This window comes from Nonomuraea sp. CA-218870, from assembly GCF_050936535.1.
In the GTDB taxonomy this organism is placed as follows: domain Bacteria; phylum Actinomycetota; class Actinomycetes; order Streptosporangiales; family Streptosporangiaceae; genus Nonomuraea; species Nonomuraea corallina.
Genome location: NZ_JBNJMN010000001.1, coordinates 2,343,038 through 2,399,608 on the forward strand (window position 1 = coordinate 2,343,038; position 56,571 = coordinate 2,399,608).

The 56,571-nt window shown below is 71.0% G+C and carries 46 protein-coding genes and 3 rRNA genes (2 of these 49 only partly in view); 29 read left to right on the forward strand and 20 right to left on the reverse strand.

Features of this window, described 5'->3' with window-relative positions; translation table 11 throughout:
- Both ACQEUU_RS11580 and ACQEUU_RS11585 read left to right on the forward strand, forming a co-directional pair.
- Nucleotides 1-116, forward strand: the 3' portion of a protein-coding gene (locus tag ACQEUU_RS11580; protein ID WP_433064079.1) for a chitinase. 1,465 nt of this gene lie to the left of the window's left edge; only the last 116 of its 1,581 coding nucleotides appear in the window; its start codon lies beyond the left edge, outside the window; the stop codon is at nt 114-116.
- A gap of 11 nt (nt 117-127) precedes the next feature.
- The gene (locus ACQEUU_RS11585; RefSeq protein ID WP_433064082.1) at nt 128-1,546 is read left to right on the forward strand and encodes a carbohydrate-binding protein; all 1,419 of its coding nucleotides are present in this window, start codon (nt 128-130) and stop codon (nt 1,544-1,546) included.
- 37 nt (nt 1,547-1,583) lie between these two features.
- On the opposite strand, the gene ACQEUU_RS11590 is transcribed toward ACQEUU_RS11585, so the two are convergent.
- Nucleotides 1,584-3,176, reverse strand: coding sequence for a molybdopterin-dependent oxidoreductase (locus ACQEUU_RS11590; RefSeq protein WP_433064085.1), 1,593 nt, complete (start codon nt 3,174-3,176; stop codon nt 1,584-1,586).
- A gap of 116 nt (nt 3,177-3,292) precedes the next feature.
- Between ACQEUU_RS11590 and ACQEUU_RS11595 the strand changes: the two genes are divergently transcribed.
- Entirely contained in the window at nt 3,293-4,666 is a 1,374-nt protein-coding gene (locus ACQEUU_RS11595) for a hypothetical protein (RefSeq protein ID WP_433064087.1), read from the forward strand.
- Here the strand turns inward: ACQEUU_RS11595 and erm are convergent.
- The gene (gene erm / locus ACQEUU_RS11600; RefSeq protein WP_433064090.1) at nt 4,655-5,476 is read right to left on the reverse strand and encodes an ErmE/ErmH/ErmO/ErmR family 23S rRNA (adenine(2058)-N(6))-methyltransferase; all 822 of its coding nucleotides are present in this window, start codon (nt 5,474-5,476) and stop codon (nt 4,655-4,657) included. The genes ACQEUU_RS11595 and erm overlap by 12 nt on opposite strands.
- Nucleotides 5,477-5,728: 252 nt before the next feature.
- Here erm and ACQEUU_RS11605 point away from each other — a divergent pair, with 252 nt between their 5' ends.
- The gene (locus ACQEUU_RS11605; protein ID WP_433064093.1) at nt 5,729-6,589 is read left to right on the forward strand and encodes a hypothetical protein; all 861 of its coding nucleotides are present in this window, start codon (nt 5,729-5,731) and stop codon (nt 6,587-6,589) included.
- A 67-nt stretch (nt 6,590-6,656) separates the two neighbouring features.
- Nucleotides 6,657-7,484: a DUF6597 domain-containing transcriptional factor gene (locus ACQEUU_RS11610; RefSeq protein ID WP_433064096.1), complete on the forward strand. Its 828-nt coding sequence runs from the start codon at nt 6,657-6,659 to the stop codon at nt 7,482-7,484.
- Here the strand turns inward: ACQEUU_RS11610 and ACQEUU_RS11615 are convergent.
- Nucleotides 7,441-8,514: an AI-2E family transporter gene (locus tag ACQEUU_RS11615; protein WP_433064098.1), complete on the reverse strand. Its 1,074-nt coding sequence runs from the start codon at nt 8,512-8,514 to the stop codon at nt 7,441-7,443. The two genes, ACQEUU_RS11610 and ACQEUU_RS11615, sit on opposite strands and share 44 nt — an antisense overlap.
- A 517-nt stretch (nt 8,515-9,031) precedes the next feature.
- Here ACQEUU_RS11615 and ACQEUU_RS11620 point away from each other — a divergent pair.
- From ACQEUU_RS11620 to rrf, 3 genes are all read left to right on the forward strand, one after another.
- Nucleotides 9,032-10,555 (forward strand): 16S ribosomal RNA (locus ACQEUU_RS11620).
- A 345-nt stretch (nt 10,556-10,900) separates the two neighbouring features.
- Nucleotides 10,901-14,009 (forward strand): 23S ribosomal RNA (locus ACQEUU_RS11625).
- An 88-nt stretch (nt 14,010-14,097) separates the two neighbouring features.
- A 5S ribosomal RNA gene (rrf, locus tag ACQEUU_RS11630) occupies nt 14,098-14,214 on the forward strand.
- Together the 16S, 23S and 5S rRNA genes form the textbook arrangement of a ribosomal RNA operon.
- A 67-nt stretch (nt 14,215-14,281) precedes the next feature.
- Here rrf and ACQEUU_RS11635 read toward each other — a convergent pair.
- Together ACQEUU_RS11635 and ACQEUU_RS11640 are read right to left on the reverse strand one after the other, a co-directional pair.
- Entirely contained in the window at nt 14,282-15,814 is a 1,533-nt protein-coding gene (locus ACQEUU_RS11635) for an AMP-binding protein (RefSeq protein WP_433064101.1), read from the reverse strand.
- Between the two features lie 170 nt (nt 15,815-15,984).
- Entirely contained in the window at nt 15,985-16,644 is a 660-nt protein-coding gene (locus ACQEUU_RS11640; RefSeq protein WP_433064104.1) for a TetR/AcrR family transcriptional regulator, read from the reverse strand.
- A gap of 107 nt (nt 16,645-16,751) precedes the next feature.
- Between ACQEUU_RS11640 and ACQEUU_RS11645 the strand changes: the two genes are divergently transcribed.
- The 4 genes from ACQEUU_RS11645 to ACQEUU_RS11660 are packed head-to-tail and all read left to right on the forward strand — an operon-like array spanning nt 16,752 to nt 20,720.
- On the forward strand, nt 16,752-17,603 hold the full coding sequence (locus tag ACQEUU_RS11645) for a MaoC/PaaZ C-terminal domain-containing protein (protein ID WP_433064106.1): 852 nt from the start codon (nt 16,752-16,754) through the stop codon (nt 17,601-17,603).
- A complete protein-coding gene (locus ACQEUU_RS11650) occupies nt 17,600-18,010 on the forward strand; it encodes a Zn-ribbon domain-containing OB-fold protein (protein ID WP_433064108.1) in 411 nt (136 codons plus the stop codon). Before ACQEUU_RS11645 ends, ACQEUU_RS11650 begins: the two co-directional genes overlap by 4 nt.
- A gap of 5 nt (nt 18,011-18,015) precedes the next feature.
- Nucleotides 18,016-19,164, forward strand: coding sequence for a thiolase C-terminal domain-containing protein (locus tag ACQEUU_RS11655; RefSeq protein ID WP_433071819.1), 1,149 nt, complete (start codon nt 18,016-18,018; stop codon nt 19,162-19,164).
- Nucleotides 19,165-19,184: 20 nt separating this feature from the next.
- Nucleotides 19,185-20,720 carry an MFS transporter gene (locus ACQEUU_RS11660; protein ID WP_433064110.1) on the forward strand — a complete coding sequence of 512 codons (1,536 nt, stop codon included), beginning with the start codon at nt 19,185-19,187 and terminating at the stop codon, nt 20,718-20,720.
- Between the two features lie 45 nt (nt 20,721-20,765).
- Here the strand turns inward: ACQEUU_RS11660 and ACQEUU_RS11665 are convergent, their stop codons facing one another.
- The gene (locus ACQEUU_RS11665; RefSeq protein WP_433064113.1) at nt 20,766-22,241 is read right to left on the reverse strand and encodes a phosphodiester glycosidase family protein; all 1,476 of its coding nucleotides are present in this window, start codon (nt 22,239-22,241) and stop codon (nt 20,766-20,768) included.
- Nucleotides 22,242-22,518: 277 nt separating this feature from the next.
- Between ACQEUU_RS11665 and trpS the strand changes: the two genes are divergently transcribed.
- Complete coding sequence (gene trpS, locus ACQEUU_RS11670) at nt 22,519-23,481, forward strand: tryptophan--tRNA ligase (RefSeq protein ID WP_433064116.1); 963 nt, start codon at nt 22,519-22,521, stop codon at nt 23,479-23,481.
- Nucleotides 23,482-23,488: 7 nt separating this feature from the next.
- Here the strand turns inward: trpS and ACQEUU_RS11675 are convergent, their stop codons facing one another.
- The 4 genes from ACQEUU_RS11675 to ACQEUU_RS11690 all read right to left on the reverse strand — a co-directional run bounded on the left by ACQEUU_RS11675 (nt 23,489) and on the right by ACQEUU_RS11690 (nt 28,017).
- Entirely contained in the window at nt 23,489-23,944 is a 456-nt protein-coding gene (locus ACQEUU_RS11675; protein WP_433064119.1) for an N-acetyltransferase, read from the reverse strand.
- Between the two features lie 59 nt (nt 23,945-24,003).
- On the reverse strand, nt 24,004-25,617 hold the full coding sequence (locus ACQEUU_RS11680) for a PucR family transcriptional regulator (RefSeq protein ID WP_433064121.1): 1,614 nt from the start codon (nt 25,615-25,617) through the stop codon (nt 24,004-24,006).
- A gap of 65 nt (nt 25,618-25,682) precedes the next feature.
- Nucleotides 25,683-27,302, reverse strand: a complete 1,620-nt coding sequence (locus tag ACQEUU_RS11685) for an AMP-binding protein (RefSeq protein ID WP_433064124.1) — start codon at nt 27,300-27,302, stop codon at nt 25,683-25,685.
- 13 nt (nt 27,303-27,315) lie between these two features.
- Complete coding sequence (locus tag ACQEUU_RS11690) at nt 27,316-28,017, reverse strand: TetR/AcrR family transcriptional regulator (RefSeq protein ID WP_433064127.1); 702 nt, start codon at nt 28,015-28,017, stop codon at nt 27,316-27,318.
- A gap of 55 nt (nt 28,018-28,072) precedes the next feature.
- Between ACQEUU_RS11690 and ACQEUU_RS11695 the strand changes: the two genes are divergently transcribed.
- Nucleotides 28,073-29,524, forward strand: a complete 1,452-nt coding sequence (locus tag ACQEUU_RS11695) for an MFS transporter (protein WP_433064130.1) — start codon at nt 28,073-28,075, stop codon at nt 29,522-29,524.
- A gap of 67 nt (nt 29,525-29,591) precedes the next feature.
- On the opposite strand, the gene ACQEUU_RS11700 is transcribed toward ACQEUU_RS11695, so the two are convergent.
- Nucleotides 29,592-29,861 (reverse strand): WGxxGxxG family protein, encoded by a 270-nt coding sequence (locus tag ACQEUU_RS11700; RefSeq protein WP_433064132.1) that lies wholly within the window; start codon nt 29,859-29,861, stop codon nt 29,592-29,594.
- A gap of 240 nt (nt 29,862-30,101) precedes the next feature.
- Between ACQEUU_RS11700 and ACQEUU_RS11705 the strand changes: the two genes are divergently transcribed.
- Genes ACQEUU_RS11705 through ACQEUU_RS11715 form a run of 3 tightly spaced genes read left to right on the forward strand, consistent with a single transcriptional unit; the run spans nt 30,102 to nt 34,092 of the window.
- Nucleotides 30,102-31,382 carry an aspartate aminotransferase family protein gene (locus ACQEUU_RS11705; protein WP_433064134.1) on the forward strand — a complete coding sequence of 427 codons (1,281 nt, stop codon included), beginning with the start codon at nt 30,102-30,104 and terminating at the stop codon, nt 31,380-31,382.
- The gene (locus ACQEUU_RS11710) at nt 31,379-32,884 is read left to right on the forward strand and encodes a CoA-acylating methylmalonate-semialdehyde dehydrogenase (protein ID WP_433064137.1); all 1,506 of its coding nucleotides are present in this window, start codon (nt 31,379-31,381) and stop codon (nt 32,882-32,884) included. The genes ACQEUU_RS11705 and ACQEUU_RS11710 overlap by 4 nt, the downstream gene beginning before the upstream one ends.
- A 59-nt stretch (nt 32,885-32,943) precedes the next feature.
- Nucleotides 32,944-34,092, forward strand: a complete 1,149-nt coding sequence (locus tag ACQEUU_RS11715) for an extracellular solute-binding protein (protein WP_433064140.1) — start codon at nt 32,944-32,946, stop codon at nt 34,090-34,092.
- A gap of 178 nt (nt 34,093-34,270) precedes the next feature.
- Here the strand turns inward: ACQEUU_RS11715 and ACQEUU_RS11720 are convergent, their stop codons facing one another.
- Entirely contained in the window at nt 34,271-34,471 is a 201-nt protein-coding gene (locus ACQEUU_RS11720) for a hypothetical protein (protein WP_433064142.1), read from the reverse strand.
- Between the two features lie 206 nt (nt 34,472-34,677).
- A complete protein-coding gene (gene gabT, locus ACQEUU_RS11725) occupies nt 34,678-36,006 on the reverse strand; it encodes a 4-aminobutyrate--2-oxoglutarate transaminase (protein WP_433064145.1) in 1,329 nt (442 codons plus the stop codon).
- 92 nt (nt 36,007-36,098) lie between these two features.
- On the opposite strand from gabT, the gene ACQEUU_RS11730 reads away from it, so the two are divergent.
- Nucleotides 36,099-37,613, forward strand: a complete 1,515-nt coding sequence (locus ACQEUU_RS11730; RefSeq protein ID WP_433064148.1) for a PucR family transcriptional regulator — start codon at nt 36,099-36,101, stop codon at nt 37,611-37,613.
- Here ACQEUU_RS11730 and ACQEUU_RS11735 read toward each other — a convergent pair.
- Complete coding sequence (locus ACQEUU_RS11735) at nt 37,589-38,215, reverse strand: TetR/AcrR family transcriptional regulator (protein WP_433064151.1); 627 nt, start codon at nt 38,213-38,215, stop codon at nt 37,589-37,591. The genes ACQEUU_RS11730 and ACQEUU_RS11735 overlap by 25 nt on opposite strands.
- A 230-nt stretch (nt 38,216-38,445) precedes the next feature.
- On the opposite strand from ACQEUU_RS11735, the gene ACQEUU_RS11740 reads away from it, so the two are divergent.
- Entirely contained in the window at nt 38,446-39,873 is a 1,428-nt protein-coding gene (locus tag ACQEUU_RS11740) for an aldehyde dehydrogenase family protein (RefSeq protein ID WP_433064153.1), read from the forward strand.
- An 18-nt stretch (nt 39,874-39,891) separates the two neighbouring features.
- Here the strand turns inward: ACQEUU_RS11740 and ACQEUU_RS11745 are convergent, their stop codons facing one another.
- On the reverse strand, nt 39,892-41,052 hold the full coding sequence (locus ACQEUU_RS11745) for a trypsin-like serine peptidase (protein ID WP_433064156.1): 1,161 nt from the start codon (nt 41,050-41,052) through the stop codon (nt 39,892-39,894).
- A 113-nt stretch (nt 41,053-41,165) separates the two neighbouring features.
- Here ACQEUU_RS11745 and dxr point away from each other — a divergent pair, with 113 nt between their 5' ends.
- Together dxr and ispG are read left to right on the forward strand one after the other, a co-directional pair.
- Nucleotides 41,166-42,356, forward strand: a complete 1,191-nt coding sequence (gene dxr / locus ACQEUU_RS11750; RefSeq protein WP_433064158.1) for a 1-deoxy-D-xylulose-5-phosphate reductoisomerase — start codon at nt 41,166-41,168, stop codon at nt 42,354-42,356.
- A 40-nt stretch (nt 42,357-42,396) separates the two neighbouring features.
- Nucleotides 42,397-43,563: a flavodoxin-dependent (E)-4-hydroxy-3-methylbut-2-enyl-diphosphate synthase gene (gene ispG / locus ACQEUU_RS11755; protein ID WP_433064161.1), complete on the forward strand. Its 1,167-nt coding sequence runs from the start codon at nt 42,397-42,399 to the stop codon at nt 43,561-43,563.
- 26 nt (nt 43,564-43,589) lie between these two features.
- Here ispG and ACQEUU_RS11760 read toward each other — a convergent pair whose 3' ends face one another.
- On the reverse strand, nt 43,590-44,426 hold the full coding sequence (locus tag ACQEUU_RS11760) for a MarR family winged helix-turn-helix transcriptional regulator (RefSeq protein ID WP_433064164.1): 837 nt from the start codon (nt 44,424-44,426) through the stop codon (nt 43,590-43,592).
- A 122-nt stretch (nt 44,427-44,548) separates the two neighbouring features.
- On the opposite strand from ACQEUU_RS11760, the gene ACQEUU_RS11765 reads away from it, so the two are divergent.
- The 3 genes from ACQEUU_RS11765 to ACQEUU_RS11775 all read left to right on the forward strand — a co-directional run bounded on the left by ACQEUU_RS11765 (nt 44,549) and on the right by ACQEUU_RS11775 (nt 47,754).
- Nucleotides 44,549-45,166, forward strand: a complete 618-nt coding sequence (locus ACQEUU_RS11765; protein ID WP_433064166.1) for a hemerythrin domain-containing protein — start codon at nt 44,549-44,551, stop codon at nt 45,164-45,166.
- A gap of 122 nt (nt 45,167-45,288) precedes the next feature.
- Complete coding sequence (locus ACQEUU_RS11770; RefSeq protein WP_433064168.1) at nt 45,289-46,875, forward strand: alpha/beta hydrolase; 1,587 nt, start codon at nt 45,289-45,291, stop codon at nt 46,873-46,875.
- Between the two features lie 36 nt (nt 46,876-46,911).
- Nucleotides 46,912-47,754: a GNAT family N-acetyltransferase gene (locus ACQEUU_RS11775; RefSeq protein WP_433071821.1), complete on the forward strand. Its 843-nt coding sequence runs from the start codon at nt 46,912-46,914 to the stop codon at nt 47,752-47,754.
- Nucleotides 47,755-47,793: 39 nt separating this feature from the next.
- Here ACQEUU_RS11775 and ACQEUU_RS11780 read toward each other — a convergent pair whose 3' ends face one another.
- Both ACQEUU_RS11780 and ACQEUU_RS11785 read right to left on the reverse strand, forming a co-directional pair.
- A complete protein-coding gene (locus ACQEUU_RS11780) occupies nt 47,794-48,171 on the reverse strand; it encodes a DUF3037 domain-containing protein (RefSeq protein WP_433064171.1) in 378 nt (125 codons plus the stop codon).
- A complete protein-coding gene (locus ACQEUU_RS11785) occupies nt 48,168-48,977 on the reverse strand; it encodes a HipA family kinase (RefSeq protein ID WP_433064173.1) in 810 nt (269 codons plus the stop codon). Before ACQEUU_RS11785 ends, ACQEUU_RS11780 begins: the two co-directional genes overlap by 4 nt.
- 101 nt (nt 48,978-49,078) lie before the next feature.
- On the opposite strand from ACQEUU_RS11785, the gene ACQEUU_RS11790 reads away from it, so the two are divergent.
- From ACQEUU_RS11790 to ACQEUU_RS11800, 3 genes are all read left to right on the forward strand, one after another.
- Nucleotides 49,079-49,561, forward strand: coding sequence for a MarR family winged helix-turn-helix transcriptional regulator (locus ACQEUU_RS11790; protein WP_433064176.1), 483 nt, complete (start codon nt 49,079-49,081; stop codon nt 49,559-49,561).
- Nucleotides 49,562-49,582: 21 nt separating this feature from the next.
- Nucleotides 49,583-51,085 (forward strand): serine/threonine-protein kinase, encoded by a 1,503-nt coding sequence (locus tag ACQEUU_RS11795; RefSeq protein WP_433064179.1) that lies wholly within the window; start codon nt 49,583-49,585, stop codon nt 51,083-51,085.
- Nucleotides 51,086-51,248: 163 nt separating this feature from the next.
- Nucleotides 51,249-53,774, forward strand: coding sequence for a protein kinase domain-containing protein (locus ACQEUU_RS11800; RefSeq protein WP_433064182.1), 2,526 nt, complete (start codon nt 51,249-51,251; stop codon nt 53,772-53,774).
- A gap of 23 nt (nt 53,775-53,797) precedes the next feature.
- On the opposite strand, the gene ACQEUU_RS11805 is transcribed toward ACQEUU_RS11800, so the two are convergent.
- Nucleotides 53,798-54,766, reverse strand: coding sequence for an SDR family NAD(P)-dependent oxidoreductase (locus tag ACQEUU_RS11805; protein WP_433064185.1), 969 nt, complete (start codon nt 54,764-54,766; stop codon nt 53,798-53,800).
- Nucleotides 54,767-54,859: 93 nt separating this feature from the next.
- On the opposite strand from ACQEUU_RS11805, the gene ACQEUU_RS11810 reads away from it, so the two are divergent.
- A complete protein-coding gene (locus tag ACQEUU_RS11810; protein ID WP_433064188.1) occupies nt 54,860-55,471 on the forward strand; it encodes a TetR/AcrR family transcriptional regulator in 612 nt (203 codons plus the stop codon).
- On the opposite strand, the gene ACQEUU_RS11815 is transcribed toward ACQEUU_RS11810, so the two are convergent.
- Nucleotides 55,468-56,001, reverse strand: coding sequence for a TetR/AcrR family transcriptional regulator (locus ACQEUU_RS11815; RefSeq protein ID WP_433064190.1), 534 nt, complete (start codon nt 55,999-56,001; stop codon nt 55,468-55,470). The genes ACQEUU_RS11810 and ACQEUU_RS11815 overlap by 4 nt on opposite strands.
- Before the next feature lie 99 nt (nt 56,002-56,100).
- Between ACQEUU_RS11815 and ACQEUU_RS11820 the strand changes: the two genes are divergently transcribed.
- Nucleotides 56,101-56,571, forward strand: partial view of an MMPL family transporter gene (locus tag ACQEUU_RS11820; RefSeq protein WP_433064193.1) — the 5' end (the start) only. It continues 1,737 nt past the right edge of the window; the window shows 471 of its 2,208 coding nt (coding positions 1-471); the start codon lies at nt 56,101-56,103; its stop codon lies off the right edge, out of view.

The following is a 56,571-nucleotide window of genomic DNA, read 5'->3' on the forward strand; positions in this document are numbered from 1 at the left end:
CGCCGCGCGCCTACCCCGGGATCAGGGGCGCGATGACCTGGTCCATCAACTGGGACGCCACCCACAACTGGAACTTCTCGAAGACCGTCAAACCGCACCTCCAGGGAATGTCATGAAATTTCGGCGTATGTTCCTTGCGTTACTCGCCTCCCTCGCCATGACCCTCTCCGGCCTGGCCACGGTCGCGGTCCCCGCCGCGCACGGCGCGACGGCCGCCGCCTACGCGGCCTGGACGGCGTGGACCCCCTACACCGCCGGCACCCGCGTCACCCACAACGGCGTCGACTACGAGTGCCTCCAGAGCCACACCTCCCAGCCGGGCTGGGAGCCCGACGTCGTGCCCGCCCTGTGGAAGCAGGTCAGCGGCGGCAGCGGCGACACCCAGGCGCCGTCCGTGCCGGGCGACCTGCGCTCGACCGGCGTCACCTCCAGCAGCGTCTCGCTCGCCTGGAACGCCGCCACCGACAACGTCGGCGTCACCGGCTACCAGGTCTACCGGGGCGGCGCCCTGGTGACGACCGTCAGCGGCACCTCGTACACCGACACCGGACGCGCGGCGGACACCGGCTACACCTACACCGTCAGGGCCCGCGACGCCGCCGGCAACCTGTCCGGCCACAGCGCCTCCGTCACCGCCCGCACCTCCCAGGGCGGCGGCCCCGACCCCGACCCGGGCCGGATGCCCGGCGCCCCGTACCTCTGGATGGGCTGGGGCAGCCCGCCCGACCCCGGCGCCGTCATGGACGCGACCGGCGTCAGGTCGTTCACCATGGCGTTCATCCTGTCCAGCGGCGGCTGCACCCCGGCCTGGGACGGTCAGCGCCCGCTCACCGGCGGCGCCGACCAGCAGGCGATCAACAGGATCAAGTCCAAGGGCGGCAGCGTCCAGATCTCCTTCGGCGGCTGGCAGGGCAACAAGCTCGGCCCGAACTGCTCCACCCCGCAGGCCTTCGCCGGCGCCGTGCAGCAGGTCATCGACGCGGTCGGCCCGGCCGTGGTCGACTTCGACATCGAGAACACCGACGAGTTCGAGAACTACACCGTGCAGGACCGCATCCTGAACGGCCTCAAGATCGTCAAGCAGAACAACCCGAACGTCAAGGTCGTCGTCACCTTCGGCACCTCGAGGACCGGCCCGAACGCGCACGGCGTCCGCCTGATCAACCAGGCCAGGGCCCTGAACGTGCCGATCGACAACTTCACCATCATGCCGTTCGACTTCGGCAGCTCGAACATCTACCAGGACACCGTCAACGCCGCCGAGGGACTGAAGAACGCGCTCAAGAACGCCTACGGCTACACCGACGCCCAGGCGTACGCCCGCATGGGCATCTCCGGCATGAACGGCCTGTCCGACCAGCAGGAGCTGACCACCCCGCAGACGTGGACGCAGATCCGCGACTGGGCCAGGTCCAAGGGCCTGAACCGGTTCGCGTACTGGGGCGTCAACCGGGACCGCCCATGCCCGGGCGGCGGCGTGGTCTCCCACTGCAGCGGCATCTCCCAGGCCGAGTGGGAGTTCACCCGCATCACCGCGGGCTTCTGACAAGACCCGAGCCCGGGGCGGCGCTCCCGCCCCGGGCTCAGCCCACCCGCACCAGCTGGGTGGGCTTGAGCGGCACCCCCACCCCCGGCGGCCGGTACACCGGCAGCGCCTCCCCGTACTCGTACATCCAGGCGTGGTCCACCACCGTCCGCATCGCGTGCTCGCCCGGCTCCTGCTCCTCGCCGCCCGGCTCAACCTGGACGTCCGACAGCTTCGCCACCATGTCGGCGACCAGCCGGGAGTCCGGCACGGCCAGGTCGCACCGGTCGTCCGGCCCGATCAGCAGATCCACCTGCGGCGGCAGCGGATAGATCCACCGCGGCAGCGCCAGCACCCGCGGCGGCGGCGCCATGGGCAGCCCGCCGCGCACCGCGTCCAGCAGTACCGCTCGCGACGTCCGCCGGTCGAACAGCCCGTCGGCCAGCGCCCAGCTCAGCGCCCCCAGGTCCGACCGGTCCTCGCCGCAGGCGTGCAGCACCAGGTACGGCACGAGCGGCACGCCCGCGCCGCCCGACGGCTGCGCCCACCCGTGACGGCAGCCGGTGAGCACGAGCAGCGCCAGCATCGCCCGGTAGGCGGTGTCGGCGTGCGGCGTGTCCAGCCAGCCCGGCACCACCACGCACCGCCCGCCCGTCTTCTCCGCCGTGACGCCCAGCTCCCTGGCCAGCTTCAGCGCCCGCGACGCCGCCACCCCGGTGTGCGCCTCCTGCCACCCCGGCGTGTACGGGGCGGCCCGGTCGTCGTAGCCCTCCGGCCAGTTGCCCGGCAGGCCGGGCCGGGGCAGCCCGTACACGGCGAGCAGCAGGTCGAACACGGTCGTCACCAGATCCTCGCCGTCGCGCACCGCCGGCACGCCGCGGCGCAGGACGCCCGGCCCCACGTCGAACCGCGGCAGCAGCACCTCCGCCGCCGTGACCCCGTCGCCTCCGTACAGGCTGAGCTGACCGGCGGCGCGGCCGAGCATCCCGCCGGGCACCAGCCCGTCCTCCAGCTCGCGCAGCCGCACCAGCGCCGGCAGGTCGGTGCCGGCCATCGCGTGCTCGGCGAACGCGGGCCGGTCCAGGAAGAACTCCTTGAGCAGCACGTGACCGACCGCCATGGCCAGCGCGCCGTCCGTGCCGGGCCGCACCACCAGCGTCTCGTCCGACAGCCGTGTCGGGTGCGTGCCGATGGCCACCACCTTCTGTCCCTTGTAGCGGCCGGCGATCACCCACGGCGAGCCGGGCGCGCGCACGTTCCTGTTGTTCTCCCCCCAGAGCAGCACGTACGCGGCATCCGCCCAGTCCTGCGGCCTCGGCCCGCGGAACCGCGGCCCGAGCAACTGCGCGGGCGCGCTCGACTGCTCGGTCAGCACCGCGCCGCCCAGCCCGCCCACCAGCCCGGCCAGCGGCGCGGTCGACAGCGCCGCCACCTGGTCGGAGCCGTGCTCGGACGCGGTGTGCACGATTGCCGCGGCGGCCAGCTCGGCCGCCGTCCCGTCGTCCAGGGGAACCCGCCGGCCGCCCCGCGCCTGCCGGTAAACCTCAGAGTTCGCTGTGAGTTCCGCCCAGGCCGCGACCGGGTCGCGCAGCCCTTCGCGCGCCTCGAAATAGAGCCTCACCAGCGCCTGGTTGACTTCCGATCCCCCCATGCGAAAAGTTCAGCACAGACGGTCATGTTCTGACGCCTTACGACCCCGCATGTCGGAGATTAGAAACAGAACCCGTGTGGCAGCACGCAAGGGCGTAGGGCAATCTAGGTCCCGCCATGGAAACTGCACTCCCGACAGCCGTCATCCTCGCCGCCGGCCTCGCGCTCGCGCTGATCGCCCAATGGCGCGACTGGCGACCGCCGCTCTGGGCCGCCCTGCTCGTCGGCGTCGTGGTCCGCGTCGTGCTGATGTTCACCGCCGCGGGCGACGCCCACCAGCCGGTCGACTTCGTCAACAGCTTCAAACCGGCGGGCGAGGCCGTGCTCAACGGCGAGGACCCGGTCCTGGCCAGCAAGGGCGGCTGGCACTTCCTGCCGACGATCCCGTACATGTACGGCATCCTGCTGTGGCTGGGCATCCCGTGGGAGTACACCGGCCGGATCGTCACCGTGGTCGCCGACATCGTGCTCATCCCGCTGGTCGCCAAGCTCGCCGGCGGGCCGAAGGCGTCGCTGCGCGCCTTCCAGTACGCGCTCAACCCGATCGCGCTGATGGTGGCCTGCCTCCATGGCCAGGTCGAGCCGGTGGCGCTGGTGTTCGGGGTCGCCGCGTTCGTCGTCGCCCGCGGTTCCGGCGCCCCGGTCCCCAGGGCGGACGTGGTCGCCGTGACGCGCGGGGCGCTGGCCGGCCACGGCTGGGCCGGCCTCCCCGGGTGGGCGCTGCGCACGCTGGGACAGGCGCTGAGACCGGCCGAGGGCGACCGGGCGGCTCTCAAGCGCGGCGCGTACGCCGGCCTGCTCATGGGGCTGGCGCTGTGCGCCAAGAGCTGGCCGATCTGGCTGGTCCCGGGCATGCTGCTGCTCCTGCCGCAGCTGCGCTCCCGGATCGTGGCGCTGCTGTGCACGGGCGCGGCGCCGATCTTCTTCCTGGTGACGCTGCCGGTCTTCGCCGGCACCTCGATCAGCCAGATCCCCGAGGTCATCGACACCATCCGGGCCATCCGCCCGATCGTCGGCGAGTGGGGCTGGACCCCCCACTTCACCGGAGGCGACTGGGCGCTCCGCGCCGACCTGGCGACCACCGGCACCTACCTGATCTACGCCTGCGTCGCCGCCGCGATCGTCATCTGGTGGCGGGCCGACCCGATCGACATGACGCTGGCCATCCTGCTGATCTTCATGGTGGTCACGCCCCGGCTGGGCGCCCAGTACCTGCTGTGGTTCATGCCGTTCCTGGTCGCCAGGCCCACCCGGTTCGCCTGGCCGGCGATCATCGGGGTGTCGCTGTGGGCCGGCTACGGCTACCTCTACATGACCCAGTACAAGGACATGGAGTGGTGGCTGCTGCACCAGGACTGGTCGCGGGCCTCGATCGTGCTCCTGCCGGTCCTGCTCGCCGCCATGCCGTGGGGCCGGCGCAGGCCGCCGGAGCACGATCCGGCCGGGCCCGCTGTTCCGACGGACCCGGCCCGCCTCACCTCACAGGTCTAGCCGGTCGTACACCGTGAGCCACTGGTCGGGGTGTACGTGACCCACGACGGCGTCCCGCGCCACCCCGGCGGCGGCCAGGGCGGCGTCGACCCCGCCGTAGCGGGTCCTGAGCGAGGCGCGCAGCGACCCGCCCACCCCGCTGAAGCCCAGCTCCACCAGCCGCTGCCAGTCCCGTCCCGAGCCGACCAGCGGCCGCGGCCTGCGCTCGATCCGCAGGATCGCCGAGTCGACCGACGGGACCGGCCGGAAGCACTCCCGGCCGATCCGGTGGCCCATCCGCCAGTGGAACCACGGCCACGACTCCACCGTGACCAGGCTCCACCGGCCGTAGTCGCCGGTCCGCTTGCGGGCGTACTCCAGCTGGGTGACCAGCGTCGCCGAGGTCAGCGACCGGGCCCGCAGGCACCAGCTCACGATCCGCGACGTGACCGAGTACGGGATGTTGCCGACCACCGCGAACGGCTCGCCCGGCGGGCGGGCCGAGGCGAAGTCGCCGCGCACCACCTCGACGCGCGGGTCGTCGCGGGTGCGCGACCTGAGCAGCCCGGCGAGTCTCGGGTCGATCTCGTAGCCGATCACCCGCGCCCCGGCCTCGGCCAGCGCGAACGTCAGCACCCCCTCGCCGGCGCCGGGCTCCAGCACCAGGCCCTCCGGGTCGGCGGCCTTGACCACCAGCTCCAGGGCGTGCCTGTCGGCCAGGAAGTTCTGGGAGAGCACGCGTCTCGCCCTGTCTCTGGGCGTGCGGTCGCCCGAGCTCCTGGCCTTCTTCTGCGTGTGTGAATGATTTCCGTGCGCGTAATCCTGCGCCACAGCTGCCCTTCCGGGTCCTCGAGTCGATGGGAAGCTCGAAGGCCCCGGGCGCGCCGCGGAACGCGCTTGAACGGGTCGCGTCCGCTAGCGGGCCAGAGGCCGGCCGCTGCGGATGCGGATCGTGAAGAAGCAAGAACACTGCATGCGGCCGACCATATGGAGCGGCCGTGAACCGCGGCAACCGGTTAAATCCGCGCGACGCGTCCGATTCCTACAAGTGCCCGGCGGGGTGGTCTCGGTAGCGTCGGTCTCATGGACGTACTCCGACGGGCACACCACTACCTGCTCAACCACGCCAGGCTCCTCGACCGGCTCCGCTTCGAAGCCCTGTTCGCGGGCGGCTCACGCGATCGCGTCCTGGACGTCCTGCGCTGCTACCAGAACCCCGACGGCGGCTTCGGCCACGCGCTCGAACCCGACCTGCGCGGCGCAGCCAGCCAGCCTGAACCCGTCGAGGTCGCCTTCTGGATCCTGGACGAGCTGGACGCGTTCGCCGACCCCATGGTCCGCTCCGCCTGCGACTACCTGGTCTCCATCACCACCCCTGAAGGCGGCGTCCCCTTCTGCCTCCCCACCGTGCGGGAGGCGCCGAGGGCGCCCTGGTGGGAGCCCGCTGACGGCTCCCCGGCTCACCCTCACCTGATCCCCACCGCCTCGCTCGCCGGCCTGCTGCACGCGCACGGCGTCGACCACCCGTGGCGCGGACCGGCCACCGACTTCTGCTGGACGCGCATCGCCGCCGTCGACAAGACGACCCCGTACGAGGCCCGCGCCATCGTCACCTTCCTCGACCTCGTGGACGACCGGGAGCGGGCCGGGGCGGAGTTCGACCGGCTCAAGGACGCGATCCTGGCCACGGTCACCCTCGACCCCGGCGCCTCCGGCGAAGCCCACTTCCCGCTGGACTTCGCCCCGCGCCCGCTGCGGCTGCCCCTGTTCACGGAGGACGTGCTCGCCCGGCACCTGGACGCCCTGGCGGCGGCCCAGTCGGAGGAGGGCGGCTGGAACCCGAACTGGCCCATGTGGACGCCGGTGGTGGAGCACGAATGGGGCGGCTTCGTCACGGTCGAACGCCTCAAGACCCTCCGCGCGTACGACCGCCTACCCGTCTGACGCCGGCCGCTCCTGCGCCTGGTTCTGCGGCTGGGTTTCTGTCAGGGGGCAGGCGTAGCGTGGAAGCATGTACGTCGAGTGGTCGCCGCCTCCCGCGCTGTCCGGGCGGATCGCCTGCCTGTGGCGGCAGGTGAGTGAGGACGACCGCCCGCAGCTCGTGGTGCCGGACGGGTGCGTCGACCTCATCTGGGGCCCGTCCGGCCCCTTCGTGGCGGGCCCCGATACCGGGCCCGTGCCCACGCGGATGAAGCTCGGCGACACCTTCACCGGCATCCGCTTCAGGCCCGGCGCGGTGGGCGAGGTGTTCGGCGTCCCGGTGCCCGAGCTGCGCGACCAGCGCGTGCCGCTGCCCGCGCTCGACGTCTTCCCCGCCCTGCTCACGGCCCACGCCGCAGGCCGCGTCCCGGTCCCGCCCGCCGTGCCACCCGGCGCCACGGCCCCGTTCGCGGCGGCCGACAGCCTGTGCGAATCCTCGTATGGCGGCCTGTGCGGCTCCCCGTGCGGCTGCCCGGGTGGTGGCGGTCTGTGCGGCGACTCTCCCGATCTGATGCGGGTGATGCTCGCCGCGGTCGCCGACCGGCTGCGCCGCACCCCGCCGTCCGACCCGGCCGCCCCCGCCGTCGCCGCCTCGCTCGCCCGGGGCCGCGGCGTCCGCGAGGTCGCGTGGGAGCTGGGGCTGAGCGAGCGCCAGCTCCACCGCAGGAGCGTGGCCAGCTTCGGGTACGCGCCCAAGACGCTGCAGCGCATCGTCCGCTTCCAGCGCGCCCTGCGCCTGGCCCGGTCAGGCGTCCCGCTCGCCGACGTGGCCGCGATCGCCGGCTACACCGACCAGGCCCACCTGTCCCACGACGTCAAGCGCCTGAGCGGGGTGACGCTGAGCCGGCTCGTGGCGTGATCGGCTGGTTGGAGATCAGGGCCCCCGCCCACGCCGCCGACGGATCACTGTCGATGAGCAGCGCCTTGGCCAGCAGACTCAGCGGGATGGCCAGGATCGCCCCCAGCGGCCCGAGCACGAAGGTCCACACGATGAGCGACAGGAACGTCATCGTCGTCGACAGCCCCACCGCGTCACCGAGGAACTTCGGCAGGAGGAGCGACTGCGTCACCACGTTGGCGATCACGTACGCCACGATGACCAGCACCATCTCGTTCAGCCCGCCGTCCAGCAGGGCGAGTGTGGCGGGCGGGAGCAGGGCGATGACGAAGCCGATGTTGGGGATGTAGTTCGCGATCAGGGCGAGCACTCCCCAGAGAAGCGGCAACGGCACTCCGATGAGGTAGAGCGCGATCACGTTGAGGACCGCGTTGATCAGCCCGAACACGGTCGACACGATCAGGTAGCGGCGGGTCTTGTGCGCGAACCGGCCCAGCGCCTCCACGAGCGCCGCGCTCCTGCCCTCCCCGGAGCGCAGAACGCGGGATGTGGCGGGTGCGTCCAAGCACATCGCCAGAAGCAGGACGAAGATGAGGAACAGGGCGGAGAACACGCCGATCACCCCACCGAGGAGGCTCTGCGCGATCTCGATCACGCGTCCCGGGTCGAAGCTGTCGACGGCCCGGTCGATCTGCTCGCTGCTGACGCCGTGCTCGATCGCGAAGGCCCGCCCGTCGGCGATCAGCTTCTCGAACCGGCCGGCGTACGTGGGGGCGAGCCCGCTGAGCTGCAACGCCGTGACCGAGAGCACTCCGGCCATGCTCAGGAGGACCAGCACCAGGATGAGGAAGGGCACCGCGACCTGGACCCATTGCGGCGCCCTGAGCCTGAACAGCCACCCGCGCACCGGCGACACGGCGATGACCAGCACCAGCGCCAGCACGAACGGCCCGGCGAGTGACGCCACCTCCCGCAGTCCGAACAGCACGATCACCGCCCCGGCGATGCCTACCAGGACGGTGAGAGCACGGGGCACGAGAGGCTTGCTCACGCACCGTACGTACCCGTGTCGCCTGGGTGACACCGGCGTGAACGGTTGGATTTGACGACTACGGGAGCCGTCCATACAGTTCTCCGTGTTCCGAACGGGCACGGCCTGCCCGTCGCCTTCCCCAGCAGGGGAGACGAGAAGCCACCCCCTTCCGGGGAGTGGCGAAGCCGTCCAGTCGGCCTCGTGCCGGCGCATCCTCTTCTCTCCGACCTCGGCCGGCGTCCGATTGGACAAGGGCGGAAGTTCGGAGTAAGTTAGAGGGGTTGCCTCGGAGACGGGGCGGTTGCCTACTTTGGCGGCTCGGCAGGGTTTGCGTCAATTTGACACAAACTCGGGGGGCTGAAAAGATCGGTGACACAAAGACGAGATGAACGCCTCTTCGGCAGGGGCCCGCTGCGGATCTTGCCGGGATGTACGCGTCCGTTTCTTGAGAACTCAACAGTGTGTTAAAAGCCAGTGCATGATGCACAACCCCGTCATTTATGACGGATTCCTTTTTGGTTGGGATTCAAATCATCTTATGGAGAGTTTGATCCTGGCTCAGGACGAACGCTGGCGGCGTGCTTAACACATGCAAGTCGAGCGGAAAGGCCCTTCGGGGTACTCGAGCGGCGAACGGGTGAGTAACACGTGAGTAACCTGCCCCTGACTCTGGGATAAGCCCGGGAAACTGGGTCTAATACCGGATACGACCTGCTCCGGCATCGGATGCGGGTGGAAAGTTTTTCGGTCGGGGATGGGCTCGCGGCCTATCAGCTTGTTGGTGGGGTAGTGGCCTACCAAGGCGACGACGGGTAGCCGGCCTGAGAGGGCGACCGGCCACACTGGGACTGAGACACGGCCCAGACTCCTACGGGAGGCAGCAGTGGGGAATATTGCGCAATGGGCGGAAGCCTGACGCAGCGACGCCGCGTGGGGGATGACGGCCTTCGGGTTGTAAACCTCTTTCAGCAGGGACGAAGTTGACGTGTACCTGCAGAAGAAGCGCCGGCTAACTACGTGCCAGCAGCCGCGGTAATACGTAGGGCGCAAGCGTTGTCCGGAATTATTGGGCGTAAAGAGCTCGTAGGTGGCTGGTCGCGTCTGCCGTGAAAGCCCGCAGCTTAACTGCGGGTCTGCGGTGGATACGGGCCGGCTAGAGGTAGGCAGGGGCAAGTGGAATTCCTGGTGTAGCGGTGAAATGCGCAGATATCAGGAGGAACACCGGTGGCGAAGGCGGCTTGCTGGGCCTTACCTGACGCTGAGGAGCGAAAGCGTGGGGAGCGAACAGGATTAGATACCCTGGTAGTCCACGCTGTAAACGTTGGGCGCTAGGTGTGGGACCCTTCCACGGGTTCCGTGCCGGAGCTAACGCATTAAGCGCCCCGCCTGGGGAGTACGGCCGCAAGGCTAAAACTCAAAGGAATTGACGGGGGCCCGCACAAGCGGCGGAGCATGTTGCTTAATTCGACGCAACGCGAAGAACCTTACCAAGGTTTGACATCACCCGGAAACGTGCAGAGATGTGCGCCTCTTCGGACTGGGTGACAGGTGGTGCATGGCTGTCGTCAGCTCGTGTCGTGAGATGTTGGGTTAAGTCCCGCAACGAGCGCAACCCTTGTTCCATGTTGCCAGCACGCTCCTTCGGGGGTGGTGGGGACTCATGGGAGACTGCCGGGGTCAACTCGGAGGAAGGTGGGGATGACGTCAAGTCATCATGCCCCTTATGTCTTGGGCTGCAAACATGCTACAATGGCCGGTACAGAGGGCTGCTAAACCGCGAGGTGGAGCGAATCCCTAAAAGCCGGTCTCAGTTCGGATTGGGGTCTGCAACTCGACCCCATGAAGTCGGAGTCGCTAGTAATCGCAGATCAGCAACGCTGCGGTGAATACGTTCCCGGGCCTTGTACACACCGCCCGTCACGTCACGAAAGTCGGCAACACCCGAAGCCCGTGGCCCAACCACCTCGTGTGGGGGGAGCGGTCGAAGGTGGGGCTGGCGATTGGGACGAAGTCGTAACAAGGTAGCCGTACCGGAAGGTGCGGCTGGATCACCTCCTTTCTAAGGAGCACTCTCACCCGTCACCACCGTACGTGTGGTGGGGTGACAGCTCACTAGTGGAGCACTGGCTACTCAACCGGTCCCGGTTGTCACCGTGCTAGTACCGCCCGCATCCTCTTCGTGAGGGGTGGGAGTGGGAGCGTGCGGGGGAGGGCCGAGACTGGTTGGACACACTGTTGGGTCCTGAGGGAACGGACTTCGGCAGGCTCGCCCCGGCATGGGGTGGGCCTGCGGGTTTGTGAGACCTCGGTACAGGACCAGGGAAGGATGCTCCCCGTGTGGGGTGTCTGGAGCTGGTTGCTGTTTGTTGTTTGAGATTTGCATAGTGGACGCGAGCATCTTTGTGGCCAAGTTTTTAAGGGCACACGGTGGATGCCTTGGCATCAGGAGCCGATGAAGGACGTGGGAGGCTGCGTTAAGCCTCGGGGAGTCGCCAACCAGACGTTGATCCGGGGATGTCCGAATGGGGAAACCTAGCACCAGTCATGTGGTGTTGCCTCCGCCTGAATGTATAGGGCGGTTGGTGGTAACGCGGGGAAGTGAAACATCTCAGTACCCGTAGGAAGAGAAAACAAGAGTGATTCCGTGAGTAGTGGTGAGCGAAAGCGGAGGAGGCCAAACCGGGCGTGTGTGATAGCCGGCAGGCGTTGCATGTCCGGGGTTGTGGGACCTTCTTGGTCGGTCTGCCGATCGACCGGGCAGTGAGAAATCGATGGGGTAGTCGAAAGCTCTGGGAAGGGCTGCCGTAGACCGTGAGAGCCGGGTAGGCGAAACCTTGTCGACTGCTGGAGGGGATCCCAAGTAGCACGGGGCCCGAGAAATCCTGTGTGAATCTGCCAGGACCACCTGGTAAGCCTAAATACTCCCTGATGACCGATAGTGCACGAGTACCGTGAGGGAAAGGTGAAAAGTGCCCCGGTGAGGGGTCGTGAAAGAGTACCTGAAACCGTGTGCCTACAAGCCGTAGGAGCTTACAGCAGCTTGCTGTTGTGTGATGTGACTGCGTGCCTTTTGAAGAATGAGCCTGCGAGTTATGGTGTGTGGCGAGGTTAACCCGTGTGGGGGAGCCGTAGCGAAAGCGAGTCTGAAGAGGGCGTTTGAGTCGCATGCTGTAGACCCGAAGCGAAGTGATCTACGCATGGGCAGGTTGAAGCTCAGGTAAGACTGGGTGGAGGACCGAACCCACCAGGGTTGAAAACCTGGGGGATGATCTGTGTGTAGGGGTGAAAGGCCAATCAAACTTCGTGATAGCTGGTTCTCCCCGAAATGCATTTAGGTGCAGCGTTGCGTGTTTCTTGCCGGAGGTAGAGCACTGGATGGCCGATGGGCCCGACAAGGTTACTGACGTCAGCCAAACTCCGAATGCCGGTAAGTGAGAGCGTGGCAGTGAGACTGCGGGCGATAAGGTTCGTAGTCGAGAGGGAAACAGCCCAGATCACCGACTAAGGCCCCTAAGCGTGTGCTAAGTGGGAAAGGATGTGGAGTCGCAGAGACAACCAGGAGGTTGGCTTAGAAGCAGCCACCCTTGAAAGAGTGCGTAATAGCTCACTGGTCAAGTGATTCTGCGCCGACAATGTAGCGGGGCTCAAGCACACCGCCGAAGTCGTGGCACTGATGGGACGTGAGTCTTGTTGGTGGGTAGGGGAGCGTCGTGCTGCCGGTGAAGCCGCCGAGTGATCGAGTGGTGGAGGCTGTGCGAGTGAGAATGCAGGCATGAGTAGCGAATCGAGGGTGAGAAACCCTCGCGCCGGATGACCAAGGGTTCCTGGGGCAGGTTAATCCGCCCAGGGTAAGTCGGGACCTAAGGCGAGGCCGACAGGCGTAGTCGATGGACAACGGGTTGATATTCCCGTACCCGCTTCAATGCGCCCATATCGAACCCATTGATACTAAGAGTCCTTAAGTCAGCCGGCCCTTCGGGGCGGGTGTTAGGCTGAACGCTCGGCCTGAGGTGGTAGTAGGTAAGCGATGGGGTGACGCAGGAAGGTAGTCCAGCCCAGGCGATGGTTGTCCTGGGGTAAGCATGTAGGGAGTGGGGTAGGCAAATCCGCCCCGCGCATATCCTGAGATGTGATGCCGAGCCGATTGTGGCGAAGTGGATGATCCTATGCTGCCGAGAAAAGCCTCTAGTGAGTGTTGTGGCGGCCCGTACCCTAAACCGACTCAGGTGGTCAGGTAGAGAATACCAAGGCGATCGGGTGAACTGTGGTTAAGGAACTCGGCAAATTGCCCCCGTAACTTCGGGAGAAGGGGGACCTCTGCTGGTGAACATCCTTGCGGTGGGAGCTGGTGGGGGTCGCAGTGGCCAGGGGGAAGCGACTGTTTACTAAAAACACAGGTCCGTGCGAAGTCGTAAGACGATGTATACGGACTGACGCCTGCCCGGTGCCGGAACGTTAAGGGGACCGCTTAGCCGGCTTTCGAGTTGGCGAAGGTGAGAACTTAAGCGCCGGTAAACGGCGGTGGTAACTATAACCATCCTAAGGTAGCGAAATTCCTTGTCGGGTAAGTTCCGACCTGCACGAATGGCGTAACGACTTCCCCGCTGTCTCAACCGCAGACCCGGCGAAATTGCACTACGAGTAAAGATGCTCGTTTCGCGCAGCAGGACGGAAAGACCCCGGGACCTTCACTACAGCTTGACATTGGTGTTTGGAGCGTCTTGTGTAGGATAGGTGGGAGACTGGGAAGCTCGGACGCTAGTTCGGGTGGAGTCATTGGTGAAATACCACTCTGGTCGTTTTGAATGTCTAACTCTGGTCCGTGATCCGGATCGGGGACAGTGTCTGGTGGGTAGTTTAACTGGGGCGGTTGCCTCCTAAAGGGTAACGGAGGCGCCCAAAGGTTCCCTCAGCCTGGTTGGCAATCAGGTGTTGAGTGTAAGTGCACAAGGGAGCTTGACTGTGAGACTGACGGGTCGAGCAGGAGCGAAAGCTGGGACTAGTGATCCGGCATCGGCGTGTGGAAGCGGTGTCGCTCAACGGCTAAAAGGTACCCCGGGGATAACAGGCTGATCTTCCCCAAGAGTCCATATCGACGGGATGGTTTGGCACCTCGATGTCGGCTCGTCGCATCCTGGGGCTGGAGTAGGTCCCAAGGGTTGGGCTGTTCGCCCATTAAAGCGGTACGCGAGCTGGGTTTAGAACGTCGCGAGACAGTTCGGTCCCTATCCGCTGCGCGCGCAGGAGACTTGAAAGGGGCTGTCCCTAGTACGAGAGGACCGGGACGGACGAACCTCTGGTGTGCCAGTTGTATCGCCAGGTGCATGGCTGGTTGGCTACGTTCGGGAGGGATAACCGCTGAAAGCATCTAAGCGGGAAGCTTGCCTTGAGATGAGGTCTCCCACCCTGTGAGGGGGTAAGGCTCCCGGGAGATGACCGGGTTGATAGGCCGGAGGTGGAAGCGCGGTAACGTGTGGAGCTGACCGGTACTAATAGGCCGAGGACTTGACCACAAAGCATACTTTGTGAAGTGTTTTGCTCGCGTCCACTAGGCAATTCTGAGACTGCAAACAGTGTTCCTGTTTGTGTGTTTCGGAGGGTTACGGCGGTTATGGCGGGAAGGAAACACCCGGTTACATTCCGAACCCGGAAGTTAAGCTTCTCTGCGCCGATGGTACTGCACTCGGGAGGGTGTGGGAGAGTAGGTCACCGCCGGACAATCTTTTAGTTGGGGAGGCCCCGAGCATTGCGCTCGGGGCCTTTCCGCGTTTCCGGGGCAGCGGTGTCAGCCCGTTCCGAGGTAATCGTCGCGCAGCTTGCGGCGCTGGAGCTTGCCGGCCTCCGTCCGCGGGAAGTCGTCGCGGAACTCGAACCGGCGGGGGCGCTTGTACGAGGCCAGTCCTTCCGCGCAGTAGGCCTGCAGTTCATCGGCCAGCGCCTCGCCGGGTGCGACTCCCGGTGACGGCTGGACGACGGCGAGCACGCTCTGGCCCCAGTCGGGGTCGGGTACGCCGATCACCGCGATGTCCTGGACGGATGGATGGGTGATCAGGAACTGTTCGATCTCGGCCGGGTAGATGTTCACGCCGCCGGAGATGATCAGGTCCGTCCTGCGGTCGAGCAGGAACAGGTAGCCGTCCTCGTCCAGATAGCCGAAGTCGCCTACCGTGGACAGGCCGTCGAGCCGGGCGGCGGCGGTCTTGGCCGGGTCGTTGTAGTACTCGAACGCCTGGCCGGCGTTGCCGAAGTAGATCGTTCCAGGTTGTCCGGCCGGCACCTCGTCGCCGTTCTCGTCGACGATGCGCAGGGTGGTGCCCGGCTGGGGGCGGCCGACCGTCCCGGGTTTGGCCAGCCACTCCTCGGGCGTGACCTGGGACATCCCGCCTTCGGTGGCCGCGAGGTACTCGTAGAGCTTGGGGCCGACCCACTCCATCATCTGCTTCTTGATCTCGACCGGGCAGGGCGCGGCGGCGTGGATGAGGCTGTCGACGCTGGACAGGTCGTAGCGGCCGCGGACCTCTTCGGGCAGGCGGAGCATCCGGTGGAAGTGGGTGGGCACCATGTGGCTGGTGGTCACCCTGTAGCGCTCGATGTCGCGCAGCACCGTTTCGGCGTCGAACTTGAGGTGGCAGACCACGGTGTGGCCCAGGTGCAGGGCGTTGATCGCGAACGCGCCGGGGGCGGCGTGGTAGAGCGGGGAGCACACGAGGTGCACGCCTTCCCGGCGGAAGCCGAGCGTGTAGAAGTGCCGGGCCGCGAGCGGCGCCTCCTGCTCAGGGGAGAGGCCGGACAGCGGGCGGCGCACGCCCTTGGGGCGGCCGGTGGTGCCGGAGGTGTAGTTCATGATCGCGCCCATGGCTCGGTCGCCGGGCTGGTCCTCGGGCCGGTCGCTCCAGAGCTCGGGGTAGGTCTGCCAGTCCGCGACCTGGCCGCCGATGGCGAATCGGTGTGCCGGCAGGCCGCCGACCTCGCCGTCCAGGCGTTCGGCCAGGTCGGCGTGGGCCACGAGCACCTTGGCGGTGCTGTCCTTGACGATGTAGGCGACCTCGGGCGGGGCGAGATGGGTGTTGATCGGCACGATGTAGGCGCCGATCTGGAGGGTGGCCAGGGCGAGTTCGAGGTACTCCCGGCCGTTGCGTACCAGGATGGCGACCATGTCCTGCCTGCCCACGCCCAGTGCCCGCAGGCCGTGGGAGATGCGGTTCACCCGCGCGCCCAGCGCGCCGAACGTGGTCTGGTCGCCCTCTGGGCCGATGAAGGCGATGCGCTGCGGATCCTGGAGTGCCAGAGCGTAGAAACCGGGACTGTCGGATGTCACGTCGGGGGCGGTAGGTGGCATTCGTTCCTCCAGACCTGTCGCGTCGCGGCAGTCGTCCAAGGACGCACACCCTGATTCGGACATGAAATGTCCGAAATTGCTCATGGGAGGGGTGCGCGACAAATAGTGCCGGGGATAATTATGGACGAAATGTGTCCGCAACACAGAAGCTAAGTCGGGGCCCCGTCGGTGTCAAGGGTCGCTCCCTCGCTCGCGGCGGGCCGGTAGCCGATGGAGGAGAGGACGAAGTCGACGACCCGCTCGGCGTAGCGGGGGGCGTCCTCCAGAAGGGCGGGCATCTTGTCGATGGGCGTGGACAGCACGTGGTTGACGACGATGCCGTTGACCGCGTCCAGCACGAGGGCCGGCGAGGTGCCCTGCGGGATCTCGCCCCGGTCGATGGCGAGCAGCACGAACTGCCGGTACATGGTCCGCCACTGCTTTCCCAGGTCTTCCATGGCCTGGCCGAACAGCTCGGGATAGAACTTGGCCTCGATCTGGGCCCGCAGTCCGACCAGGCCGTCGCGGCTCTGCTGTGCCCGCAGCGTCCGGACGCACATGGCCAGGAGGTCCTCCCGCAGCGAGCCGGTGGTCTCGGCCATGACGGGGGTGGTGAGCGAGGCCAGGGCCCCGACGATCAGCTTCTCCCTGCTCTCCCAGCGGCGGTAGAGGGCGGCCTTGCCCACCCGTGCCCGGCGCGCGACGGCGTCCATGGTGAACCCGGCCCAGCCGACCTCCGCGTAGATCTCCAGCGTGGCGTTGAGCACGCGGGGCTCGATGTCGGGGTCCGGTGGTCGTCCTGGTCGCGCCGTGACCGAAGCGGGCTTCATGCGGTCAAGTCTGCCAGGAATCGGGCGGTGCGCCACTGGACGGCAGTATTTACAGACGAACTTTGTCCGGATTATGGTGCTGGAAGGACCTGACGGAAGGAGCCTCCGTGGCGCTGAACCTGGACCTGGCGGGCAAGGAGTGGGAGGGCGCGGGACGCCGATGGACGTCGACGGACGCCATCCTCTATGCGCTCGGAGTGGGGGCGGGGGCCGAGGATCCGCTGACCGAGCTGCCGTTCACGACGGAGAACTCGCATGACGTCTCCCAGCAGGTGCTGCCCACCTTCGCCGTGATGATCGGCGGCACCGGCGGGTCGATGCCCCCGCTCGGCGACTTCGACATCGCCCAGGTGCTGCACGCCGAGCAGTCGATCACCTTGCACGGCGCGCTTCCCCCCGAGGGGTCCACCGTGACCAGAAGCCGCGTGGCCGCCTTCTACGACAAGGGGCCCAACGCCATCGCCGTCCTGGAGTCGACGGTCATGGACGCCGCGTCGGGGAAGGTGCTCGCCGAGTCCAGCACCGGCACCTTCATCCGCGGCGAGGGGGGTTTCGGTGGTGATCGCGGGTCCGCCGCGGCCTGGGAACGGCCCGCGCGGGAGCCGGACCACGTCGTGACCTACCGCACCCGGCCCGACCAGGCGCTGCTCTACCGGCTGAGCGGTGACCGCAACCCGTTGCACTCCGACCCCTGGCTCGCCGCGAAGGCCGGGTTCGGCCGGCCGATCCTGCACGGGCTGTGCACGTTCGGCTTCACCGGCCGGGCGCTGCTGCACACCGCGTGCGGCTCCGACCCCGAGGTGTTCGGCGCCATGTCGGCCCGCTTCGCCTCCCCGGTGTTCCCCGGGCAGGAGCTGACGGTGGCGCTGTGGGACGACGGCGACACCTGGCTCTTCCAGACCACGGTGGCCGGCCAGGTCGTGCTGGACCGCGGCACGTTCACCCGGAGGACGGTGTGATCAAGAACTTCATGCCCAGGCCGACCCCCGAGACGGCCCCGTACTGGGAAGCCGCCAAGGAGGGCGAGCTGCGCGTGCAGCGGTGCGCCTCGTGCGGCAGGCACTACTTCTACCCGCGCCCGTTCTGCCGCTACTGCGCCTCGTCCGACGTCAGCTGGGTGCGGGTGTCCGGCCGGGCGCGGCTCGTCTCGTATGTGATCAACAGGCGGCCCGTGCCGGGGTTCGAGGACGTCTCGCCGGTGATCGCTCTGGTGGAGCTCGACGAGGGGCCGCGGCTCATGACCAACGTGGTGGGCGTCGAGCCCGCACCGGAGAACCTGCCTCTGGACCTGCGGCTCCGGGTGACGTTCGAGGAGCGCGGCGGCACCATGCTGCCGGTTTTCGAGCCCGAGGAGGAGCGCGCGTGACCAGCATGCACGGCGGCCGGATCGCGATCGTCGGCGCGGCCGAGACCGACGAGATCGGCACGCTGCCGAACACCTCCATGCTCCAGCTGCACGCCGAGGCGGGCCTGAACGCGCTGCGCGACGCCGGGCTCACCCCCGCCGACGTCGACGGCGTGGCGACCGCCGGGCCGCTGGCCCTGGACGTGGCGCACCACCTGGGCATCCACCCGCGCTGGGCGGACGGCACCATGGTCGGCGGCTGCAGCTTCCTGCTGCACGTCCGGCACGCGGCGGCGGCCATCGCGGCCGGCGCGGCCGACGTCGTCCTCATCACCCACGGCGAGTCCGGCCGCTCCCGCGTGGGCGCGCGGCAGTGGGGCGGGCAGAACGAGACGCCCGCCGGACAGTTCGAGGCGCCGTACGGGGCCATCACCCCGTACGCCACCTTCACCGTCCCCGCCCTGCGCTTCCTGCACGATCGCGGCATGGGCCGGGAGGACCTGGCCCGGGTCGTCGTCGCGCAGCGGGAATGGGCGGTGAAGAACCCGCGGGCGCTGCGGCGCGACATCGTCACGGTGGACGAGGTGCTGCAGGCTCCGGAGATCGCCTACCCGTTCACCCGGGACATGTGCTGCGTGGTCACCGACGGCGGCGGCGCCCTGGTGCTGACCAGCGCCGAGCGGGCCGCCGACCTGCCGCGCGGTGACCGGGCCGTCTACCTGCTGGGGTCCGGCGAGGCCACCGAGGCGGCGATGGTCTCCCAGATGGAGGACCTGGGCTCCTTCCAGGCGTTCCGCCGCTCCGGCGCCGAGGCGTTCCGCACGGCGGGACTCGGTCACAGCGACGTCGACCATTTGATGATCTACGACGCGTTCGCGCACCTGCCCCTCTACGGGCTGGAGGATCTCGGGTTCGTCGGCAGGGGCGAGTCGGGGGCCTTCGTCGCGGACGGCCACACCGTCCCCGGCGGCAGCCTCCCGACCAACACCAACGGCGGCGGGCTCTCGTACACGCACACCGGCATGTACGGGATGTTCGCCATCCAGGAGGCCGTCAGGCAGTTGCGGGGCGAGGCCGCCGCGCAGGTGCCCGATGTCGAGGTCAGTTTCGTGCAGGGGGTGGGGATCTTCTTCGCGGCATCCGGCAGTCTTATCCTGTCAAACCGCAGATCTTGACCGAACGGAGTCCGGTGCCGATGCCTCTTCCTCCCGGAAAGTCGAGCGGCGTCGTCACCGCCGCCCTGGCCTTCAGCGGCATGGTCGTGTCGATGATGTTCACCCTGGTGGTGCCCATCATCCCCGACCTGCCGCGGCTGGTGTCGGCCTCGGCGGAGGACGCTTCCTGGGTGATCACGTCCACGCTGCTGGCGTCGGCGGTGTTCACCCCGGTGAGCGGCCGGCTCGGGGACATGTACGGCAAGCGGCGCATGATGGTGATCAGTCTCGCGTTGATGGTCGTGGGATCGGCGATCTGCGCCCTCACCAGCGCGCTGCCTCTCGTCGTGCTCGGCCGTACGCTCCAGGGCTGCGCGGTCGGCGTGATCCCGCTCGGCATCAGCATCATGCGCGACCTGCTCCCTCCCGCCCGGATGGGGTCCGCCATGGCGCTGATGAGCGCCACCATGGGCGCCGGCGGCGCGATCGGGCTGCCGCTCGGCGCCGTCGTCGCCCAGTACGCCAACTGGCACGTGCTCTTCCTCGTCTCGGCCGGCATGGGGGTGATGGGCCTGGTCCTGACCCTCGCCCTGGTGCCGGACTCGCCGCTGCGAACCGGCGGGCGGTTCGACTTCGTCGGCGTGGCCGGGCTGTCGGCCGGCCTGATCTGCTTGCTGCTGCCCATCAGCAAGGGCGGCAGCTGGGGTTGGACGAGCCCGCTGACCCTGGGCCTGTTCGCCGCGGCGGCGGTGATCCTGCCGCTGTGGGGATGGGCGGAGCTGCGGGTCACCAATCCGCTGGTCGACCTGCGCACGACCACCCGGCGCGAGGTGCTGCTCACGAACCTGGCCTCCATCGCGTTCGGCTTCGCCATGTTCGGCACCCAGCTGGTCTTCCCCCAGGTGCTCCAGTCGCCGGCCGCCTCCGGCTACGGGCTCGGGCTGAGCCTGCTCGACGCCGGGCTGTGCATGGCGGTGGGCGGCGGCATGATGATCGTGCTCTCGCCCGTCTCGGCCCGCGTCACCGGCGCGTACGGGGCCAAGGTGACCCTCATCCTGGGCGCGCTGCTCGCCGTCTCCGGCTACGTCACCGCGCTGCTGCTGATGACGGAGGTGTGGCACGTCGTGCTGGCCGCCACCATCGTCTCGGCCGGGGCCGGTCTCGGCTACGCCGCCATGCCCGCCTCGATCATGAGCGCGGTGCCGACCTCGGAGACGGCGGCGGCCAACGGCTTCAACTCGCTCATGCGTTCCATCGGCACGTCCATGGCCAGTGCGGTGATCGGTGCCGTGCTGGCCACGCAGACCGTCCGGCTGGGCGCCGCCACGCTGCCCTCGCGTGGCGGGCTGGAGGTCGCGCTGATCATCTCGGCGGTCGCGGCGACCGCCGGGATGATCGTCTCCGCGTTCCTGCCCAGGCGGCGGGCGGCCCGGCCGGGCGCCGACCGCCGGCTCACGCCAGAGCACCCTGACGCCGGTACGCGGCTCCCGGGGAATGCCGGCGGCCCGCTCGCCGGCGACGCCGCGCTGGACGTCGCCGGCACCTCCGGCGAACCGGGCCCCCGGCGCACGGAGTAGCGCCGAGGGGCGGTTCCCGGCGGGCGGTTTTCAGCGGGCCGGTTTCTAGCGGGGGAGGACGAGCAGGGCGTCGCCGACGGCGCGTTCGCGGCCGTCGGACGGCTGGTTGACGACCTTGTTCTTCACCACCATGGCCGTCGACCCGCCGCCGTCCAGGTTGATCGCCTGGGTGGCGCCGAGCCAGCGCATGAACTGAGCGGCCTCGATGAAGTTCGCCCCCACGGTGACGCCCGGCCGGCGGCCGTCGATCGTGGCCAGGATCAGGCTCCCGTCGCGGGTGGTGCCGGCGAGGGTGCGCGGGTGGCGGCGCAGGATCATGTTGAGCGAGTCGTGACCGTCGCGCTTGGCGGTGATCTGGGTGCGGCCGTTGCGGACCAGGCCCACGCCGCCCGACACGACGTGCAGGTCGGGGGTGAGCCGGAGGTCGCGGCCCTTGCGCAGGTCGCGCACCTTGGTGTCGATCTTGACGGTCCAGCCCTGCCAGAGGTGCTCGTTGAGCCACATGGCGGCCTCGCCCGCGCCGTGGAGCACCCGCTTGCCCTTCGGCACGGCCGCGCCGGGCGTGCGGACCGCCTCGACCCGGCCGTTGGCGTCGATGACCACGTCGGCGCCGTCGGCCGCGGGGGTCTTGGCGCCGTACTCCTCGGTGTAGAGGACGAGCTCGCCGGGCAGGGCCGCGCGGTTGACGCCGGCGATCGGGTGCTTGGCGCCGTCCTGCGAGATCGCCGTGATCGTGGTCCGCAACTCGGTGATCCTGGCGGTACGGCCGCGCAGCACGATCGCCGAGCGGCCGGGGACCGCCTCGCTGAGCAGCCTGCCCGCCACCACCGAGGCGCCGACCGGCTCGCCGCGCAGCTCCTTGGCCGTGTGGATGTTGAAGAAGCCGCCGTTGACGGCCGCGATGGCGCCGTCCCGCTTGGCCATCGAGGAGACCGTCTCCCGCTTGGCCACGCTGGCGCCGAGTGAGGCCCCGTACGAGCCGCGGAAGGCGCGGGCGTCGATGGTGAGCACCTGGGCGTGCCAGGGGCCGGTGGTCTTGAGGCCGTCGTCGCCGAGGTAGTCGACCTTGATCTTCAGGCCGGCCTGCTTGAGCCGCTTGGCCGTCGCGTCGGCCTTGGCCCGCTGCTTGAAGGACCACAGGCCCACCCGGACCATGAACAGCTCCTGCTCGGGGGCGTCGGCGACCTGGGGGCGCACCAGCCGCTGCATGCCGGCGACCTCACCGGTCGCCTCGACGGCGGCCAGCGTGGCCTCGGCGGCTTCGCGGGTCCCGGCGTCGCGGCCGTTCGGCATGAGCACGGTGACGGTGTAGCCGTCGGTGGACGAGCCGGCCCGCACGTCGTACAGGTCGATGCCCGAGGTCACGCTGGTCATGGTCTTCGTGGGGGCGGAGCGCGTGCCGAGCGGGAACTTGGATGACGGGAACTTCTCCGCCGCCTGCTCGGCTGCGGCGCCGGGCACGGCGAGGCCCGTGATCGTCGTGGCCATGGCCAGGCCGGCGACGAGGGTGCGTCGAGACATGCGAACTCCATGAGGGCGGAACGGGACCGCCCCATCCTGACTGATCAAGGTGCTTCGGTCAGGAGAACACGGGAAACGCCCGCAGAGGTTACGAGATTGACATACGCCCCAACTGGTGAGTCGACCCTCGCCTAGAATGGACGGGTGAAGCGCATCGGCATGTGGTGGTGGCCGCCAGACGGCCGCTGACCTCGCATGCGACAGGGCCGTCCTCAGGGCGGCCCCGGGCGCGGGGATCCCTCCGGACGGCATCGACCGATTCTCCCGAGGAGAGACCATGGCACACACCGTGCTCACCGGAGACCGCCCCACCGGGCCGCTCCATATCGGCCACTACTTCGGCTCCCTGGCCAACCGTGTCCGGCTGCAGGACCGGTATCCGACCTATGTGCTGGTCGCCGACTACCAGGTGATCACCGACCGGGACCTGCCGGGCGAGATCCAGCGCAACATCACCGAGCTGCTGCTGGACTACCTCGCCGTGGGGCTCGACCCGGCCAAGGTCACGATCTTCCAGCACAGCGCGGTGCCCGAGCTCAACCAGTTGATGCTGCCGTTCCTGAGCCTGGTGACGGTGTCGGAGCTGAGCCGCAACCCCACCGTGAAGGACGAGATCGCGCACAGCAGCCAGAAGGCGGTCAGCGGGCTGATGTTCACCTATCCGGTGCACCAGGCGGCCGACATCCTGTTCTGCAAGGGCACGCTGGTGCCGGTGGGCAAGGACCAGCTGCCGCACCTGGAGGTGACCCGGACGATCGCGCGGCGCTTCAACGAGCGCTACGGCCGCGTCTTCCCCGTACCCGAGGCCATGCTCGGCGACCGGCCGCTGCTCCAGGGTCTGGACGGCGGCAAGATGAGCAAGAGCCGGGGCAACGCGATCACGCTGTCGGCCACCGAGGACGAGACGGCGGCGCTCATCCGCAAGGCGCGCACCGACTCCGAGCGCCTGATCACCTACGACGAGGAAAACCGCCCGCAGGTGGCCAACCTGCTGATGATCGCCTCCCTCTGTCTCGGCCGCCCGCCCGCGGAGCTCGCCGACGAGATCGGGTACGGGGGCGCGTCCGCCCTGAAGCGGCTGACCACGGACGCGGTCAACGACTTCCTGCGGCCGATCAGGAAGCGCAGGAAGGAGCACGACGAGGCCGAGGTGCGGGAGATCCTGGCGGAGGGCAACCGGCGGGCCCGCGAGCGGGCCGTGGTCACCCTCGACGAGGTGCGCGCGGCGATGGGCTTCTAGCGGGGTCTCAGCGCGGGTGGTAGCTGAGCGTCCTGAACGGCCAGTGCGCGGACAGCCAGGCTGTCACGGCTTGGTACAGGGGCACGTCGAGTTCGGCCCGGTCGGCCCGGACCCAGGAGGACACGTCGGCGTCGTGGGCGTCGCCCGTGGAGGGATAGATGTAGACGCATCCGATCACGTCGCCGTCCGTGTCCAGGACGGTGTAGGTGAAGCCGCGGCGCCCGGCGAAGTCGTCCGCGTGGCGCCGCAGGTCGGCGAGGTTGGCTTCCAGGGTCATGCCGTCCACGGGAGGCCATCGTCCGTCAGGGAAGCCCGGGGTCTCGCGGATGTGCTTGATGCTGCTGGTCCAGGCGGCGTGGTCGGCGGCGTTGTGCTGGGGGCCCAGGGGTTCGAGACGGAACCACGGGGTGGCCGGGGGTGCGGGGACGGCGAAGTCGTCGGGGACGAAGGGGCGGTCGTTCATGGGGCCGAGGCTATGAGGCCGGGCTGCTGGGGCGCATCCGGATTGACCGCGGGCCGGCGCTAACGGTCGCGCCGGAACGACTCCAGCGCCAGCAGCGCGACGTGCAGCGACAGGCAGGACTCGACGTCGTCGAGGTCGGTCTCGAGGATGCGCTCCAGGCGGCGCAGGCGGTCGTAGAAGGCGGGCCTCGACAGGTGGGCCTTCTGCGCCGCCACCGCCTTGTTGCGGCCCGCGTCGAGGTAGATGCGCAGGATGCGGGCCAGGTCGCCGCCCCGCTGGGCGTCGTGCGCGAGCAGCCCGCCCAGCTCGCGCTCGGCGAAGGTCTGCAGTCTGGCGTCGTCGCGCAGCAGGTGGAGCAGCCCGCGCAGGCGCAGGTCGGGCAGCCGGTAGAAAGGCCGGCCGTCCGGCTGGCGGACCGCCACGTCGGCGACCTGCTCCGCCTCCAGGAAGCTGCGCCGTACGTCGCGGATGGACTCCACCACCGAGCCGGCGGCGAGCACGAACGCGGTCCCGTGCTTCCACAGCTCGCGCAGGCGCTCGGAGAGCGCCGTGAGGGCGGGCTCGGCGTGCGCGCGCGGCGGGAGCGGCAGCAGGACGCCCACCCGGTCCTGGTCGAGCGCGCCCACCAGGGCCGGCAGCCGGGCGTCGCGGCAGGCCGCGGCGGTCGACTCGGCCAGCTCGCCCAGCTCGGCAGGCCCGTCGAGCGCCTGGTCGGTCACGTCGATCGGCCGGATCACCACGCTGACCAGCTTGCGGCCGGTGAGGGGGACGCCGACCGCGCGGGCGCGGGCCGCGGCCTCCTCGGGGTCGGAGTAGGCGTGGGTGAGGATGCCGGTGATGATCGTGCCGTGCGCCTGGCGCTCCAGCGACTCCTGGTGGCGCTCCAGCAGCCGCCCCAGCGCGAGCGTGGTGGCGGCGCGCTCGGCCAGGACCAGGTCGCGCGGCGACGGCCTGCGGTCGCACAGCAGGATCAGCCGCCCCCAGTCCTGCCCCCGCGCGCCGACGGTGGTGACCAGCCAGCCGGACGCGGAGTCGTACGCGGTGCGCTCGGCGGGGGAGACGGCGCGGGACCTGCTCTCCCAGCCGGCCAGCAGCGACCCCGCGTCGCGGCCTGCCGACTCGCAGGCCAGCACCTGGTGGGCGAGGTTCTCCAGCAGGACCGGGCGGCCCGACAGCCTGGCCACCTGAGCGAGCACCTCGGCGGGGGAGGCGCCCTCGACCGACAGCTCGGTGAACACCTCGTGGAGCTGCTCGGAGGCGCGCAGCTCCTCCAGCTGGATGTCGATGATGCGGGCGTGGACGGCCTCGGTGATCTGCACGAACGGGGTCTCGCGGGTGAGCACGATGACCGGCAGGCCGTGCTCCTCGGCGGACTTGACCACGGCGGCGGGCAGCTCGCGGACGAACCTGCGGCCCAGCTCGACGACCAGGCCGGAGGCCCCGACCGAGGACAGCGCGGCGATGTAGTCGGCCAGCTCGCCGGGGTCGTCGGGGAGCGCCACGCCGGTGGTGAGCACCAGCTCGCCGCCGCGCAGCAGCTGGGCGATGTCGGCGATCTCGCCGACGTGCACCCAGCGCACCTTCGTGTCGAGCCGGTCGGCGCCCGCCACCACGCGCGGGCTGCCGCGACGGACCGTCTCCAGGTCGAGGATGTCGGCGATGGTGGGCAGCACGCCGCCGAGCTTAGCCGATCAGCATGTAAGTCAGGACCGGCTTCACTTGACAGACTGGCAGGTGATCAGGAGAAGAGATCCTCTTCGCGGAACTCCCGCGCCGGGCTCTGTTCGCGCAGCTCCACGCGGCGGATCTTGCCCGAGATCGTCTTGGGCAGCTCGGCGAACTCCAGCCGGCGCACCCGCTTGAACGGGGCCAGCTCGCGGCGGCAGTGCTCGAAGATCGACCGGGCGGTCGCGTCGTCGGGCTCGGCGCCGGGCGCGAGCGTCACATACGCCTTGGGCACGGCCAGCCGCACCGGGTCGGGCGCGGGCACCACGGCCGCCTCCGCCACGGCCGGATGCTCCAGCAGCACGCTCTCCAGCTCGAACGGGGAGATGCGGTAGTCGGAGGCCTTGAACACGTCGTCGGTCCTGCCGACGTAGGTGATGTAGCCGTCGGCGTCGCGGGAGGCCATGTCGCCCGTGTGGTAGTACCCGTCACGCATCGCTTCACTAGATCCGGCGACATATCCGGACATGAGGCCGAGGGGGCGGTCCGCCAGCGGGATGCAGATCTCCCCGTCGTCTCCCGGCTCCCCCGTCTCCGGATCGAGCAGCGCGATCTCGTACCCCGGCAGCGGCCGTCCCATCGAGCCCGGCCTGACCGGCTCGCCGGGCACGTTGCCGATCTGCGCGGTCGTCTCCGTCTGCCCGTAGCCGTCCCTGATCGTGAGGCCCCACGCCTTGGCCACCTGGTCGATGATCTCCGGGTTGAGCGGCTCACCGGCGGCCACGGCGGCGCGCAGCGGCACCCGCCACGCCGACAGGTCCTCCTGGATGAGCATCCGCCAGACGGTCGGCGGCGCGCAGAAGGTGTCGACGTTCTCGTCGCGCAGCACCCGCAGCAGCTCGGGGGCGGAGAAGCGCTGGTAGTCGTGGACGAGCACGGTCGCCCCCGCGTTCCACGGCGCGAACACGTTGCTCCAGGCGTGCTTGGCCCAGCCGGGGGAGGACACGTTGAGGTGCACGTCGCCGGGCCGGACGCCGATCCAGTACATGGTCGAGAGGTGGCCGGCGGGATAGGAGGCGTGGGTGTGCTCGACCAGCTTGGGCTGGGAGGTGGTGCCGGAGGTGAAGTAGAGCAGCAGCGTGTCGCCCGCGTGCGTGGGCCCGTCGGGCGTGAACCGCTCGGGCGCCCTGGCGGAGGCGTGGTAGGGCAGCCAGCCGTACGCGTCGCCGACCGCGATCCTGGTGTACGGGCCGCCACCGAACTTGCCCGCGTCCTCGGCGTTGGCGATCACGTGGGACACCCCGCCGCGCTCGATCCGCTCGGCCACGTCCTTGCGGGTCAGCAGTGTGGTGGCCGGGATGACGACGGCGCCCAGCTTCATCGCGGCCAGCAGCGACTCCCACAGCTCGGGCTGGTTGCCGAGCATGAGCAGGATCCGGTCGCCGCGCCGCACGCCCTGCTCGTGCAGCCAGTTGGCGACCCGGCTGGAGCGCACGGAGAGCTCGGCGAAGGTGTACGAGACCCTGCCGGTGATCTTGAGGGCGATCCGGTCGGGGGTCTCGGCGGCCAGGACGCCGTCGAACCAGTCGAGCGCCCAGTTGAACTCGCCCAGCTCCGGCCAGCGGAACTCCCGGCGGGCGGTGGCGTAGTCGGCCTGGAGCAGGAGGTCGCGCGCGGCTCGGAAATCGCTCATGCTCCGGATCCTGCTACGTCGCCAGCCTCGCCTCAAGGCCATCGAGCACCGCCGCGAGTCCGAAGGTGAACATCATCTCGCGCGCCTGCGTCAGGTCGGCCGGCTCGCTCTCGCGCAGCCGTTCCAGCAGGTCGGGGTGGCCGGCGGCGGCCCGCTCGACCGCGGCGCGCATGCTCTCCTCGTCGAGAGGGCTCTCGGCCATCATCTCGTTGTAGGCCACCTGGGGGATCGTGGTGCCGAAGACGTAGGCGGTGAGCGTGGACGACGCGTAGTCGATGTCCAGCCCGCGGAACCCGGCCTTCTTGAAGGCGCGGGAGAGCCGGCCGGCGACCTCCAGCGCGTTGGGCCCGAGGGCGGGCGTGCGCCCGATGAGCCCGGCGGACCAGGGATGGCGCAGGATCACCTGGCGCATGCTGTGGGCGAAGGTGCCGGCCGTCTGGCGCCACCAGGTGTCCTCCGGCGGGGGGACCGTCATCTCGCCCCAGATCTCGTCGTAGACCAGCTCCAGCAGCTCGTGCTTGTTGGCCACGTACCAGTAGAGGCTGGTCGCGCCCGCGCCGAGTCTGGCGCCGAGCTTGCGCATGCTCAGCCCGTCGAGTCCTTCGGCGTCGAGCAGCTCCATCGCGGCGCGCACGATCTCCTCGCGGCTGCGGCCCGGGGTCCTGGACGGCCGGGGCTCGCGCATCCACACGGAGGAGAACTGCTTGCCGCTCATTCTTCTAGCTTAAAACCCCTCGCACACTGTACGAGGATGCTCGTACAGTGTGCGAGTGAACTCGAACGCTGTACGAGACCCGCGACGCTGGTGGGTGCTCGCCGTCCTCTGTCTCTCGCTGATGGTGCTGTCGGTGGACGGCACCATCCTCAACCTGGCCATCCCCTCCCTGATCGAGGAGCTCGGGGCCACCCCCTCCGACGTCCAGTGGATCCTGGACGTCTACGTGCTGGCGTTCGCCGGGCTGCTGCTGACGGCCGGGAGCCTGTCGGACCGGTACGGCCGCCGCCGGTTCCTCGTCATCGGCCTGGCCCTGTTCGGCGGGGCGTCGGTGGCCGCCGTCCTCGCCGCCGAGCCGTGGCAGCTCATCGCCGCCCGCGCGCTCATGGGCGTCGGCGGGGCCATCCTGATGCCGTCGACGCTCTCCATCCTGATGACCGTCTTCGACGCCGAGGAGCGGCGCACCGCCATGGCCGTCTGGGGCGGGGTTGCCATGGTCAGCGTGATCATCGGCCCCACGCTCGGTGGCTTCCTGCTGCAGAGCTACTGGTGGGGCTCGGTCTTCCTGACGAACATCCCGATCGCGGCGCTGGCCATCGTGGCCGCCCTGGTCCTGATGCCCGAGACGCGCGGACCGGCCCGCAGGCTCGACCCGGTCGGCGTGGCGCTGTCGACCACCGGGCTGACGGCCGCCGTCTACGTCATCATCGAGCGCGAGCTCGACTGGGCCGTCATCGCGGTCTCGGTGGCCGCGCTGGCCGCCTTCGTGCTCTGGGAACGGCGGCGCGAGGAGCCGATGCTGCCGCTGTTCCTGTTCCGCGACCGCAACTTCAGCGGCGCGTCGATGTCCATCCTGCTGATGTCCTTCGGGGCCGGCGCCGTGATGTTCATGCTCACCCAGTACCTGCAGTTCGTGCTCGGATACGAGGAGGTGGTCGCCGGGCTGGCCATGCTGCCGTACGCGGTCGCGGCGGCCGTCTTCAACGGGATCGGCGCCGGGCTCGGCAAGAAGGTCGGCAACCGGGCGCTGGTGAGCGGCGGGCTGCTGGTCATGGCCGGGGGCTTCGCCGTCATGGCGAGCACCACCGGCTACCTGCCCCTGCTCGTCGCCCTGGTCGTCATGGGCGTGGGCGGCGGGCTGGCGGGACCGTCGGCGTACACCTCGCTGATGAACGCCATCCCGCTGGACCGGGCCGGCGTCGGCTCCGCAATGAACGACACCGTGCAGCAGGTCGGCCTGGCGCTGAGCATCGCCGTGCTGGGCAGCGTGCTGGCCGGGGTCTACACCGGGCAGATGCCCGCGTCCGCGCCGGAGGCGGCCAGGGAGTCCGTCGGGGTGGCGATCCGGTCGCCCGCCCTGGCGGACCAGGCGGGAGCCGCCTTCACCACGGCCATGCACGTCGGGTCGTGGGTCGGCGCCGCCTTCTGCGTCGCGGCGGCGGTGGTGGCCGCCGCCCTGCTGCGCCCCCAGGCGCCCGCCGCGGCCCCGGAGCCGGCGACCGTCTGACCCGTCCCGGACGGCGGGACCCCGCGCCGGACCGGCCGGCGCGGGGAGCCGTGGACTGCGCCTGACCTTACGGGCGCGGCGGGCGGTTGGTCATGTGCTCGGCGGTGCCGACGTGGTGCTCCTTCTGCTTGCGCATGCCGGCCAGGCCCAGCAGACCCAGCAGGCCGAGCAGACCCCACAGTCCCGCGTTGCCGCCGCCCTCGTCCTGCTGCGGCTGCGGCGACGGGTTGACCTGGCTCTGCGCGGCGGGGGCGGCGGGAGTGTCCGCCGTCGCGGCCGCGGCCGGGGCGAGCGTCAGAAAGAAGGCCAGCCCCAGGCCCGTGAGCGTCTTGCGCATTGGGTTCCCCCGATCCGGCGGTCTGCCGACCTCCGGAGACCGCCTGTTGCGTCTCCCGGCCTTTCCCGGGAGGCTTCCCCTGATGGGGCGGATCTTCGTCTTCCCTGCTAGACGTAGCCCTACCAAGGCAGTCTTGGCTGAAACCTCTTCCCCCGGCGGCCGACACCTTGTAAGAGGATCGGAACGTACGGCGACACCTTGCGGTTACGGGCATAGCGGTGCAGCGGCGATACTCAAGACATGTCCGAGCTTCTCGCGCGCCACAAGGCCGTCATCCCCAACTGGGTCGGCCTCTACTACAACGACCCCATCGAGATCGTCAGCGGCAAGGGCAACCGCGTCGTCGACGCCGACGGCAAGAGCTACCTCGACTTCTTCGCCGGCATCCTGACCAACATGATCGGATATGACGTCCCCGAGGTGCGCGAGGCCGTCGAGCGGCAGATCGCCACCGGCGTCGTCCACACCAGCACGGTCTACCTGCTGCGCGGTCAGATCGAGCTCGCCGAGAAGATCGCCCGGCTGTCCGGCATCCCTGACGCCAAGGTCTTCTTCACCAACTCGGGCACCGAGGCCAACGAGACCGCGCTGCTGCTCGCCACGTACGCGCGCAAGAGCGACCAGGTGCTCGCCATGCGGCAGAGCTACCACGGCCGCACCTTCGGCGCCGTCAGCGTCACCTCCAACCGGTCCTGGAAGAACAACTCGCTGTCCCCGCTCAACGTGCACTTCCTGCACGGCGCCGACCGGCAGCTCGCCCAGTTCAAGGGCATGTCCGACGCCGACTACATCGCGGCGTGCGTGGACGACCTGCGCCACGTGCTGTCGACCGCCGTCTCGAACGACGTGGCCGCGCTGATCGCCGAGCCGATCCAGGGCGTGGGCGGCTTCACCATGCCCCCGGACGGGCTGTTCGCCGCCTACAAGGAGGTGCTGGACGAGCAGGGCATCCTGTTCATCTCCGACGAGGTGCAGACCGGGTGGGGCCGCACCGGCAGCGCGTTCTTCGGCATCCAGAACCACGGCGTGACCCCCGACATGATGACCTTCGCCAAGGGCCTGGGCAACGGCTTCGCCGTCGGCGGCGTCGTCGCCCGCGGCGAGCTGCTCGACGCGCTGCACGCGGCCGGCGTCGCCACGTTCGGCGGCAACCCGGTCTCCATGGCCGCGGCGAACGCGACCCTCGACTACGTGCTCGACCACGACCTGCAGGCCAACGCCGCGCGGACCGGCAAGATCATCATCGATGGCCTGCGCGAGGCCGCGAAGCGGCTGCCGATCGTCAAGGACGTGCGCGGCAAGGGCCTGATGTTCGCCGTCGAGCTGGACACGCCCGCCCAGGCGTCGCGGTTCATGGAGGAGACCAAGAAGGCCGGGCTGCTGGCCGGCAAGGGCGGCCTGCGCGGCACCGCGATCCGCATGGCCCCGCCGCTCACCCTCTCGGTCGACGAGGCCACGGAGGGGCTCGGCATCATCGTCAACGCACTCGAAGTCATCAACGCAGAGGCAGCACAGCAGTGAAGTCAGTCAAGCACTGGATCGACGGAGCTCTCGTCGACGGCGACGGCCGCACGTCGGAGATCTTCAACCCCGCCACCGGCGAGGTCAGCGGCACCGTCGCGCTGGCCTCCGTCGCGGACGTGGACGCCGCCGTCGCCGCCGCCGCGCGGGCCTTCCCCGGCTGGCGCGACACCTCCCTGGTCAAGCGGGCGCAGGTGATGTTCGCCTTCCGCGAGCTGATGTACGCGCACCGCGACGAGCTGGCGGCGCTGATCTCCGCCGAGCACGGCAAGGTGCACGGCGACGCGCTCGGCGAGGTGGCCCGCGGCCTGGAGGTCGTGGAGTTCGCCTGCGGCATCCCGCACCTGCTCAAGGGCGGCTTCTCCGAGGGCGTCTCGACCCGGGTCGACTCGTACTCGATCCGCCAGCCGCTCGGGGTCGTGGCCGGCATCACGCCGTTCAACTTCCCGGCCATGGTGCCGATGTGGATGTACCCGATCGCGATCGCGTGCGGCAACACCTTCATACTCAAGCCGTCGGAGAAGGACCCGTCGGCGTCGCTGCTGATGGCGCGGCTCTGGCAGGAGGCCGGGCTGCCCGACGGCGTGTTCAACGTGGTGCAGGGCGACAAGGTCGCCGTGGACCGGCTGCTGGAGCACCCCGACGTGCGCGGCGTCTCCTTCGTCGGCTCCACCCCGATCGCCCGGTACGTCTACGAGACCGGAACCGCTCACGGCAAGCGCGTGCAGGCACTCGGCGGCGCCAAGAACCACATGCTCGTGCTTCCCGACGCCGACCTCGACCTGGTGGCCGACTCGGCCGTCTCGGCGGGCTTCGGCTCGGCCGGCGAGCGCTGCATGGCCATCTCGGTCGTGCTGGCCGTCGACCCGGTCGGCGACGAGCTGGTGGAGAAGATCGTCGAGCGGGTGGCGCGGCTCACCGTCGGCCCCGGCGACGACCCCGCGTCGGAGATGGGCCCGCTGGTGTCCGGGCCGCACCGCGACAAGGTCGCCTCCTACCTCGACCTGGCCGTCGAGGAAGGCGCCAAGGTCGTCGTGGACGGCCGCGAGACCGCCGTCAAGGGCGGCGGCAAGGCGTCCGAGACGCCCGGCTTCTGGCTCGGCCCGACCGTGATCGACCACGTGGCCCCGGGCACGCGGGTGCACACCGAGGAGATCTTCGGTCCCGTCCTGTCGATCGTCCGCGTCTCCTCGTACGAGGAAGGGCTGGAGATCATCAACGGCGGCGAGTACGGCAACGGGACGGCCGTCTTCACCAACGACGGCGGCGCCGCCCGGCGCTTCCAGAACGAGGTGGAGGTCGGCATGATCGGCATCAACGTGCCGATCCCGGTGCCGATGGCGTTCTACAGCTTCGGCGGCTGGAAGGCCTCGCTCTTCGGCGACACGCACGTGCACGGCACCGAGGGCGTCCACTTCTACACCCGCGGCAAGGTCGTCACCTCGCGCTGGCTGGACCCGTCGCACGGCGGCGTGAACCTCGGGTTCCCCACCAACAAGTAGCCGCGCGCCGAGGGGCGGGCGGCGGCGATCACCGCCCGCCCCCCGGTAAGCTCCGAGGCGTGATCCGCAACCGTCTGCCCGCGCTGGCCCTCGCCCTGGCGGCGCTGGGAGGCACGGGCGCGGCCCAGTCCGTGGGGCCCGCAAGCGGTCCCACCCCCGGTTCCACGCCCGGCCTCGAGGCCACGCCGAGTCCCGCGCCGAGCGAGAGCCCCACGCAGAGCGACGGCACGCTGCAGATCCTCGCCTACCGCGGTTACGCCGAGTACGGCGGCATCAGCCCGCAGGCCAACTGGACCGGCACGTTCGAGAAGGACACCGGCTGCCGGCTGGCCCGCATCGACACCGTGCAGACCCCCGAGGAGATGTCCGCCAAGCTGGCCGGGCACGCCTACGACCTCGTCTCCGCCGGGCCGGTGCTGGCCGCCGAGCTGATCGAGGCGCGCAAGGTCCAGGCCGTCGACGCCGACCGGGTCGACGACTACGACGACATCCCCGAGCGGCTGCGCGACCTGGTCTCCGACGGCGACACCGTCTACGGGGTGCCGTTCCTGTGGGGCTATCACGAGTTCCTCTACGACACGAGCAGGGTCAAGGGCCGCGACCTGGCCGACGTGTTCGGCTCCGACCGGGTGATGCTGCGCGACAGCCCGCTCACGCTCGCGGACGTCGCGCTGGCGGGCGGCGCGGACGACCCGTTCGAGCTCGACGCCGGGCGGCTGGGCGAGGCGGCCGAGCGGCTGGAGGCGACGCCGGGCCGCACCTTCTGGACCAACCAGCTCGACCTGGTCAAGGGCTTCGCCAACGGCTCCGTCGACTACGGCCAGGCCACCCCTCACCTGCGCGAGCTGCTGGTGAGAGCCCGCCAGCCGGTCAAGGCGGTCGCGGCGCCCCGGGTGACCGGCTGGGTCGACTCCTGGATGCTCGGGGCCGGCGTGACCGCCACCGACTGCGCCTACCGCTGGCTCAACCGGATGACCGGGACCGACGCGCAGCGTGACGCCGCCGCCTGGAACGGCCTGGCGCCCGCGAATACCAAGGCGTGCAAAGGCCGCGCCAGGAGCGTCTGCGAGGCGTACGGTGCAACCAGGAGCAACCGCCTGGACCGCGTGGTGTTCGCCACGCGGCCGCCGGGTGACTGCCGGCCGCCCAAGGGGGAGTGCGCCGACTACGCCGCCTGGTCGCAGCGGTGGCGGGAGCTCGTCGATTAGCGGGGCCGGTTCGTGCCGCCCCGCGCCACCGTGTCGCGGGCGCGCCCATCCCCCGCTGGGTGCGACCTGCTGAGACGCCCCGGGCCTTCCCCCCGTCCCGGGGCGTCTCGCTGCCCGCGTGCCGCATCGGCCTCAGCGGTTCGGGTCGGCGGGTCGGGTCGGGCTCAGCGGGTCAGGCTCAGCGGGTCGGAAAGGCCACCACCGTGGCTGGCGGGGCGGGCGACAGCGCGGCGGCGCAGTCGGCGCACGCCATCGCCACCATGTCGTCGGGGAAGCGGCCGACGCGCACCCGCGGGCGCGGCCACCTCTTGTAGCAGACCACGCAGGCGTCGCCGTCACGCTGGGCGGTGGTCATGCCCTCAGGGTCGAACGTCAGCATCTCCGGTGCCGTTCTGGTGGGACCCCAGTTCATCACGTTCCCCCGCAGCGGTCGCCCGTCGTCGTTCGGATCCGTTATAACCCTGGCGGGATCCGTGATCGTCTAGTGGCGCGTCAAGTAAGGGTGAATTTTCTACCCAAGGCACACGATTTACACCACAAAATCGGGCATCCAGCGACAAGCCGGATGCCCGATTTATGGTCGTATCAGAGGGCAGCGATGGCCTTTTCGAGGATGCCCAGGCCCTCGTCCAGCAGATGCTCGGGGATGACCAGCGGCGGCAGGAACCGCAGCACGTTGCCGTACGTCCCCGCGGTCAGCACCAGCAGCCCCTCGGCGTGGCAGCGCTTGACGACCTCCTGGACCGCCGTCGGGTTCGGCTCCTTGGTGCCGGGCACCACGAGCTCGATCGCGATCATGGCGCCGCGCCCGCGCACGTCGCCGATCACCCCGAACCGCTCCTTCATGGCCCGCAGCCGGGGCAGCATGATCTCGCCGATCCTGCGGGCCCTGCCGACCAGGTCCTCCTCGGCGATCGTCTCCAGCACGCCCAGCGCCGCCTCGCACGCCAGCGGGTTGCCGCCGTACGTGCCGCCGAGCCCGCCGACGTGCACCTTGTCCATCAGCTCCGCCCGGCCCGTCACCGCGGCCAGCGGCAGGCCGCCCGCGATGCCCTTGGCGGTGACGATGATGTCGGGCACGACGCCCTCGTCCTCGCAGGCGAACAGGTTCCCCGTGCGGGCGAAGCCGGTCTGCACCTCGTCGGCCACGAACACGATGCCGTTGTCCCGGCAGAACTCCGCGATCCGCAGCAGGAACCCCTTGGCCGGCTCGATGAAGCCGCCCTCCCCGGCGATCGGCTCGATCACCACGGCCGCCACGTTCTCCGCGCCGACCTGCTTGCTGATCATGTCGATGGCCTCGGCGGCCGCCTCCTCCGCGCAGTTCTCCGGACCCGTCGGCCAGCGGAACGGATAGGCCAGCGGCACCCGGTACACCTCCGGCGCGAACGGGCCGAACCGGTGCTTGTACGGCATGTTCTTCGCCGTGAGCGTCATCGTCAGCAGCGTGCGCCCGTGGTAGCCGTGGTCGAACACGACGACCGCCTGGCGGCCGGTGGCGTGCCGGGCGACCTTGACCGCGTTCTCCACCGCCTCGGCGCCGCTGTTCACGAGGAACGTGCGCTTGTCGTGGTCACCGGGGGTGAGCTCGTTCAGCTTCTCGCAGACGGCCACGTACGACTCGTACGGGGTGACCATGAAACACGTGTGGGTGAAGTCGGCGACCTGCTTGCTGACCCGCTCCACCACCTTCGGCGCGGCGTTGCCGACGTTCGTCACGGCGATGCCGGAGCCGAAGTCGATCAGCGAGTTCCCGTCGGCGTCCTGCACCACGCCGCCTCCCGCGCGGGTGACGAAGACCGGAAGGGTCGTGCCGATGCCGGACGGGACGGCGGCCTGCTTGCGGGCCAGCAGTTCCTGCGACTTCGGGCCGGGGATCGCGGTGACGACGCGCCGCTCCTGGGGAATGCTCATGCCTCCGACGGTACGGCGGCCGTCGACCAGTCCCGATATGTCGATATGTCACACTGAGGGTGCTTCTCTTCGCCGGAATGGACAAAACTCAGATGGCACCATCGCTGCAGGTCGTGGCGCGACGGACGGGCCTGCGCCTGCTGGCCGGCTCGCTCGACCGCGACGTGCGCTGGGTGGCCGTCAGCGAGCTGGAGGATCCGACGCCGTTCCTGGAGGGCGGCGAGCTGGTGCTGACCACCGGGATGCGGCTGGCCCACGACTTCCCCGCCTACGTCGGGCGGCTGGTGGCGCGCGGCGTCGCCGGGCTCGGCGTGGCGGTCGGGCTCACGCACGAGGAGGTGCCGCCCGCCCTGCTTGAGGCGGCGCGCGCCGCCGGGCTGCCGCTGCTGGAGGTGCCCAGGGAGACGCCGTTCATCGCGGTCACCAAGGCGGTCAGCGACCTGCTGGCGGCCGAGCAGTACGAGGAGGTCACCCGGGCGTTCGCCGCCCAGGGCCGGCTGACCCGCGCGGCCCTCCATCCTGACGGCGCCCACGCGGTCATCGACCGGCTGGCCAGGGAGCTGGGCGGATGGGCTGCGCTCTTCGACGACGCCGGCGAGGTGCTGCACGCCACCCGGGGCGCCAGGACGCGGATGGTGGCGGCCGAGATCAGGCGGCTGCGCGGCCGGGCGTCGGCGGCGGGCCGGCCCGAGACCGGGGCGGAGCGCGCGCCCGCCACGCTGGCTCTGGCGGAGCCAGGGGAGAACGTCGTGGTGCAGCCGGTGGGCGGCGGGCCCCGCCCCAGGGGCTTCTTCGCCGTCGGGACCGTGCGGGCCTTCACCCCGGTCTCGCACACCGTCGTCAACGCCGCGGGTTCGCTGCTCACACTGGCCTTCGAGCAGGGGAGCGCCCAGCTCGAAGGCGAGCGCCGGGTCCGCGGCGCGGTGCTGCGGCTGCTGCTGGCCGAACCGGGAGCCGCGGAGCAGGCGCGCGGCGTCCTCGGACCTCTGGGGCCCGGCCTGCCCGGCGAGCCCTTCGTCGTCATGGCGGCAGGCGAGGACTCCCTGGAGCAGCTGGAGCAGATCGCCTTCACCGCCCGCCACGCCCCCGCCGACGCCCCCGCCGACGCGCCGCCGTCCGGTGCGGGGACCGTCGTCGTGGCGCTCGTCGCGCAGGACGCGGTCGATCGGGCCGCCCAGGCGGTGAGCGGCGGCGCCGGGATCAGCGTGCCGTGCACGTATCGGGAGCTGCGGGCGGGGGTCGAGCAGGCGCGCCGGGCCTACGGGCGCGGCGGCGGTCGGGTGCTCAGGTTCGACGAGCTGGCCGGGCAGGGGCTGATGGCGCTGGTCGACCCGGACGCCGCGCGGGCCTTCGCCGCCGCGCTGCTGGCGCCGCTCGCCGCGTACGGGTCGCGGGCCGACCTGGTGGACTCGCTGCGGGCGTACCTGGAGAGCAACGGCCACTGGGACGCGGCCGCGCAGCGCCTGGGCGTGCACCGCCACACCCTGCGCTACCGGATGCGCCGCGTCGCCGACCTGCTCGGCCGCGATCTGGACGACCCGGGGGTGCGGGCCGAGCTCTGGTTCGCGCTGGAGGCGGCGGGTCAGTCCTTGCCGGCGGCGAAGTAGGCGGTCGTCGCCCGGGTGACGACCTCGTAGGTGGCCCCGTCGCGCAGGTGCCCCGCCCGTTCGAGGCTGATCGCCCCCTGCGCCGCAGCCCACAGCGCGTCGGCGACCTTGCGCGGCTGGGTGGGCTGGAGATGGCCGGCCGAGATGCAGTCGGAGATCACCCGGTCGAAGATGTTGAGCGCCGCCCTGGCGAGGGTGCGGGCGCGCTCGCTGGGCTCGAAACCGGGGATCGCCCGCTCGAACATGAGGCTGTAGTAACCCGGCTCGCTCAGGCACGCCTGGCGGTAGGCGGCGATGAGCCCCTGAAGGTGCTCCAGCGGGTCACGGCGCGGCGGCACCCGCTCCAGCAGGTGGCGGAACCGCTCGAAGCCCTCCAGGTAGAGCGCCTCCGCCAGGCCCTCCCGGTTGCCGAACATCGTGTAGATGACGGTCGTGGTGCACGCCGCCTCGGTGGCGATCCTGCGGATCGTCAGGCTTTCGGGCCCGTCGGTCACCAGGAGGTTGACCGCGACGTCGAGCAGGCGGGAACGGAGCTCGTCATGGCCGGCCCGCTCACCCTGCAGGTAGGCGCCCTGAAGCCCAAGCGGCGCCGAGGAGGTCATGGGCCCACGCCTTTCTGCCAAGGGGCCCGCCGCTATGGGAGACCCGCATCGATGACTTAGCCATGGCGGAGATCGTTCAAACCGCTTCGCATGCTAAACATCCTGAATTAGGCCTACTTCCGTTACATGGCGGGTATACCACCAGGTTGTACATGACGGCAGAGCCCTCCGGCGGTCTTGTGCACCCTGGCGTAAATCCCCGGCCCGGCGCTTGGCATAACGTCGGAGGCATGGACGTGCGTACCTTCTGGCTCGCAGGCCGCCCCGCCACCGGGGACGGCGAGCTCACCGTGACCAACCCCGACGACGGTCGCGAGGTCGGCAGGGTCTCCATGCCGACCGACGCCCAGGTGGAGGAGGCCGTCGCCGCCGCGCACGCGGTCGCCGCGAAGGCCGCGGCGCTGCCCCTCCACATCCGTGCGGAGGCGCTGGCCCACGTCTCGCGGAGGCTCGCCGAGAGGTCCGAGGAGATCGCCGAGCTGATCATGGCCGAGAACGGCAAGCCCATCTTCTGGGCGCGCGGCGAGGTCGGCCGCGCCGTCGCCACCTTCCGCTTCGCCGCGGAGGAGGCCCGCCGCTGGTCGGGCGAGGTGCAGCGGCTCGACACCGAGCCCGCGGCCGCCGGCCGGCTGGCCTACGTCTCCCGCGTCCCGTACGGGCCGGTGCTGGCGATCACGCCCTTCAACTTCCCGCTCAACCTGGTCGCGCACAAGGTCGCCCCCGCCATCGCCGTCGGCGCCCCGGTCCTGGTCAAGCCGGCCCCGGCCACGCCGCTGTCGTCCCTCGTGCTGGGCGACATCCTGGCCGAGACCGAGCTGCCCGCAGGCATGTTCTCGGTGCTGCCGGTCGCCAACGAGCGCGCCTCCGCGCTGGTGCGGGACCCGAGGCTGCCCGTCGTGTCGTTCACCGGCTCGGCCCCCGTCGGCTACGCCATCGCCGACCAGGTGCCGCGCAAGCACGTCACCCTGGAACTGGGCGGCAACGCCGCCGCCGTCGTGCTGGCCGACGCCGACCTCGACTGGGCGGCCCGGCGCGTCGCGCTCTTCTCCAACTACCAGGCCGGCCAGAGCTGCATCGCCGTCCAGCGGGTGATCGTCGAGCGGCCGGTGTACGACGACTTCGTGGCCCGCCTGCTCCCGGCCGTCGCCGCGCTCGTCGTCGGTGACCCGGCCGACGAGAAGACGCAGGTGGGGCCGATGGTCTCGGAGGAGGCGGCGGAGCGGGTCGAGCAGTGGGTGCGCGAGGCCGTCGAGGGCGGCGCCCGCGTGCTGGCCGGCGGCACCCGCGACGGCGCCACGTTCGCGCCCACGGTGCTCGCCGACGTCCCCGCCGACGCCAAGGTCTGCCGCGAGGAGATCTTCGGCCCGGTCATGGTGCTGCAGCGGGCCGCCTCGGTGGACGAGGCGTTCGCCATGGTCAACGACTCGGCGTACGGCCTCCAGGCCGGGGTGTTCACCCGGTCGCTGGACATCGCGTTCCGGGCCAACCGGGAGCTGGAGGTCGGCGGTGTGATCATCGGCGACGTGCCGTCCTACCGGGCCGACCAGATGCCGTACGGCGGGGTGAAGGATTCCGGCATCGGGCGTGAGGGCCTGCGCCCGGCCATGGAGGATCTCACGTACGAGAAGGTCATGGTGCTCACGGGCCTCGACCTCTGAGGAGCGGGCGCCCGGCGGCTAGGCGCGCTCAGCCGTCAGGTAGAGCTTCCTGGCCGCCTCGCCCAGGAGCGGGCCGTACATGGTGCGGCGGTCGTCGCTGTACTTGAAGCTGCTCAGCGAGGTGATCGTGCCCCTGCCGGAGGCGGAGTCGAAGCGCGACAGCCACGGCCCGCCGCTGGAACCCGCCGTCATGTCACAGCCGAGCCCCTGGTCGTGGGTGTCGCCGTAGGGGTCGGCGCGCAGCGGGCCCGCGCAGTAGACCAGGTGGCGGCCGTCGTAGGGCGGGTCCGCGGGATAGCCGAAGCTGATCGCGTGACCGCCGCGCGGGCTGTTGAAGGCGATGTCCTGGGCGCCCACGACGTCGGCGACGTGCCGGCCGCGCGACGGGGCCAGCACCACCATGCCCACGTCGTAGCTGTCGTCGGCCCCCCGCGACCAGGGCCCGGTCACGAGCATCCGGCGTGCGGTCCACTGCCCGTACGGCTTCTCGCCGCCGTTGCGGTAGCCCGGCACGAACGTCCAGTTCTTGGCCCAGGCGCCGGTGCCGTCCTTGACGCAGTGGCCGGCGGTGATCACCAGGTCGCGGCTGCGCCCGCGCACGGTGCTGGTCGAGCAGACGAAGTCGACGCCGTTCATGGTGAGGAAGACCCGGCCGGTGGTCCTGGTCACCGCGCCCCCGACCGCCCACCGGGAGCCTGACGTGCTCGAGAGCGGGCGGGCCGACCGGTGGCGCGCCGCCGTCGCCCGCACGCCGCGCCGGGCCGGGACCACGGCGGCGTCGCCGCCGGAGACGGCAGGGAACAGGCCGGGACCGGACCGCGCGGGCAGGCCGCCCAGCAGGCCGCTCTCCTTGGCGACGAGACCCAGCAGGCCGATCGGCAGGGCCCTCTCCATGCGGTCGGGGGTCCAGTAGGAGAGCACGCGCGCGTGGTCGGCCGCGTCGCGGCCCGCCACGTGCTCGACGACCTCGGCGATCCCGCCGGGCGTCGTGGCTCCCGGAACCTCGCCGGCCGCGGGGACGCCCCGGGCGCCCGGCGGCTCCGGCAGGCGGGGCGCGGCCACGGCCCGCGGCGTGTCGGCGGTGCTCGCGTACTGCTCGGGGTTCGCTCCGACGAGGGCGGGGGCCAGCAGGCCGGCGACGAGGGGCGCGGCCGCGAGCAAGGGGATGCTCAGGGTCATGCCCACCGAGTGTGCACTACGACATGTGTCCTTGCGGCTACTTTCCGTGAATTCCTCGTGGCGCGCCGCGACGCCGTGCGCGGGCACGCGCGGCGGGGGGAGACAATGGACGGGTGCGTCCACCGACCCTCCGCTCCGTGACCGTGCTCGGTTCCACCGGCTCCATCGGCACCCAGGCCCTCGACGTGATCGCCGCCAACCCGGCGCGGTTCCGGGTCGCCGGGCTCGCCGCCGGGGGCGCGCGGGCCGACCTGCTCGCCCGCCAGGCGGCCGAGTTCCGGGCCGAGGTGGTGGCCGTGGCCGACCCCGCCGCCCTGCCCGCCCTGCGGGAGGCGCTGGCCGCGCACGGCGCGAGCCCCGAGGTGCTGGCCGGTCCCGACGGGGTCGCCGAGGTGGCGGGCCGGCCGTGCGACACCGTGCTCAACGGCATCACCGGCGCGCTCGGCCTGACCTCCACGCTGGTCGCCCTCGAAGCCGGGCACACCCTGGCGCTGGCCAACAAGGAGTCGCTGATCGTCGGCGGGCCGCTGGTCAAGCGGCTGGCCGGGCCGGGGCGGCTGGTGCCCGTCGACTCCGAGCACTCGGCGTTGCAGCAGTGCCTGTGGGCGTCCGGGCCGCGGGGCCACGACCCCGCCGCCGTCAGACGGCTGGTGGTGACCGCCAGCGGCGGCCCGTTCCGCGGCCGCACCCGTGCGGAGATGGCCGACGTGACGCCCGAGATGGCGCTGGCCCACCCGACCTGGTCCATGGGCCCGGTGATCACCATCAACTCGGCGACCCTGGTCAACAAGGGCCTGGAGGTGATCGAGGCCCACCTGCTGTTCGACATCGGCTTCGACCGCATCGAGGTCGTGGTCCACCCTCAGTCGATCATCCATTCGATGGTCGAGTACCTCGACGGCTCCACGATCGCCCAGGCGAGCCCGCCCGACATGCGGCTGCCCATCGCGCTGGCCCTCGGCCATCCCGAGCGCGTCGCCGCCGCCACCGCCCCCGTCGACTGGACCAGGGCCCACACCTGGACCTTCGAGCCGCTCGACGACGCCGCCTTCCCGGCGGTGGCGCTGGCCCGGCACGTCGGCTCGGCGGGCGGCACCGCCCCCGCCGTCTACAACGCGGCCAACGAGGTGTGCGTGGAGGCGTTCGTCAAGGGCGGACTGCCGTTCCTCGGCATCGTCGACACGGTCGCCAAGGTCGTGGAAGAACACCAGGTCACCCCGGCAGACTCCGTCGAGGAGGTGCTCGCCGCCGACGCCTGGGCCCGCGCCCGTGCGTCCGAGCTCACAACCGGGCAGTCCCGCTAGCTTCCTAGACTGGAAGCGTCGTCGACACGCAAGGGTTGAAATGTCTTCTGTAGCACTGGGCATCCCGACGGTCCGCCCCAAGCCGCTCGCCGAACGCCGGCACTCCCGTCAGATCATGGTCGGCGACGTGCCCGTGGGCGGTGACGCGCCCGTCTCCGTGCAGTCGATGACCACCACGGTCACCGCCGACGTCAACGCGACCCTCCAGCAGATCGCCGAGCTCACCGCCTCCGGCTGCCAGATCGTCCGGGTGGCCGTGCCGTCCCAGGACGACGCCGAGGCGCTGCCGATCATCGCGAAGAAGTCGCAGATCCCGGTCATCGCCGACATCCACTTCCAGCCGAAGTACGTCTTCGCCGCGATCGAGGCGGGCTGCGCGGCGGTGCGGGTCAACCCGGGCAACATCAAGAAGTTCGACGACAAGGTCGGCGAGATCGCCAAGGCCGCCGCCGACCACGGCGTGCCGATCCGCATCGGGGTCAACGCCGGGTCGCTCGACCCGCGGCTGCTGCAGAAGTACGGCAAGGCCACGCCCGAGGCGCTGGTCGAGTCGGCGCTGTGGGAGTGCTCGCTCTTCGAGGAGCACGGGTTCCGCGACATCAAGATCTCGGTCAAGCACAACGACCCGGTCGTCATGATCAACGCCTACCGGCTGCTGGCGGCCCGCTGCGACTACCCGCTCCACCTCGGTGTCACCGAGGCGGGCCCGGCCTTCCAGGGCACGATCAAGTCGGCGGTGGCGTTCGGCGCGCTGCTGGCCGAGGGGATCGGCGACACCATCAGGGTGTCGCTGTCGGCCCCTCCGGTGGAGGAGGTCAAGGTCGGCTCCGCCATCCTGGAGTCGCTCGGGCTGCGCGAGCGAGGGCTGGAGATCGTGTCCTGCCCGTCGTGCGGACGGGCCCAGGTCGACGTCTACACGCTGGCCGAGCAGGTGCAGGCCGGGCTCGAAGGGCTCAAGGTGCCGCTGCGGGTGGCCGTGATGGGCTGCGTCGTCAACGGGCCTGGCGAGGCGCGCGAGGCCGACCTCGGGGTGGCCTCCGGCAACGGCAAGGGCCAGATCTTCGTCAAGGGCGAGGTCATCAAGACGGTGCCGGAGTCGCAGATCGTCGAGACCCTCATCGAGGAGGCGCTCCGCCTCGCGGAGGAGATGGGCGTGGCGGTGGACCTCGACGACGACGCCTCCGGGCCCGAAGTCGTCGTCCGCTGATCCGTACGGGGTCAATCCCCCGGCGGTCAGGGGTCCGGGAGGAGCTTGGTGAGCAGGGTGCGGAGTTCGCGTTCGCCGTCGGCTCCCACGAGCGACAGGACCTGCGCCCGGAGGCTCTCGGCGGCCTCGCGGACGGGGGTGAGGCGCTCGCGGCCGAGCGGGGTCAGTTCGAGCGCGTAGCGGCGGCGGTCGGCGGGGTCCTGGCCGCGGGCCACCAGGCCGAGGTGGACCAGCTCGTCGACGATCTGCGCCGCCGCCGGCTCGGTGACGTGCATGCGGCGGGCGAGCTGCTGCTGGGAGCACGGCGCCAGGGCCTCCAGGGCGGCCATGCTGCCGAAGTGGCGGGTGCGCAGGCCGGTCCCCGCCAGCCGGGCGTCACCCATGCGGCGCACCCGGTAGTGCGCCTGCGCGACCAGGTAGGCGGTGGTCCGCAGCGGCTCGGGGTCGGGCAGCAGCAGGCTGAGCAGTTCGTTGAGCCGCTCGCGTTCGGCCGGGGTCAGTGACCCGGTGATCCGGGCGTCCCGTTCGGCGACCGCCTCGCGCATGGCGTCGCGGGCCGCGCGCCCCTTCCCGGTGATCGACAGTACGTAGGAGCGCCGGTTGGCGGGGTTGCGGGTGCGGGTGACGTACCCGTCCGCCTGGAGCCGGTCGATCAGCCGCACCATGATCGTCCGGTTGATGCCGAGCCGTTCGGCCAGCTCGTGCTGGGAGTCGGCGTCCTGGTCGGCGAGGGTGTCGAGGACCACGAAGTCGCGTGAGCGGGGATCGTCGGACATCGCCTCCGTGGTGAACCGGGCGTAGACCCGGCGCAGCAGAGACCCGAGGGACCCGCTCAGCGCTTGCGTGAGCGTCCTTTCCTGCATACGGCGCACCTCCGGCAACGCAGCCTATCCATCGAGGTGACAGTTACGCGGAGCAATAGTTGGCTTGTTGACGATTAAGCGGGCAGACGGTTAGGGTCCCTGACATAACCGAGGAGGAAGAGATGCCCTATCGGCTGGACATGTCGATGATGCTGGCCCTGCACGACGCGCTCCGGCGCGAGGTGGAGCGCGTCGCCCGCGTCGCCGCCAAGACAGGAGACGACCCGCGGCGGATCCTGGCCGCGGCCGCCGGGTGGGAGCTGTTCAAGAAGTTCCTGCGGGTGCACCACACGACCGAGGACGACGTGCTCTGGCCCGCCATGCGCGGCGCCGTGACCGCCGACGGCCTGGCGCTGCTCGACGCCATGGAGGACGAGCACGCCGCCATCGACCCGCTGCTGGACGCCGTCGACGCCGCGCTGGTCGACAGGGAGCACGGCGCCGGACGGCTCGCCGGCCTGGTCGACGCCCTGGCCACCGGCCTGGCCGGGCACCTGAGGCACGAGGAGTCCGACGGGCTGGCGCTCATCGACGCGACACTCCGCCAGGAGGAGTGGAGCCGCTTCGGCCAGGCCCATCGCGGCCGCATCGGCGACGACCTCACGACCTATCTGCCCTGGCTGCTCGACGGCAGGACGCCCAGGGTGGCGGCGGCCCTGCTCGGCAACCTGCCCCCCGCCATCCGGGAGGCGTACCGCGACGAGTGGCGCCCCGCCTACGACCGCCTCACCCTCTACTGAGCGGAACCCCCGCCCCGCACCAGGGACGCATCACGGGATGGCAAGTAATTTCCCATACCCTCCGTCACCGAGGCACTACTTAGGGAAGTATTTCCTCTCCGACGGATAGGGGGAGGAGCCGGGTGAAGCGGTTCGTGGGACTGGTCGGCGGCCTGGCGATGCTGGGCGTGTGCGTGGCGCCGGTGAGCGTGGACGCCGAGACGAAGCCGGGAGCAGTGCCGGCGCGCGTCGCCTGGGGCGCCTGCCCGGCGAAGGCCGACGACAAGCCGGCCGCCGCGGTGGCCTTCGACACCGAGTGCGGCACCGTACGGGTCCCGCTCGACTATCGGGAGCCGTCGGGACACGCCATCAAGCTGTCCGTCAACCGGATCAAGGCCAAGGTGCCCCGTGACGGCGACCACCTCGGCGCGCTGCTGGTGAACCCGGGCGGCCCCGGCGCCTCCGGACGGGACCTGGCGCTGTACGTGGCCGCACTACTCCCGCGCGAGGTGCGGGAACGCTACGACATCATCGGCTTCGACCCGCGCGGGGTGGGCGCCAGCCAGCCGGCCATGCGCTGCGCCGACCCCGAGGTCTACTACCGGCCCCCGCGCCCGGACTCGGTGCCGGGCAGCCGCGCCGAGGAGAACGTGCTGCTCAGCCGGGCCGCCGACTACGCCAACCGGTGCGGCAACCGCTACGCGTGGCTGCTGCCCCACATGAACACCGAGAACGTCGCCAGGGACCTCGACCGCATCCGCGCCGCGCTCGGCGAGGAACGCATCAGCTTCCTCGGCTACTCCTACGGCACCTACATCGGCGCCGTCTACGCCACCCTGTTCCCGCACCGGGTCAGGCGCCTGGCGCTGGACAGCGTGGTGGCCCCCGAGGGCGAGTGGTACCGGTCCAACCTGGCCCAGGACCGCGCCTTCGAGAGGCGGCACCGCGCCCTCGTGGCGTGGGCGGCCCGGCGCAACGAGGTCTACCGGCTGGGCCGCGATCCGAGGCAGACCAGGTTCGCCTGGTACGCGATGCGCTCCCGGCTGGCGGAGCGTCCGGCGGGCGGAGTGGTCGGCCCGAGCGAGCTGGACGACCTCTTCAACGTCGGCGGCTACACCGAGAGGATCTGGCCCGAGCTGGTCTCCGCCTGGTCCGCGTACGTGCGCGCCGGCGACACCAAGGCGCTCGTGGCCGCGTGGGAGAAGTACGCGAGGCAGGACGCGAAGGACGAGAACGGCTACGCCGTCTACCTCGCCATCCAGTGCCGTGACTCGAACTGGCCGCGCGACTGGACCGTCTGGCGGCGCGACATGACCAGGATGCATCGTGAGGCGCCGTTCCTCACCTGGTCGAACGCCTGGTTCAACGCGCCGTGCGTGTTCTGGCCGGTGCCTGGCGGGCGGCCGGTCGAGGTGCGCGGCTCGCTGCGGCTGCCGCCGATCCTCATGCTCCAGTCACGCCACGACGCCGCCACCCCGTACGCGGGAGCGGCCAGGATGCGTGGCAGGTTCCCGACCGCGCGCATGGTCGTCGAGGCGGGCGGCGACCACGGCGTCTCGCTCGCGGGCAACCGGTGCGTGGACCGTCACCTGGTCGCCTACCTCCGCGACGGCACGCTGCCGGCCCAGGGGGCGCGCTGCGCGGCCAAGCCGGAGCTCCGCCCGAGGGCCGCCATGCGATCCGGTAAGGCCTCAGGTCACGAAAGGCTCACTGACGTGCTAGCCAGATGAGCTATTCCGTGGTCGTTCGCGTAGTCTGACCATGTGATGCTGCGGACATCGGCGTCGCGCGTCCTCGACGACAGCGACCGGGACGAGGTGCTCGCTCTGCTCGACACCGATCCGGTCGCGAACGTCTTCGTCGCGTCCCGGGTGCGGAGCGTGGGGCTCAACCCCGCCCGGCTGGGCGGCCAGATGTGGGGCTTCGGGCCGCGCGGCGCGCTCGTGTCGCTCTGCTACGCGGGCGCCAACCTGGTGCCGATCAACGCGGGCCCCGAGGCGGTGCACGCCTTCGCCGAACGGGCGCGCAAGCAGGGCCGGCGCTGCTCCTCGATCGTGGGGCCGGCCGAGGCGGTGGGACGGCTGTGGGAGCGGCTGGAGCCGCACTGGGGCCGGGCCCGCGCGATCCGCTGGGCGCAACCGGTCATGGCGACCGCCGCCCGCCCGCCGGTGCCCGCCGACCCGCTGGTGCGGCGGGTACGGCCGGAGGAGTTCGAGACCCTGCTGCCGGCCTGCGTGGCGATGTTCACCGAAGAGGTCGGCGTCTCGCCCAACCTCGGCGACGGCGGCGCGCTTTACCGCACGCGGGTCTCCGAGCTGATCCGGATCGGGCGCTCGTACGCGCGGATCGAGGGCGGCCGGGTGGTGTTCAAGGCCGAGATCGGCGCGGTCACCCCGCAGGCCTGCCAGATCCAGGGCGTCTGGGTCCATCCGGACCTGCGCGGACGCGGATACGCCGTGTCGGGCATGGCCGCGGTCGTGGAGGCGGCGCTCGACTGCTTCGCGCCGCTCGTGACGCTGTACGTGAACGACTTCAACCACTCGGCCAGGGCCGTCTACCGCAGAGTGGGCTTCCGCGAGGTCGACACGTTCATGTCCGTGCTCTTCTGATCCGGCGCGTCCGCCGGGCCGCGTGGACGGTCAGACGCGTCAGACGCGGACGAGCCGGTCGAAGAGCCGCGTCAGCTCGGCTTCCGGGTCGGCGGTGAGGCCGGCGTGGACCGGGCCGGTCTGCACGATCGTGCTGCGCGGCGCGGTCAGCCAGCGGAACCTGCCGCCCGGCGACTCGCCCGACAGCGGGCCCGCCTCGTCACCGCAGGCCAGCTCGTAGGCGCCCAGGGCCTGCGCGACCCGTTCGACGTCGGCTTCGGGGTCGAGGGCGCGCAGGCGGGACGCGTCGAGCTCCACCCGGGCGCACAGGTAGCCGCGCGGCTGGCAGTAGAGCAGCACGCCCGCGTTGATCAGCTCTCCCCGTTCGACCCGCGGCACCACCCGGATCGCCGCGTACTCGTAGACGTCCCTGCTCATCCGCGCTCACCTCGCCAGAACGCGCCGACCGACCCCGGACCGGACCGGCGCGCCGGCGGCGCCGCCCGTGTCAGCCACCCGCCGGGGCCGTGCGCGCGCCGCGACAGATGGTCGACGTACGCCTCGCGCACGGCCCCGGGCGAGGCGAAACCCGGCTCCCCGTCCAGCCACTCGTCGGGCACCAGCGCGGTCACCTCCTCCAGCAGCTCGGGGGTGATCAGCGCGGACAGCTCGCCCGCCGCCTCCTCGACCCCCTCGGCGAACGGGGCCAGCACGTGGTCACCGGCGTCGAACGGGCGCAGCGGGTCGGCCGTCTTCCAGTTGTGGTGGAACCAGAGCGCCGCGCCGTGGTCGATCAGCCAGCTCTCGCCGTGCCAGAGCAGCAGGTTGGGGTTGCGCCAGGTGCGGTCGAGATTGTGGATCAGGCCGTCGAACCAGATCAGCCGGGCCGCGAACGCCGGGTCGGGCGACCAGGCGAGCGGCTCGAAGCCGAGCGCGCCCGGCAGGAAGTCGACCGCCAGGTTGCGGCCCGCGCTGGCCTTGAGGAGGTCCTGCACCTCCTCGTCCGGCTCGCGGGCGCCGAGCTGAGGGTCGAGATCGATGAGCTTGAGCTCGGGCGTGCGGAAGCCCAGGCGGCGGGCGAGCTCACCGGCGATGATCTCCGCCACGAGAACCCTGCGGCCCTGGCCCGCCTCCCGGAACTTGACCACGTACGTCCCGAGGTCGTCGCCCTCGACCACGCCGGGCAGCGACCCGCCCTCACGCAGCGGCGTCACGTAACGCGTCGCCACAACCTGTTCCAGCACCCGTAAAACCTATCGCGCCCCCGGCGACGCCGACGCCTGGCCGGGGCGGCGACGTGAAAAAATGTCATGACAGTAAGTGTCGCGACAGCTATTGTGGCGGGATGACTGATCCCTCGATCGCCCTGGTCCTGGGCGGCGGTTCCCTGCTCGCCCTGGTCGGACGGGAGCTCCACACCGAGACCGAACGCCTGTTCGCCCCGTACGGCCTGACCTCGCAGCAAGCGGCCCTGCTGCTGAACGCCGCCCCCGGCAACGCCACCCCCAGCGACCTCAAAGGGCGGCTCGGCACCGACACCGCGGGCATGACCCGGCTGGTGGACCGGCTGGTGGCCAAAAGGCTGCTACGGCGGGTCCCGCATCCCGGCGACCGCCGGTCGGTGGTCATCGAGCTCACGCCGGAAGGGCTGGCGCTGGTGCCGGAGCTGGCGCCGGTCTTCGGCGCGATCAGCAGGCGGATGCTCGCCGGCTTCTCGGCGGACGAGCTGGCGCAGTTGGCCGGCCTGCTCCGGCGGATGCTCGGCAACCTCAAGGGCGACGGGACGCGCTCCTCCACCGAGGAGACGGCGCACGGCGGGCTTACATGATCCCTGCAATAATGACGCTCCATGTCCGAGCTCCGAGCCGATGACCCTCGCCGGCTGGGCACCTACCAGCTCTCGGCACGGCTCGGCCACGGCGGGCAGGGCGTCGTCTACCTCGGCCACACCGGCCAGGGCGCGCGGGTCGCGATCAAGCTGCTGCACGCCAGCCTGTCGGCCGATCCGGGCGTGCGGCGGCGGTTCCTGGCCGAGATCGAGGCGGTGCGCAGGGTCGCGCCCTTCTGCACGGCCCAGCTCCTCGACGCCGATCTCGAAGGCGACCGGCCCTACCTGGTGAGCGAGTACGTCGACGGCGTGTCGCTCCGCGAGCACGTCGCCGACCAGGGGCCGCGCACCGGTGGCTCGCTCCACAGGCTGGCCATCGGCACCGCCACCGCCCTGGGCGCCATCCACCGGGCGGGAGTCGTCCACCGTGACTTCAAGCCCGGGAACGTGCTGCTCAGCCTCGACGGGCCGCGCGTCATCGACTTCGGCATCTCCCGGCTGATGGACGGCGCCGCCACCACCGGCAAGATCACCATCGGCACGCCCGCCTACCTCGCCCCCGAACGCATCAAGGGCGAACCCGCGGGGCCGCCCGCCGACCTGTACGCGTGGGCGCTCACCGTCGCCTTCACCGCCACGGGCCGGCACGCGTTCACCGGGGTGACGCACCAGGAGGTGCTGGCCCGCATCCTGTACGGCAAGCCTGACCTGGGCACGCTGTCCGGACAGCTCCGCGCGATCGTCGACGCCTGCCTGGCGCCCGACCCCGCCGACCGGCCGGACGCCGAGGAGGTGCTGCGGCGGCTGCTCGGCCAGGACGCCACCGGCGATGTCCTGACCTCCGGCGCCATCGCCGTGCTCGGCCCGTCGGCCGGCGCCACACGGTCCGGCACGGCGACCGTCCTCCCGGCGACCGGCCCTGACGGCGGGAGGCCGATCGGATCGGACGGCGGGAGGCTCGCCGGGGCCGGCGGTGGCGCTCCGGCATCCGCGGACGATCCGGCGACCGTCGCGTGGCGGGTGCCGGCCACGGCCCGGTCCGGGGTCACCGGGAGCCAGGCCCTGGCCCGGCTCGTCGACACCGCCACCTCCACCCGACCTGACGTCCCCGAGCCGCCGCCCCGCCGGAGGCGATTACCGGTATGGGCGTTCGCCGCCGCCGCCCTGACCTCGGTGCTCACGGCGGCGGTGTTCGCGCTCTGGCCGGCCGATGACGGGCTGACCGGCCGCTGGACCGGCTCGGCCACCCATCCGAGCGCCGGGCGCGTGTTCCCCGTCGACATCACCCTTGAGGAGGGCCCGGGGTCGAGCATGCGATGGGGTGCCGACCTGCACTGCTCCGGCCTGCTGCGGCCCACTGCGGACGCTCTCGCGTACGAGCTCCGGCACGTCGCCGGCGCCGAGTGCCATCCGGGAACGCTCCGCGTGCGGCCCGTCGGCGACAGTGACCAGATGGTCATCACGGTCACCCGCCAGGGACAGGAGGAAGTGACGTATTCGGGCACGGTCGCGCGGGCCTCCTGACCTGGAACGGTCACGGTCAGGCGGCGATGCCCCGGCCGCCGTTGACTCTCCGCCACCGGCTGCTTCAGTAGAGAGGTACGAGGGTGGCGGCGAGGGGAGGCGCCCCGTGCCAACGGCGCAGCCGCTCAGGACGGGGGATCCCCGGACGCTCGGACCCTACGAGTTGTCCGGGCGTCTGGGCGAGGGCGGCCAGGGTGTGGTGTATCTCGGCACCCTGGCCGGGGAGAGCTACGCGGTCAAGCTGCTCCACGGTCCCGTGGGCGACGAGCGCGGGGCGTTCCTGCGCGAGGTGGAGCTGGCCAAGCAGGTGGCCAGGTTCTGCACCGCCCAGGTGGCCGACGCCGGGTTCGACGAGGGCAGGCCGTACATCGTCAGCGAGTACGTCGACGGGCCCTCGCTGGCCCGCGAGGTCATGCTCGCCGGCCCGCGACGAGGCGGCGCCCTGGAGCGGCTGGCCGTCGGCACCGTCACGGCCATCGCGGCCATCCACCGCGCGGGCATCGTGCACCGCGACTTCAAGCCCCAGAACGTGCTGCTCGGCCCCGACGGGCCGCGCGTCATCGACTTCGGCCTGGCCCGGGCGCTCGACGCGGCGGCCACGCTGACCAACAGGAGCGTCGGCACCCCCGCGTACATGGCTCCCGAGCAGATCACCGCGAGCGCGGTCACCGGGGCGGCGGACGTGTTCTCGTGGGGCGCCACGATGTGCTTCGCCGCCAACGGGACCGCGCCGTTCGGGCAGGACTCGGTGGCGCCGGTGCTGCACCGCATCCTCACCGCTCCGCCCGACCTGGGAAGCCTGGACGGACGGCTCAGGACCCTCGTGGCGGCGTGCCTGGACAAGGAGGCCAGGAACCGGCCGACCAGCCGGGACCTGCTGCTGGAGCTGCTGGGAACGTCGGAGGGGTTGCCGGTGGAGGTGCTGCGCTCGCCGCCACCGCACATCCTGCACGCCGTCCCCCCACTCCGCCCCCCGAGCCACATGCCTCCGACCGGTTCTGCGGGGGCTGTTCCACCGGCCGGTTCTGCTGGCGTCGCCCTTCCGGTTGGCTCTGCCGGCGCGGTCCTTCCGGCCGGTTCTGCGGGCGTGGCTCCTCCGACTGGTCCTGCGGGCGGTGCTCCTCCGCTCCACCCGGGGAACGCCGGTTCGGAGCCGTCTGTCCCTCTCGCGGAGCCGGAGGGCACCGGCGTTCCGGGGGGCTACCGCCTGCCCATCTCCGCCGCTCGTCCGTACGACCAGGCCACGGACCCGCGGGGTGAAACCGTTGCGGGGCCGGATGCGGACGGAGGCTCGCCGCCCGGGGCAGTGCGGTCCGCCGACGGCGGGCCGGTACGGGACGCGGTAGGAGCGGGAGGGCCCGCGCCGGGGGATGGCGGGAACGCTCGGGCGGTGGGTGGTGCCGGGTGGGGGGATGGTGGGAGCACGCGGATGGCGGGTGGTGCTGGGGCGGGGATGGGTGGGGCGGCCTATCGCGGGTCGCCCGCCGGGTATCCCGTCGAGCGGGTGCCGCGTGCGCCCGTTTCGCCCGAGCGGGTGGGCGGGACTCCGCAGGTGTCGCACCCCGCCGCGCCGCGCGGGCCGCACCCCGCCGCGCCGCCAGGACCGTATGCTGCCGCGCCATCGCCGGGGCCGCTCTCCGGCGCGCCGTCGCCGGGGTCGTACTCCGTCGCGCCGCCCGAGCGGCGCGGCCGGCGGGCGCTGGGCCGGGCGGGGCTGGCCGTGGGCGGGGCGCTGATGGTGACGGCGGCCGTGCTGGTGACCCTGTTCGTGCCTTTGTTCAGGGAGGCCGACATGCAGGTACGGGCCGGCACGCCGACCTCCGCTCCCACCGCCGGACCGGCCGGTCAGGAGAACGGGGATCAGATCGCCAAGGACCGACCGCCCACGCGCGTGGTGGACGATCCGCCCCCGGTGTCGAAGGACCCGCCCGTCCGGCAGCAGGTGGAGATCGCCGTTCCCGCCGTGGCCGGGCTCTCCCGCGCCGCCGCCGTCAGGGCGCTCGAACGTGCGGGGCTGGCAGCCGGTGACGTCACCGAACGGGACTCCCCGCGCGAGATCGGCCAGGTGCTCGCCTCCCGCCCCGCCGCCGGCGCCCACGTCGCCAAGGGCTCGGCCGTCGCGCTGGAGGTGTCGGCGGGCGTCAAGGTGCCCGCGGTCGCCGGCACGCGCCGCGAGGAGGCCGAGGGCGCCGTCACCGGCGCGGGCCTGAAGCTGGGCAAGGTCTCCACCCGCTGCGCCGCCGAGCCGGACGGTCAGGTCCTCTCCACGGACCCGAAGGCCGGCGCCCGCGTCTCAGGCGGCACCGCGGTGTCCCTGGTGGTGGCCCGCCACGGCGCCCTCGTGCCCGGGGTGGTCGGGCAGTCGCGCGACGGCGCGCTCACCGCCGTCCGCGTCGCCGGTTTCGCGCCGGTGGTCCGCACCCAGGTGGTCGAGGACGAGTCCCGGCACGACGTCGCCATCGCCCAGGACCCCGCGCCGGACGCCTGCGCCGCCCCCGGCGGCCGCGTCACGATCACCATCGGCGCCGGGCCCTCCGGCGGCCCCGATCCCACCGAGCCCGATCCCACCGAGCCGGACCCCACCGAGCCGGACCCCACCGAGCCGGACCCCACCGAGCCCGGCCCAACAGAGCCCGAGCCCACCCCCACCCGGTCCAGCGCCGCCGCGGACCCGTCGGCCGAACCCTGACGCCCGCCTCAGCCCGGGACCGGTCAGCCGGGGTCGGCGAGCATGGCGTCGACCATGGCCAGCAGCCTGTCCCGGTTGCCGTCGCCGAGGCTGCCGCCCACCATCGCCACCGCCTCCGCCAGCGGATCGCGCCAAGGGAGCGCCGCCATCGCCTCGCCGAGCTCGGCCACCGTCCACGGCGCGCCGTCCTTGGTCACGCTCTGACCCGCGCTCCACCCGTTCAGCGCTGTCACCGAGGTCCCCCGTACCGCGAGCACCTGCCCGTTGACCGGGCAGCCCGGCGTGGCCAGGTAGGCCGCGACGTGCGCCGTCAGCGCCGGGTCGAGCGGGTCGAACGCGCCGTCCCCCGGATCGGCCATCCCCGGGACGCCCTCGGTGAGCCGGGTACGGGCCATGGACGGGGACACGGCGTTGACCCGCACCCCGTACCTGGCGAGCTCCACGGCGTGGGCGACGGTCAGCGCCGCGACGCCGGCCTTGGCCGCCGCGTAGTTGCCCTGCGTGATCCCGGGCAGCAGCAGCCCTGACGCGGACACTGTGTTGATCACCGCGCGGTCGCGGGAGTCGCCCCGGTCGCGCCAGTGGCGGGCGGCCCACCGGGTGACCGCGAACGTTCCCTTGAGGTGCACCGCGAGCACGGCGTCGAACTCGTCCTCCGTCATGTTCACCAGGGCCCGCCTGCGCTGGATCGCCGCGTTGTTGACCACCACGTCGAGATCCCCGAACGCCTCCACCGCCGTCTCCACCATCCGCCTGGCCCCTGTCCAGTCGGTGACGTCGTCGGTGCTGGCCACGGCCTCGCCTCCGGCGGCCCTGATCTCGTCGGCCACCGCCTTGGCCACGCCCGGGTCCTCGGCGGCTCCCTCGGCCGTCACACCCGGGTCGTTGACCACGACCTTCGCTCCCTCGGAGGCGAAGAAGAGTGCCTCCTGCCTGCCGATCCCGCGGCCCGCGCCGGTGATGAGCGCGACCCGCCCATCCAGACTGCCCATGCCGAACTCCTTTCGATGCACTGATGTATTAATACACTCAATGCATCAGTGCATGCAATATAGCGATACATCCGATGCAGTAGGCTCTGCGGCATGGGGTTGCGCGAGACCAAGAAGGAACGGACCCGGGAGGCGCTCGTCGAGGCCGCCGTACGGCTGTTCGAGGAGAAGGGGTACGAGCGGACGACGGTCGCGCAGATCGCCGCCGCCGCCCAGCTGTCGACGCGGACGTTCTTCCTGCACTTCGCGGCCAAGGAGGACGTGCTGCTCGCCAACAGCGTCCCCCGGGTGGAGCTGGGCGTCGCGGCCCTCGGCGAGCGGCGGCCCGGGGAGGGGCCGGCCCGCGCGCTGGCCCGGGCGATCGGCGCGATGGTCGCCGACGCGGCGGCCAAGGACCTGCCGACCGGGCTGGCGGCGGCCCGCACCCGGCTGGTGGCGACCGAGCCCGCGGTCCAGGTGCGGCTGCTCCAGCGCATGGCCGCCGCCCAGACCGACCTGGCGGAGGCCCTGCACCGCGCCTACCCGGACGAGCTCGACCCCGTCTCGGCGGCGGCCGTCACCGGCGCGGCGGTGGGCGCGGTCAGCGCCGCCGCGGTCGCCGCCCTGCGTGAGGGCCTGCCGCCGGACCGGCTGCGCGCCGCCATGCTGAGAGCCCCCGCCACCGCCGCCCTCCACCTGCGCGAAGTGACGGATGTCAGAGGCTAGAGGCTCTCGACGGCCAGGGCGATGCGCAGCAGGAGGGGGCGCACCTGGTCGTGGCCGAGATCCATGGTGTGGACCACGGCCGAGTTCAGGGCTCCGAGCACGGCCCAGCCGCGTACTCTCGCCGCGTCGTCCGGGTGCGGGCCGACGAGCCTGAGGTAGATCTCGTCGCGGAAGGTCCGCACGGCCTCGCCGGTGGAGCCGGGCGGGGCGGCGTCGGCGGTGCCGAGGTCCTCCATGAACAGCCGCATCACCGCGCGGTGCCGCACCATCAGGTCGACCAGGGCCGTCACGAAGGCGCGGCGGTCCTCCGCGAAGTCGGTGCCCAGCAGGGTGATCAGGTCCTCGGCCGCGGGGGCGATGAGCTCGGCGGCGAGCTTGTCCTTGGGGTGGAAGTGGTAGGCGATCGCGGTCTTGGTCAGCCCCACGGCGGCGGCGATGTCGGCCAGTGACGTGTTGGCGTAGCCGCGCTCGGCGAACAGCTTGCGAGCCGCGGCCAAGATACGGCTGCGAGTGTCGTCGGCTGTGGTCATCGTCTCAATTCCGGCTCCGCGTCAGCTTCGCGCTGATCCCGTTTTATCCTACTCTGTACGACCGTACAGGACGGTCGTTCTGAGCAAGGGGGCGGCTCGATGGCGCGCTTTCTGGGCTGGCTGGGCGGCTGGTGCGCCAGGCACGGGCGGGCCGTTCTGGCACTGTGGGTGACGCTGGCCGTCGCGGCGATGGGAGGCAGCCTGGTCCTGGGCAGCCCCGTCAGCAGCGAGGTCAGCATCCCCGGCACCGACGCGCAGCGCGCCCACGACCTGATGCGTGACGGCTTCGGGCCGGGATATGAGCCGGGCGGCACCGTACAGCTCGTCCTCTACTCCCCGGACGGGCCGCTCATCGAGGAGTCGCGCAAGGAGGCCGTCGACGAGGCGGTCGCGAACATCCGCAGGCAGGAGCACGTCAAGGAGGCCGACTCGCCGTTCCGGCAGGGCGGGATCGCCTCCAACCTGCAGATCGGCGTCATCACCGTGCGACTGGAGGGCCACGACAGCACCAAGGTCGCCGAGAACACGCAGCGGATCTCCAAGGCCGCCGAGCCCGCGCGGGCGGCGGGG

What these genes read in the sequence shown, in the direction of transcription:
- ispG (WP_433064161.1), top strand. Translation starts at nt 42,397, where the DNA reads ATGTCTTCTGTAGCACTGGGCATCCCGACGGTCCGCCCCAAGCCGCTC.
- ACQEUU_RS11605 (WP_433064093.1), top strand. Translation starts at nt 5,729, where the DNA reads ATGGACGTACTCCGACGGGCACACCACTACCTGCTCAACCACGCCAGG.
- ACQEUU_RS11735 (WP_433064151.1), bottom strand. Translation starts at nt 38,215, where the DNA reads ATGACCTCCTCGGCGCCGCTTGGGCTTCAGGGCGCCTACCTGCAGGGT.
- ACQEUU_RS11700 (WP_433064132.1), bottom strand. Translation starts at nt 29,861, where the DNA reads ATGCGCAAGACGCTCACGGGCCTGGGGCTGGCCTTCTTTCTGACGCTC.
- ACQEUU_RS11775 (WP_433071821.1), top strand. Translation starts at nt 46,912, where the DNA reads ATGCTGCGGACATCGGCGTCGCGCGTCCTCGACGACAGCGACCGGGAC.
- ACQEUU_RS11730 (WP_433064148.1), top strand. Translation starts at nt 36,099, where the DNA reads ATGGCACCATCGCTGCAGGTCGTGGCGCGACGGACGGGCCTGCGCCTG.
- ACQEUU_RS11655 (WP_433071819.1), top strand. Translation starts at nt 18,016, where the DNA reads ATGCACGGCGGCCGGATCGCGATCGTCGGCGCGGCCGAGACCGACGAG.
- ACQEUU_RS11765 (WP_433064166.1), top strand. Translation starts at nt 44,549, where the DNA reads ATGCCCTATCGGCTGGACATGTCGATGATGCTGGCCCTGCACGACGCG.
- ACQEUU_RS11745 (WP_433064156.1), bottom strand. Translation starts at nt 41,052, where the DNA reads ATGACCCTGAGCATCCCCTTGCTCGCGGCCGCGCCCCTCGTCGCCGGC.
- ACQEUU_RS11790 (WP_433064176.1), top strand. Translation starts at nt 49,079, where the DNA reads ATGACTGATCCCTCGATCGCCCTGGTCCTGGGCGGCGGTTCCCTGCTC.
- ACQEUU_RS11660 (WP_433064110.1), top strand. Translation starts at nt 19,185, where the DNA reads ATGCCTCTTCCTCCCGGAAAGTCGAGCGGCGTCGTCACCGCCGCCCTG.
- ACQEUU_RS11640 (WP_433064104.1), bottom strand. Translation starts at nt 16,644, where the DNA reads ATGAAGCCCGCTTCGGTCACGGCGCGACCAGGACGACCACCGGACCCC.
- ACQEUU_RS11585 (WP_433064082.1), top strand. Translation starts at nt 128, where the DNA reads ATGTTCCTTGCGTTACTCGCCTCCCTCGCCATGACCCTCTCCGGCCTG.
- trpS (WP_433064116.1), top strand. Translation starts at nt 22,519, where the DNA reads ATGGCACACACCGTGCTCACCGGAGACCGCCCCACCGGGCCGCTCCAT.
- ACQEUU_RS11780 (WP_433064171.1), bottom strand. Translation starts at nt 48,171, where the DNA reads ATGAGCAGGGACGTCTACGAGTACGCGGCGATCCGGGTGGTGCCGCGG.
- ACQEUU_RS11595 (WP_433064087.1), top strand. Translation starts at nt 3,293, where the DNA reads ATGGAAACTGCACTCCCGACAGCCGTCATCCTCGCCGCCGGCCTCGCG.
- ACQEUU_RS11685 (WP_433064124.1), bottom strand. Translation starts at nt 27,302, where the DNA reads ATGAGCGATTTCCGAGCCGCGCGCGACCTCCTGCTCCAGGCCGACTAC.
- ACQEUU_RS11740 (WP_433064153.1), top strand. Translation starts at nt 38,446, where the DNA reads ATGGACGTGCGTACCTTCTGGCTCGCAGGCCGCCCCGCCACCGGGGAC.
- ACQEUU_RS11675 (WP_433064119.1), bottom strand. Translation starts at nt 23,944, where the DNA reads ATGAACGACCGCCCCTTCGTCCCCGACGACTTCGCCGTCCCCGCACCC.
- ACQEUU_RS11805 (WP_433064185.1), bottom strand. Translation starts at nt 54,766, where the DNA reads ATGGGCAGTCTGGATGGGCGGGTCGCGCTCATCACCGGCGCGGGCCGC.
- gabT (WP_433064145.1), bottom strand. Translation starts at nt 36,006, where the DNA reads ATGAGCATTCCCCAGGAGCGGCGCGTCGTCACCGCGATCCCCGGCCCG.
- ACQEUU_RS11705 (WP_433064134.1), top strand. Translation starts at nt 30,102, where the DNA reads ATGTCCGAGCTTCTCGCGCGCCACAAGGCCGTCATCCCCAACTGGGTC.
- ACQEUU_RS11665 (WP_433064113.1), bottom strand. Translation starts at nt 22,241, where the DNA reads ATGTCTCGACGCACCCTCGTCGCCGGCCTGGCCATGGCCACGACGATC.
- ACQEUU_RS11795 (WP_433064179.1), top strand. Translation starts at nt 49,583, where the DNA reads ATGTCCGAGCTCCGAGCCGATGACCCTCGCCGGCTGGGCACCTACCAG.
- ACQEUU_RS11610 (WP_433064096.1), top strand. Translation starts at nt 6,657, where the DNA reads ATGTACGTCGAGTGGTCGCCGCCTCCCGCGCTGTCCGGGCGGATCGCC.
- ACQEUU_RS11760 (WP_433064164.1), bottom strand. Translation starts at nt 44,426, where the DNA reads ATGCAGGAAAGGACGCTCACGCAAGCGCTGAGCGGGTCCCTCGGGTCT.
- ACQEUU_RS11810 (WP_433064188.1), top strand. Translation starts at nt 54,860, where the DNA reads ATGGGGTTGCGCGAGACCAAGAAGGAACGGACCCGGGAGGCGCTCGTC.
- ACQEUU_RS11720 (WP_433064142.1), bottom strand. Translation starts at nt 34,471, where the DNA reads ATGCTGACGTTCGACCCTGAGGGCATGACCACCGCCCAGCGTGACGGC.
- ACQEUU_RS11815 (WP_433064190.1), bottom strand. Translation starts at nt 56,001, where the DNA reads ATGACCACAGCCGACGACACTCGCAGCCGTATCTTGGCCGCGGCTCGC.
- ACQEUU_RS11590 (WP_433064085.1), bottom strand. Translation starts at nt 3,176, where the DNA reads ATGGGGGGATCGGAAGTCAACCAGGCGCTGGTGAGGCTCTATTTCGAG.
- ACQEUU_RS11690 (WP_433064127.1), bottom strand. Translation starts at nt 28,017, where the DNA reads ATGAGCGGCAAGCAGTTCTCCTCCGTGTGGATGCGCGAGCCCCGGCCG.